This window comes from Streptomyces pimonensis (assembly GCF_041380215.1).
In the GTDB taxonomy this organism is placed as follows: Bacteria; Actinomycetota; Actinomycetes; order Streptomycetales; family Streptomycetaceae; genus Streptomyces; species Streptomyces pimonensis.
The window spans coordinates 1-56262 of record NZ_JAHWZY010000035.1; the positions used below are offsets into that span (position 1 = coordinate 1).

At 71.3% G+C, this 56262-nt stretch carries 51 protein-coding genes and 7 pseudogenes (1 of these 58 only partly in view); 25 read left to right on the plus strand and 33 right to left on the minus strand.

Features of this window, described 5'->3' with window-relative positions; translation table 11 throughout:
• Positions 1 to 72 precede the first annotated feature (72 nt).
• The gene (locus tag KYY02_RS26890; protein WP_371242300.1) at positions 73 to 1677 is read right to left on the minus strand and encodes an IS4 family transposase; all 1605 of its coding nucleotides are present in this window, start codon (positions 1675 to 1677) and stop codon (positions 73 to 75) included.
• Positions 1678 to 2288: 611 nt separating this feature from the next.
• Here KYY02_RS26890 and KYY02_RS26895 point away from each other — a divergent pair.
• Positions 2289 to 4091: an ABC transporter ATP-binding protein gene (locus tag KYY02_RS26895; RefSeq protein WP_371242302.1), complete on the plus strand. Its 1803-nt coding sequence runs from the start codon at positions 2289 to 2291 to the stop codon at positions 4089 to 4091.
• A 575-nt stretch (positions 4092 to 4666) separates the two neighbouring features.
• Here the strand turns inward: KYY02_RS26895 and KYY02_RS26900 are convergent.
• Both KYY02_RS26900 and KYY02_RS26905 read right to left on the minus strand, forming a co-directional pair.
• A complete protein-coding gene (locus KYY02_RS26900; protein WP_371242304.1) occupies positions 4667 to 5917 on the minus strand; it encodes a DUF418 domain-containing protein in 1251 nt (416 codons plus the stop codon).
• Positions 5918 to 6096: 179 nt separating this feature from the next.
• On the minus strand, positions 6097 to 6231 hold the full coding sequence (locus KYY02_RS26905; protein WP_371242306.1) for a hypothetical protein: 135 nt from the start codon (positions 6229 to 6231) through the stop codon (positions 6097 to 6099).
• A gap of 206 nt (positions 6232 to 6437) precedes the next feature.
• On the opposite strand from KYY02_RS26905, the gene KYY02_RS26910 reads away from it, so the two are divergent.
• The 4 genes and pseudogenes from KYY02_RS26910 to KYY02_RS34020 form a co-directional block, all read left to right on the plus strand.
• Positions 6438 to 6578, plus strand: coding sequence for a hypothetical protein (locus KYY02_RS26910; protein ID WP_371242308.1), 141 nt, complete (start codon positions 6438 to 6440; stop codon positions 6576 to 6578).
• A 422-nt stretch (positions 6579 to 7000) separates the two neighbouring features.
• Entirely contained in the window at positions 7001 to 7627 is a 627-nt protein-coding gene (locus KYY02_RS26915) for a response regulator (protein ID WP_371242395.1), read from the plus strand.
• Positions 7624 to 8745, plus strand: a complete 1122-nt coding sequence (locus KYY02_RS26920) for a sensor histidine kinase (protein ID WP_371242310.1) — start codon at positions 7624 to 7626, stop codon at positions 8743 to 8745. Before KYY02_RS26915 ends, KYY02_RS26920 begins: the two co-directional genes overlap by 4 nt.
• 199 nt (positions 8746 to 8944) lie before the next feature.
• Positions 8945 to 9068 (plus strand): annotated as a pseudogene (locus tag KYY02_RS34020) (IS701 family transposase); the annotation flags it as partial.
• A 179-nt stretch (positions 9069 to 9247) separates the two neighbouring features.
• Here KYY02_RS34020 and KYY02_RS26925 read toward each other — a convergent pair.
• Positions 9248 to 9487 carry a hypothetical protein gene (locus tag KYY02_RS26925; RefSeq protein ID WP_371242312.1) on the minus strand — a complete coding sequence of 80 codons (240 nt, stop codon included), beginning with the start codon at positions 9485 to 9487 and terminating at the stop codon, positions 9248 to 9250.
• Between the two features lie 137 nt (positions 9488 to 9624).
• Between KYY02_RS26925 and KYY02_RS26930 the strand changes: the two genes are divergently transcribed.
• Positions 9625 to 10071: an ATP-binding cassette domain-containing protein gene (locus KYY02_RS26930; protein WP_371242397.1), complete on the plus strand. Its 447-nt coding sequence runs from the start codon at positions 9625 to 9627 to the stop codon at positions 10069 to 10071.
• A gap of 204 nt (positions 10072 to 10275) precedes the next feature.
• On the opposite strand, the pseudogene KYY02_RS26935 reads toward KYY02_RS26930, so the two are convergent.
• The 5 genes and pseudogenes from KYY02_RS26935 to KYY02_RS26955 form a co-directional block, all read right to left on the minus strand.
• Positions 10276 to 10692 (minus strand): annotated as a pseudogene (locus KYY02_RS26935) (cytochrome P450); the annotation flags it as partial.
• A 47-nt stretch (positions 10693 to 10739) separates the two neighbouring features.
• Positions 10740 to 12434 carry an ISAzo13 family transposase gene (locus tag KYY02_RS26940; RefSeq protein WP_371242314.1) on the minus strand — a complete coding sequence of 565 codons (1695 nt, stop codon included), beginning with the start codon at positions 12432 to 12434 and terminating at the stop codon, positions 10740 to 10742.
• A gap of 53 nt (positions 12435 to 12487) precedes the next feature.
• Positions 12488 to 12844, minus strand: a complete 357-nt coding sequence (locus KYY02_RS26945) for a LysR family transcriptional regulator (RefSeq protein ID WP_371242316.1) — start codon at positions 12842 to 12844, stop codon at positions 12488 to 12490.
• An 83-nt stretch (positions 12845 to 12927) separates the two neighbouring features.
• Positions 12928 to 13305 (minus strand): acyl-CoA synthetase family protein, encoded by a 378-nt coding sequence (locus KYY02_RS26950; RefSeq protein ID WP_371242318.1) that lies wholly within the window; start codon positions 13303 to 13305, stop codon positions 12928 to 12930.
• Positions 13302 to 14984 (minus strand): class I adenylate-forming enzyme family protein, encoded by a 1683-nt coding sequence (locus KYY02_RS26955; RefSeq protein WP_371242320.1) that lies wholly within the window; start codon positions 14982 to 14984, stop codon positions 13302 to 13304. The genes KYY02_RS26950 and KYY02_RS26955 overlap by 4 nt, the downstream gene beginning before the upstream one ends.
• A gap of 345 nt (positions 14985 to 15329) precedes the next feature.
• Between KYY02_RS26955 and KYY02_RS26960 the strand changes: the two genes are divergently transcribed.
• Positions 15330 to 15857 (plus strand): shikimate kinase, encoded by a 528-nt coding sequence (locus tag KYY02_RS26960; RefSeq protein WP_371242322.1) that lies wholly within the window; start codon positions 15330 to 15332, stop codon positions 15855 to 15857.
• 406 nt (positions 15858 to 16263) lie between these two features.
• On the opposite strand, the gene KYY02_RS26965 is transcribed toward KYY02_RS26960, so the two are convergent.
• Positions 16264 to 16929, minus strand: coding sequence for a ScbR family autoregulator-binding transcription factor (locus KYY02_RS26965; protein WP_371242323.1), 666 nt, complete (start codon positions 16927 to 16929; stop codon positions 16264 to 16266).
• A 186-nt stretch (positions 16930 to 17115) separates the two neighbouring features.
• Between KYY02_RS26965 and KYY02_RS26970 the strand changes: the two genes are divergently transcribed.
• Positions 17116 to 18084: a ScbA/BarX family gamma-butyrolactone biosynthesis protein gene (locus KYY02_RS26970; RefSeq protein ID WP_371242399.1), complete on the plus strand. Its 969-nt coding sequence runs from the start codon at positions 17116 to 17118 to the stop codon at positions 18082 to 18084.
• Positions 18085 to 18515: 431 nt separating this feature from the next.
• Here the strand turns inward: KYY02_RS26970 and KYY02_RS26975 are convergent, their stop codons facing one another.
• Positions 18516 to 19280: a glucose 1-dehydrogenase gene (locus KYY02_RS26975; RefSeq protein WP_371242325.1), complete on the minus strand. Its 765-nt coding sequence runs from the start codon at positions 19278 to 19280 to the stop codon at positions 18516 to 18518.
• 155 nt (positions 19281 to 19435) lie between these two features.
• On the opposite strand from KYY02_RS26975, the pseudogene KYY02_RS26980 reads away from it, so the two are divergent.
• Positions 19436 to 20212: pseudogene (locus tag KYY02_RS26980) on the plus strand (RNA-guided endonuclease InsQ/TnpB family protein); the annotation flags it as partial.
• Between the two features lie 356 nt (positions 20213 to 20568).
• On the opposite strand, the gene KYY02_RS26985 reads toward KYY02_RS26980, so the two are convergent.
• A complete protein-coding gene (locus KYY02_RS26985; protein ID WP_371242327.1) occupies positions 20569 to 21777 on the minus strand; it encodes an acyl-CoA dehydrogenase family protein in 1209 nt (402 codons plus the stop codon).
• A 238-nt stretch (positions 21778 to 22015) separates the two neighbouring features.
• Complete coding sequence (locus KYY02_RS26990; RefSeq protein ID WP_371242329.1) at positions 22016 to 23527, minus strand: FAD-binding oxidoreductase; 1512 nt, start codon at positions 23525 to 23527, stop codon at positions 22016 to 22018.
• 885 nt (positions 23528 to 24412) lie between these two features.
• Here KYY02_RS26990 and KYY02_RS26995 point away from each other — a divergent pair.
• Both KYY02_RS26995 and KYY02_RS27000 read left to right on the plus strand, forming a co-directional pair.
• Positions 24413 to 24934, plus strand: a complete 522-nt coding sequence (locus KYY02_RS26995) for a replication/maintenance protein RepL (protein ID WP_371242331.1) — start codon at positions 24413 to 24415, stop codon at positions 24932 to 24934.
• 20 nt (positions 24935 to 24954) lie between these two features.
• The gene (locus KYY02_RS27000) at positions 24955 to 25353 is read left to right on the plus strand and encodes a hypothetical protein (RefSeq protein ID WP_371242332.1); all 399 of its coding nucleotides are present in this window, start codon (positions 24955 to 24957) and stop codon (positions 25351 to 25353) included.
• 768 nt (positions 25354 to 26121) lie between these two features.
• On the opposite strand, the gene KYY02_RS27005 is transcribed toward KYY02_RS27000, so the two are convergent.
• The 7 genes from KYY02_RS27005 to KYY02_RS27035 all read right to left on the minus strand — a co-directional run bounded on the left by KYY02_RS27005 (position 26122) and on the right by KYY02_RS27035 (position 32140).
• On the minus strand, positions 26122 to 26433 hold the full coding sequence (locus KYY02_RS27005; RefSeq protein WP_371242334.1) for a replication initiation protein, RepL2: 312 nt from the start codon (positions 26431 to 26433) through the stop codon (positions 26122 to 26124).
• Positions 26430 to 26882: a MarR family transcriptional regulator gene (locus KYY02_RS27010; RefSeq protein WP_371242336.1), complete on the minus strand. Its 453-nt coding sequence runs from the start codon at positions 26880 to 26882 to the stop codon at positions 26430 to 26432. The genes KYY02_RS27005 and KYY02_RS27010 overlap by 4 nt, the downstream gene beginning before the upstream one ends.
• Positions 26883 to 28685: 1803 nt before the next feature.
• Positions 28686 to 28958, minus strand: a complete 273-nt coding sequence (locus KYY02_RS27015) for a hypothetical protein (protein ID WP_371242338.1) — start codon at positions 28956 to 28958, stop codon at positions 28686 to 28688.
• Positions 28959 to 29343: 385 nt separating this feature from the next.
• Positions 29344 to 29826 (minus strand): DUF3618 domain-containing protein, encoded by a 483-nt coding sequence (locus KYY02_RS27020; protein WP_371242340.1) that lies wholly within the window; start codon positions 29824 to 29826, stop codon positions 29344 to 29346.
• Complete coding sequence (locus tag KYY02_RS27025) at positions 29823 to 30194, minus strand: phage holin family protein (protein WP_371242342.1); 372 nt, start codon at positions 30192 to 30194, stop codon at positions 29823 to 29825. Before KYY02_RS27025 ends, KYY02_RS27020 begins: the two co-directional genes overlap by 4 nt.
• 573 nt (positions 30195 to 30767) lie before the next feature.
• Complete coding sequence (locus tag KYY02_RS27030; protein WP_371242344.1) at positions 30768 to 31652, minus strand: cytochrome c oxidase assembly protein; 885 nt, start codon at positions 31650 to 31652, stop codon at positions 30768 to 30770.
• A complete protein-coding gene (locus KYY02_RS27035) occupies positions 31649 to 32140 on the minus strand; it encodes a DUF2243 domain-containing protein (RefSeq protein WP_371242346.1) in 492 nt (163 codons plus the stop codon). The genes KYY02_RS27030 and KYY02_RS27035 overlap by 4 nt, the downstream gene beginning before the upstream one ends.
• 177 nt (positions 32141 to 32317) lie before the next feature.
• Between KYY02_RS27035 and KYY02_RS27040 the strand changes: the two genes are divergently transcribed.
• Positions 32318 to 32857, plus strand: coding sequence for a hypothetical protein (locus tag KYY02_RS27040; protein WP_371242348.1), 540 nt, complete (start codon positions 32318 to 32320; stop codon positions 32855 to 32857).
• Positions 32858 to 32960: 103 nt separating this feature from the next.
• On the opposite strand, the pseudogene KYY02_RS27045 reads toward KYY02_RS27040, so the two are convergent.
• The 4 genes and pseudogenes from KYY02_RS27045 to KYY02_RS27060 all read right to left on the minus strand — a co-directional run.
• Positions 32961 to 33062: pseudogene (locus KYY02_RS27045) on the minus strand (transposase); the annotation flags it as partial.
• Positions 33063 to 33283: 221 nt separating this feature from the next.
• A complete protein-coding gene (locus tag KYY02_RS27050; RefSeq protein ID WP_371242350.1) occupies positions 33284 to 33595 on the minus strand; it encodes an SCO4225 family membrane protein in 312 nt (103 codons plus the stop codon).
• A 37-nt stretch (positions 33596 to 33632) separates the two neighbouring features.
• Positions 33633 to 34316, minus strand: a complete 684-nt coding sequence (locus tag KYY02_RS27055; protein ID WP_371242352.1) for a response regulator — start codon at positions 34314 to 34316, stop codon at positions 33633 to 33635.
• On the minus strand, positions 34313 to 36655 hold the full coding sequence (locus KYY02_RS27060; RefSeq protein ID WP_371242354.1) for a sensor histidine kinase: 2343 nt from the start codon (positions 36653 to 36655) through the stop codon (positions 34313 to 34315). The genes KYY02_RS27055 and KYY02_RS27060 overlap by 4 nt, the downstream gene beginning before the upstream one ends.
• 241 nt (positions 36656 to 36896) lie before the next feature.
• On the opposite strand from KYY02_RS27060, the gene KYY02_RS27065 reads away from it, so the two are divergent.
• Positions 36897 to 37346, plus strand: coding sequence for a DUF5707 domain-containing protein (locus tag KYY02_RS27065; protein WP_371242356.1), 450 nt, complete (start codon positions 36897 to 36899; stop codon positions 37344 to 37346).
• Between the two features lie 132 nt (positions 37347 to 37478).
• On the opposite strand, the gene KYY02_RS27070 is transcribed toward KYY02_RS27065, so the two are convergent.
• Positions 37479 to 38060, minus strand: coding sequence for a sigma-70 family RNA polymerase sigma factor (locus tag KYY02_RS27070; RefSeq protein ID WP_371242358.1), 582 nt, complete (start codon positions 38058 to 38060; stop codon positions 37479 to 37481).
• Positions 38061 to 39060: 1000 nt separating this feature from the next.
• On the opposite strand from KYY02_RS27070, the gene KYY02_RS27075 reads away from it, so the two are divergent.
• The 5 genes and pseudogenes from KYY02_RS27075 (at position 39061) to KYY02_RS27095 (ending at position 42377) form a co-directional block, all read left to right on the plus strand.
• Positions 39061 to 39396 (plus strand): beta/gamma crystallin domain-containing protein, encoded by a 336-nt coding sequence (locus KYY02_RS27075; protein ID WP_371242360.1) that lies wholly within the window; start codon positions 39061 to 39063, stop codon positions 39394 to 39396.
• 569 nt (positions 39397 to 39965) lie between these two features.
• Positions 39966 to 40697 carry a dienelactone hydrolase family protein gene (locus KYY02_RS27080; protein ID WP_371242362.1) on the plus strand — a complete coding sequence of 244 codons (732 nt, stop codon included), beginning with the start codon at positions 39966 to 39968 and terminating at the stop codon, positions 40695 to 40697.
• Between the two features lie 292 nt (positions 40698 to 40989).
• Positions 40990 to 41226, plus strand: coding sequence for a Tn3 family transposase (locus tag KYY02_RS27085; RefSeq protein ID WP_371242363.1), 237 nt, complete (start codon positions 40990 to 40992; stop codon positions 41224 to 41226).
• A pseudogene (locus tag KYY02_RS27090) lies at positions 41217 to 41351 on the plus strand (IS6 family transposase); the annotation flags it as partial. The gene KYY02_RS27085 and the pseudogene KYY02_RS27090, both read left to right, overlap by 10 nt.
• A 417-nt stretch (positions 41352 to 41768) precedes the next feature.
• On the plus strand, positions 41769 to 42377 hold the full coding sequence (locus KYY02_RS27095; protein WP_371242365.1) for a hypothetical protein: 609 nt from the start codon (positions 41769 to 41771) through the stop codon (positions 42375 to 42377).
• 1154 nt (positions 42378 to 43531) lie between these two features.
• Here the strand turns inward: KYY02_RS27095 and KYY02_RS27100 are convergent.
• On the minus strand, positions 43532 to 43915 hold the full coding sequence (locus tag KYY02_RS27100; RefSeq protein ID WP_371242367.1) for a CysS/YqeB C-terminal domain-containing protein: 384 nt from the start codon (positions 43913 to 43915) through the stop codon (positions 43532 to 43534).
• 27 nt (positions 43916 to 43942) lie between these two features.
• Between KYY02_RS27100 and KYY02_RS27105 the strand changes: the two genes are divergently transcribed.
• The 7 genes from KYY02_RS27105 (at position 43943) to KYY02_RS27135 (ending at position 52039) form a co-directional block, all read left to right on the plus strand.
• Entirely contained in the window at positions 43943 to 44143 is a 201-nt protein-coding gene (locus tag KYY02_RS27105) for a hypothetical protein (protein ID WP_371242369.1), read from the plus strand.
• Positions 44144 to 45039: 896 nt separating this feature from the next.
• Entirely contained in the window at positions 45040 to 46578 is a 1539-nt protein-coding gene (locus KYY02_RS27110; protein ID WP_371242371.1) for an FAD/NAD(P)-binding protein, read from the plus strand.
• A gap of 45 nt (positions 46579 to 46623) precedes the next feature.
• Positions 46624 to 47436, plus strand: coding sequence for a class II aldolase/adducin family protein (locus KYY02_RS27115; protein ID WP_371242373.1), 813 nt, complete (start codon positions 46624 to 46626; stop codon positions 47434 to 47436).
• A 94-nt stretch (positions 47437 to 47530) separates the two neighbouring features.
• Positions 47531 to 48718, plus strand: a complete 1188-nt coding sequence (aroC, locus tag KYY02_RS27120) for a chorismate synthase (RefSeq protein WP_371242375.1) — start codon at positions 47531 to 47533, stop codon at positions 48716 to 48718.
• An 8-nt stretch (positions 48719 to 48726) separates the two neighbouring features.
• Positions 48727 to 49827 carry a 3-dehydroquinate synthase family protein gene (locus tag KYY02_RS27125; RefSeq protein WP_371242377.1) on the plus strand — a complete coding sequence of 367 codons (1101 nt, stop codon included), beginning with the start codon at positions 48727 to 48729 and terminating at the stop codon, positions 49825 to 49827.
• Positions 49824 to 51083 (plus strand): IS701 family transposase, encoded by a 1260-nt coding sequence (locus KYY02_RS27130; RefSeq protein ID WP_371242379.1) that lies wholly within the window; start codon positions 49824 to 49826, stop codon positions 51081 to 51083. Before KYY02_RS27125 ends, KYY02_RS27130 begins: the two co-directional genes overlap by 4 nt.
• Positions 51080 to 52039 carry a transaldolase family protein gene (locus tag KYY02_RS27135; protein WP_371242381.1) on the plus strand — a complete coding sequence of 320 codons (960 nt, stop codon included), beginning with the start codon at positions 51080 to 51082 and terminating at the stop codon, positions 52037 to 52039. Before KYY02_RS27130 ends, KYY02_RS27135 begins: the two co-directional genes overlap by 4 nt.
• A gap of 191 nt (positions 52040 to 52230) precedes the next feature.
• Here the strand turns inward: KYY02_RS27135 and KYY02_RS34025 are convergent, their stop codons facing one another.
• The 7 genes and pseudogenes from KYY02_RS34025 to KYY02_RS27165 form a co-directional block, all read right to left on the minus strand.
• Entirely contained in the window at positions 52231 to 52428 is a 198-nt protein-coding gene (locus KYY02_RS34025) for a helix-turn-helix domain-containing protein (protein ID WP_442538170.1), read from the minus strand.
• The gene (locus tag KYY02_RS34030) at positions 52425 to 52934 is read right to left on the minus strand and encodes a recombinase family protein (RefSeq protein ID WP_442538168.1); all 510 of its coding nucleotides are present in this window, start codon (positions 52932 to 52934) and stop codon (positions 52425 to 52427) included. The genes KYY02_RS34025 and KYY02_RS34030 overlap by 4 nt, the downstream gene beginning before the upstream one ends.
• Before the next feature lie 43 nt (positions 52935 to 52977).
• A pseudogene (locus tag KYY02_RS27145) lies at positions 52978 to 53586 on the minus strand (sugar phosphate isomerase/epimerase family protein); the annotation flags it as partial.
• Positions 53547 to 54830, minus strand: coding sequence for a tetratricopeptide repeat protein (locus tag KYY02_RS27150; RefSeq protein WP_371242383.1), 1284 nt, complete (start codon positions 54828 to 54830; stop codon positions 53547 to 53549). The gene KYY02_RS27150 and the pseudogene KYY02_RS27145, both read right to left, overlap by 40 nt.
• Positions 54827 to 55153 carry a PadR family transcriptional regulator gene (locus tag KYY02_RS27155; protein WP_371242400.1) on the minus strand — a complete coding sequence of 109 codons (327 nt, stop codon included), beginning with the start codon at positions 55151 to 55153 and terminating at the stop codon, positions 54827 to 54829. The genes KYY02_RS27150 and KYY02_RS27155 overlap by 4 nt, the downstream gene beginning before the upstream one ends.
• A gap of 89 nt (positions 55154 to 55242) precedes the next feature.
• Positions 55243 to 56085 carry a Tn3 family transposase gene (locus KYY02_RS27160; RefSeq protein WP_442538169.1) on the minus strand — a complete coding sequence of 281 codons (843 nt, stop codon included), beginning with the start codon at positions 56083 to 56085 and terminating at the stop codon, positions 55243 to 55245.
• 115 nt (positions 56086 to 56200) lie between these two features.
• Positions 56201 to 56262, minus strand: a pseudogene (locus KYY02_RS27165) (hypothetical protein); its annotated part runs 481 nt beyond the window's last position; the annotation flags it as partial.

The window sequence follows — 56262 nt, forward strand, 5'->3', positions numbered from 1 at the left end:
GGCCCAGCCGCATAGCCCGTGTCCAAGATTCCGGGTCAAGGCCCAAGGCCAGGTAGTTAGCGTTTTCGCAGGTCAGGCAAGGGGTTTTGATTCCCATGCGGTCGCTGCGTAGAGGCCAGGGCCGATCTTGTGGATGAGTCCGCCGTCGGCCCATCGGGAGAGCTGTCTGTACATGGTGTGCAGGGTGATGTCCCCGAAATGTGCAGCGATCTCGCGGGGGCGCCAGAGGCGGGCGGGGTCCTCATGGAGGAGGGCCAGGACCCGGTGCCTGCGGCGCTGGGCCGGGATGGCATACCGGTCGTCACGGGAGCGGGTGGGCAGGGCCGGCTGCATGTCCGGGGGTTCGTGGATGGAGATGTCGAGGCTGACGACGGCAAGAGCGACGTCGGGCCGTCCGTCGCGGTGACGCTGGCTGTAGCGGGAGATCGGTGATTTGACCTTGCGGGCACTCACCCGCTGCCGTCGGGCCGGAAGCAGGTGGGCGAGAAGCTTCTGTCCGATGCGGCCGGCCGTGCCGTAGTTCGCTGTGCCGATGCCGGCGGCCTGGACGACCTGGTCGCGAGCGGTTTGGACGGCGATGGTGAAGCCACAGCGGTCCGGATCGGTTCCCGGAAGGGACTCGGCGGCATCGGCCATGACCGTTCGCAGTGCCTGGTAGAGCGTCAGCAGCGACCACATCTCCTGCTCGACGCCGACAGGGTCGCCCGAGCGCAGGACGCGTCCGGCCATGATCGTGTGCCGGAGTGCGTAGTACGCCGACTCGTGTTCCCACCGCTGGTGGTAGAGGCGCATCAGGGACGCGGCGGGGTAGCGGCGGGCGTCGGTCAGACTGGTCGCCAGGCGGTAGGAACCGGTGAAGTGTGTGCCGTCAGCGCACGTCACGGTGATGCGCGCGTCGATGACGCGCACTTTTACGGTGCCGATCACCGACAGGTACGAGCCGTCGGCCAGACGTGTGAGGACCGGGGTCCGCCGGTTGCTGCGGAGCCGGCCCAGGAACTGGGCACGGGTGGCGCTCACCGCGGCGAGGAAGGCGTTGCCGTCGAAGCCCTTGTCCCACAGCACCAGCATGTCCGGCCGCAGCAGGTGCAGGAGACGGGAGGCATAGCTGGTCTCGCCCTCGTCGGTGGGGCCGAAGACCGCGCCGATCAGGGCCCGTGTCCCGGTCTCGACGAGCGTCATCAGCTCAAGTGTCGGATAGCCGTGATGGGAGGTCCGGCCCAGCCATGCACGGTTGCGCTCCGTGTCGGGGACCTTCTGTGAACTGCAGCCGTCGAACGACACCGTCCGGTACGGGCCGAAGCTCACTCCTGGGGTCGTTGGCCGGGCCAGCGGCCCGGCCAGTACGTCGAACAACGTCCGCACCGGAGCGGTTCCCAGCCTGCGGCGCAGGTCCCGCAAGGCCTTCGGAGTCGGGGAAGCCACCGGCGTCTCGCCCAGCCCGGCCGTCAGCTTGTCCCAGACGAGCCGGTAGCCGACTTCGGGAAAGAGACCCATCGCCAGCAGGAAGTAGATGCCGACACGGGACGGAAGATCACGCAGTCGCTTCTGGAAGCGACGGGTCTCGTGAAGGACAGCGTCGACCAGTTCGAACGGTATGACGGTCGTCAACTCGCCCAGATGACCGGGCGCGAACTTGCCCGCAGCCACGGCGAACGAACGAGTGATGTCCGTCATCGGTGCAGGCAGGGGATGATGAGACGGCAACGGAGCTCCTTGGAGACAAGCTGTCTTGGTCGACTGCCTGTACCAACGAGCTCCGTTGTTCTACGTCAAGATTTCTTCACCGCCACTCGCCTGACCTGCGAAAACGCTAACTACCTGGCCTTGGGTCAAGGCCCCTCGCCGGATAGACCGGCGGGCCACACCTCGACCAGTAAGTCCGAGCGACCCAAAGATCATTTACGGACAAGCCTGTCGTCAGGCACGTACGGGTTTGTTTCCGCAAGAGCCCGACGGCGCCGTGTAGAAGTTTGTGCGGGCACGTCAAGATCTCCGACACGCCTGCTGCGAGAAGACGGCCCGCGATCCAGCACGGGGACCTCGTGGCATCCCAGCACGGTAGGCCGGCTGGCGATCTTCTCCAGCCACTTGGCGGGGGTCCACCCGACGATCGTCGGATGTCCGAAGAAGCGTCCGGTCTTCAAGGCTGGTGGCATGACACGCCGTGCACACGAGCAGGAGCTCGCCGCCTCACATCGGTCATCGGCCGGTGCGGCGGATCGCCGTGACGCCAGGCTACGGTGCGCGCCCTGCCACAGCGGCAGACCACGTAGGAAAGGAATCCTGTGAACACCGCATCCGCCCCCGAGGCGACGGGTGCCGACTCCCCGAGCGCCCGCGAGACGCTCAAGGCGCTGCACGGGTACGTCCGCCCGCACCGGTGGGCTGTCGCACTCGGTCTGTTGTTGGCGCTGGTAGGAGCGGCCGGCGGGTTGCTCCAGCCTCTGGCCACGAAGGAACTGGTCGACCGGCTCTCGTCCGGCGGCACGATCGTCACCATCCTGCTGGCCATGACGGTGCTGGTGCTGTTGAGCACGGTGGCCGAGGCATTCGGCGCCTATGTCCTGGAGCGGACGGCGGAGTCCGTGGTCCTGGCTGCTCGCCGCAGCCTCATCGGCCGGCTGCTGCGGCTGCGGCTCGCGGAGGTGGACCGGATGCAGCCGGGCGATCTGATGTCGCGGGTGTCCTCCGACACTACGCTGCTGCGGGCGGTCAGCACCCAGGCGGTGGTCAACGCCGCGACAGGGGCGGTCACGCTGGTCGCGGCGGTCGTGGTGATGGCTTTCCTCGATGTCGTCCTACTCGGCGTGACGCTCGGTGTGGTCGCGGTCGTCGGCGCCGGCGTTGCCCTGGTGATGCCGAAGATCGGGCAGGCCACCGAGCGTTCGCAGGCCGCGGTCGGGGAGATGTCCACGGGACTGGAGCGGGTCTTTGGCGCTTTCCGCACCGTGAAGGCGTCCGGCGCCGAGGAACGGGAGAGCGCCCGTGTCGAGGCGGCGGCCCGGCGGGCGTGGCGCCACGGGGTGCGCAGCGCGAAGTGGGAGGCCGTGGTGGGGACGGCGGACAACCTCGCCGTCCAGCTGGCCTTCCTCGCGGTGCTCGCCGTCGGCGGAGCGCGGGTGGCGTCCGGGGAGATCCCCGTGTCCACACTCATCGCCTTCCTGCTGTACCTCTTCTACCTGATGGAACCGGTGTACAGGCTGATCGAGGCCGTCTCCAGTTACCAGGAGGGCGCGGCCGCGATCTCCCGGATCACGGAGGTGGATGTTCTGCCGGCCGAGCCGTCGGCCGCACTTGGGCCGGTGCGGCCCGAGGATTGGGCCGTCGTGCAGTACCCGGCGTCGGTCCGCTTCGAGGATGTGTCCTTCCGCTACGCGCCCGGTCTGCCGTACATCCACCAGCAGGTGGACTTCGAGGTTCCGGGCACCGGGATGACGGCCTTCGTCGGCCCTTCGGGAGCGGGCAAGTCGACGCTCTTCACGCTCATCGAGCGGTTCTACGAGGCGACCGGCGGCCGGGTCCTGGTCGACGGCAAGGATGTGCGCGAGTGGCCTCTGCCCGAGTTGCGGTCCGTCATCGGGTACGTCGAGCAGGACGCGCCAGTCCTTGCCGGAACGCTGCGAGAGAACCTGGTCTTCGCCGCGCCCCGTGCGACGGACGACGATATCCGTGCTGTCCTCACCCGGACCAGGCTCGACACCCTCGTCGAGGGTCTGCCGCACGGCTTGGACACCGTGGTCGGGCATCGCGGCTCGAAGCTGTCCGGCGGCGAGCGCCAGCGCGTCGCGATCGCCCGCGCGCTTCTGCGCAGGCCCCGGCTGCTGCTCTTGGACGAGGCGACCTCGCAGCTCGACGCCGTCAACGAGCTGGCGCTGCGGGACGTCATCGCCGAAGTGGCACGCGAGACAACCGTGCTGGTGGTGGCTCACCGCCTGCCGACGGTGACGGACGCCGACCGCATCGTCGTCATGGACGCGGGCACGGTCCGCGCGGTCGGTACCCATGAGGAGCTGGTGGCCAAGGACGAGCTGTACGCACAGCTTGCCGCGACCCAGCTCCTGACCCCGGCGGGCCGCCCTGCCGGGTGAGACGGGCCGGACTGGAGAGCGACGACACCGTCGTCCCCATGGGCTGTCCCCGCCGTGCGGCGGGGACAGCCCAACTGTGTGGCGGGGTGGTGCTGGAGATCCGCCGGGTACCGGCGGAAGGCACAATTCCTGAGGCTGCGGACACCCCCTCCGGGAGTCGCGCGCGGAGTCCGTTCGATCGACCGGCCTGGTACACCTTCCCGCCGAAGGCCCCCACACGGCACTGATCATGGCGAATGCGACCCGCGCAGCCGACGCTTGGGTCATGACGGCCATCGTCAACCGGAGACCTGCACGATCTTCGCCGACCTGCTCCAAGCCATCGAGCGCCATGGCTGAGACGCGCGCCCTGCCTCCGCACCATTCGGACTCAGGGGCACCCGCCGCACCGGTCACCGGTTCGCAGCACACGAGGACTTCGGGGGAGTCCTCGCCCCCGGGTGGTCGGTCCGCGCCAGGAGGATCTGGTACGGGTTGCCGGGCGCACGGCCGAGGCCCGCAAGGGCTGATCCCCTTGCGGGCCGCGAGGGCCGTCGAGGCCGGGGGCGCGTTGGCCGGCCGCCCCCACTCCGCTCTTATCGGACGTACTTCGCCGGTTTGGTGGCGGCGTTGAGCAGAGACTCCAGCGGTCCGCGGCGGAAGAAACGGGACCAGACCGCGGCGAACACGATCGCCCCCAGGATGAACATCAGCACGGGCACCCAGGACACCTGGCTGCTTTCGCCGGTCGGCATGCCCACCACGGACTGCGCGACGAAGTGGCCGACGTAGGCCGTCAGGGACATGGTGCCCACGGCGATGACCGGCTTCGCCAGGCGGCGCAGGAGCGGCAGACGGTTCATCAGCACCATCGCGCACACGATCACGAGGATCGCGACGCCCACGCTGCCGATGATGTCGAACGTGGTGCCGCTGTGCGGCCCGGCGGACAGCAGATCCGAGGCCGCCCCCTGGGCCTCGAAGGATCCGCTGCCGAAGGACGCCGGCTCGGAGCCGGCGGACGACTTCCCGCCCTCCGCCATGCTCCGCAACGCGTCCTTGCCCGCCAGCAGCAGGGACATGCCGTACGCGGCCGCGGTGAGGGCGGCACCGAGCGCGGCCAGGCGCCACTGAACGGCGGCGGTCGACAGGTCGAGGCGGGCCAGCGCCATCCCGGCGACCACGAACGGCATCCACGTGATCGCCGGGTAGAAGCCGGTGAGCAGCAGATCGAGCACTCCCACGTCGCTGAGCGCCTTGAGCGGGTCGTAGGCGTTGACACTCTGCTGGACGGACTCGCTCAGCAGCGACTTCAGGACGAACGCCAGCTGTGGGGCGACCAGGGCGAGCCCGGCCGCGATCATCGCGAGCGCTCCGGCGCGCAGTCGCACCAAAGGCAGTGCAAAGAGGAAGTAGACGCCGTAGAAGGCGAGGATGATCACGCCCCCGTACTCGATCGCCAGTGCGGTTCCCAGCACCAGCAGGACCACGGCGCGGATCGCGATCCGCGCTTTCGCCTGCCGGCCGGCCAGGCCGGTCTTCGGCTCCCTGCGGCCGGCGATCAGCATCAGCGAGAACCCGGCGAGGGTGGCGAACAGGACCGACGAGTGGCCGTCCGCCATGTACCGGACCCAGCTGGCGACGCCGTCCGTGGCCGACAACGGGGGACCGATGTGCACGACGTACATGCCGAACACCGCCAACGCACGGGCCACGTCCAACCCGACCAGGCGCCCCAGCGACGGACCGGCCGAGGCGGGCACGGCGGACTCGGGTGAGGTCCGGCGCTGCGGAGGCGAGTGCTCCTGCAGAGCTGCTGTCTCGTGCGGCGGCTGCGTATCTGTCATGGAGACAACCTCGTGATGAGGCCGGGTGGCGGACCATCCGGCAGCCTTCGGTGACCGCCCCGCCGGTCGGCCGGAACCGCCCCGCCGACCGGCGGGGCCGGACCGCGGCCGCCACCTCGGAGCGGATCACTCGCAGCGCCGGAGCAAAAACGCCCGCACCCTCCCGGCGACCTACATCCCTACTTGATCAGGGCGTTGGCCACCACGACAGCCAGGCCGAGGAGCGCGTCCGCCGTGCCGATCTTTAAAGAGGAGCCCCAGGTGCGGTCTCCGGTGCGGGCGGCAAGCAGCCCCCAGGCAAACAGCAGCACCACGTTCACGGCGAAGGCCAGATTCTCGATGCCCGGCGAGGGCCACCAGCCCCACGCCGAGCAGCAGGACCAGTGTCGGCGCCGTCGCCAGGACCAACGGCCACTCGGACAGCAGCAGACGTGCCGCGGCGCGCACCCCGTGGACGGCCTGGTCGCCGCGCCGGGCGATCAGATGCGCGTAGCCGTGCGCCAGGGCGGACGCGACGACCGTGGCTACAAGCCACTTCGCGCTGCTGAGCCGGTCGGCGGGCAGGAGCGCACCCTGTTCGGTCAGGGCGGCCACCAAGGAGCTGGCCAGCACCGCCCCGTACACACCACCGAACAGCACATGGGGCCGCGCCGCCCAGTGACGCAGAACGAGAGCGGACTGGCGCAGGCGCAGAGGCGATTGGGGCATGGGCAGGGGGCCTCGAATATACGGCTGTCGCTTGCGGCCCGCCGGTTCGGGCCGCCCTCCAACCGATCCCACCGCAGTAGGGCCACAGGTTCCATCCGCCTAGGTTCGCCCACCTGCCCGCCGAAGGGCCGGAGCGCTCCCCCCGGACGGCTGGAACGGGCCTGCCGGGTGGCGGGCGTTCCCTCGTGGTCGCGCCGTGGCGCGCCGGAGCGGACGTACGCTCGGCAGCGAGCGATCTCTGTACGAGAGCCGGAGTGCCCTGCGCCGCGTACGGGTCGCCGAGAACCGAAACAGGACAGACGAGTGCGAGGCGGAACGCCGGTGATCCGGGTAGTGGTGGTGGACGACGAGGCGCTGGTGCGATCCGGCTTCCAGATGATCCTGAACGCGTCCGACGGCATCCAGGTCGTGGCGACCGCGGAAGGAGCGCAGGCGGCCGACGTGATCCGACGCGAGATGCCGGACGTTGTGCTCCTCGACATCCGCATGCCGGACGTGGACGGTCTGACCGTCCTGCAGCAGATCCAGACGCTGCCCGAACCACCGCACGTGGCCATGCTGACCACGTTCGACACCGACGAGTACATCCTGACCGCGCTGCGCTCGGGGGCCGCCGGCTTCCTCCTCAAGGACACCGAGCCCGAACAGCTCGCCCAGCTGGTACGCACCCTGGCCGCGGGCGGGGTGGTGATGTCCCCGAAAGCCTCACGTGCTCTGCTGCGCAGTCACCCGGGAGCAGGTGCCCCCCAGGACGCGGACGTGGCGCGCGTGGGCCTGCTCAGCGACCGGGAACGCGACGTCCTCGTCCTGGTCGCGGAGGGGCTGTCCAACGCCGACATCGGCACCCGCATCCATCTGAGCGCGGGCACCGTCAAGGACCATGTCAGTTCGATCCTGACCAAACTGCGGGTCTCCAGCCGTGTCCAGGCGGCACTGCTCGCGGAGCGGGCCGGACTGCTCAGCAAGAACGGCGACAACGCGGCACGGGACCGCGGGCGATGAGCACGGGCCGGGCGCTGTGGAGGCGGGTGCCCCTCTGGGCGGTCGACGCGGGCCTCGTCGCGCTCGCCGTGCTCGACGCCTGGATCAACCTCTTCGACGAGGGAACCCCCCTCGTGTGGGCCTGTGTCGCCATCGGCGGCGCAGGGCTGTTCCTGCGCAGGCGCTTTCCGCTGACCGTCTTCCTGCTGACGCTGCCCATGACGGTCTTCATGGACGTGGCGGTCGCGCCGATCGCCGCCCTGTACACACTGGCCATGTCCACCCGCAACCGCCACCTGCTGGTCGGCTGCGCCCTGTTGCACGCGGCGGCGAGCACCCTCGCCTGGCCTCTGTCCGACACGTTCACCGGCGACCGGACCTGGACGCTCATCCAGTTCGTCTACACGCTGGCCACAGCCATCGCCCCGGTCCTGTTCGGCCAACTCGTGCAGGCCAGACACGATGTGGCACGCCAGCTCGTCGAGGTCGAAGAGGCCCGCGAACACGAACGCGCCCTGCACGCCCAAGCCGTCCTCGCCCGCGAACGCGCCCAGCTGGCCCGCGAGATGCACGACGTCGTTTCCCACCAGGTCAGCCTCATCGCCGTGCAGGCCGGAGCGCTGCAGGTCGCCTCCAAGGATCCCGATGCCCGCGAGGCCGCCCGCACCATCCGCTCCCTGAGTGTGAACACCCTCGACGAACTCCGCCACATGGTCACGCTGCTCCGCGCCTCCGGCGGCAAGGAAACCGAACTCGCCCCCCAGCCCACCCTCGCCGATCTCCAGCAACTGATCGCCAACAGCGGCATCGAGACGACCCTGGCCGGCGAGCTTCCGGCCGACATCAGCACAACCGCCCAGCGCACCGTCTACCGCACGATCCAAGAAGCCCTCACCAATGTGCGCAAGCACGCCCCCGGAGCCCGCGCCGAGGTACGCCTGTGGCACGACGCACACCACTTTGGCGTCACCGTCACCAACACAGCACCCACCCGTCCGGCCGTCGCCCTGCCCAGCTCCCGCCAGGGCCTGATCGGCCTGCGAGAACGCGCCGAACTACTCCACGGCACCATCACCGCCGAACCCACTCCACAAGGCGGGTACAAGGTCGAACTACGAGCCCCCGCCCGGCCCGACTGAAACCGACCCCACGAGCACCGGCCGTACCTGAACCGCTCCGTTCGATGCGGCAGCCTTCCGGTTGGGCCTGGAAGAACGCGGCCTCAGCTACGCGGTCGGCATCTCCACCACGACATACGCAGGTCGCGGCCCGAGGCCTCAGCCCGTCTATCCTGAGCCGGCCCAGACGGTGAAGAAGCTGGTCATTGCGGTCGGCAAGCCCGAGAACTGGGATCCCGCCTCGCCGAAGGCCGATCGCCAAGGTGGCCCGCCGCACCAAGTGCGGGGGCATCCCCGCCGATGTCGGCCATGTCGAGAAGTGGCAGCTGGCCCTGGACATGCTCGGGCTCCGATGTGAACTGGGCACGTTCCGGCCGAACATCGTTGCCATGGTGATGACTTCGGTTCGGCTGACCGGCGAGCAGGCCGCGGGAGCCCGGCCCCCGAGGCTCGTGAACGGCGTGCCGGACCAGGCGGTCGGGGGCCCTCGCGTTCTGCCTGAGGGCACCCCGCCTGCTCTTCCCTACGGGTGCGTCACTTCCTTCTGGGCGTCGCCGTCGAGCGGATGAGCGGTCTCGTCGGCACGCACCTTGGCGAGCGCGCCCACGATCAGGGCGAGCGCCGCGGGTGCCAGGCCGGCGATCCCGAACAGGGCGCCGTGGGAAAGGTGCTCGGACGCCAGACCGGCGAAGGCGATCGACACGGGCATGAAGGCGATGGTGATGAGGAAGTCGAGTCCGGCGACTCGTCCGATCATCTCCATCGGAACCCTCCGTTGGAGGAGTGTGCCCCAGATCACCAGGCCGACGCTGAGCAGGGCGCCGTAGACGAACAGGCCCGCGCCGATGACCCACGCATTGCCTGTGAGCGCGCGGCGCGGGCAAGAGCACCCTGCTGTGCGTGCTGGCCGGTGACCTGGCGCCCGATCAGGGCGAGTGCAAGCGCCCGGAGCGCATCGGCTGGCTGCCGCAGGAGACGGAGATCGCCGACCGGCAACAGAGCCTGCTGGCGGCCTTCGCGGCGGGGCTGCCCGGTGTTCCGGAGGAACACTGGGGCTCGCTCTTGGGCTTCGGGCTCTTCCGGCCCTCGGCGCTGAGCACCGCCGTGGGAGACCTGTCCACCGGGCAGCTGAGGCGGCTGGCCCTGGCCCGTCTGCTGCGCGACCCGGCGGACCTGTTGCTGCTCGACGAGCCGACGAACCATCTGTCGCCCGCGCTCGTGGAAGACCTGGAGGAGGCGCTGGCGCACTACCAGGGCGCGCTGGTGGTGGTCTCCCACGACCGCATGTTTGCGCAGCGATTCACCGGCCGCCGTATGCACATGGAGGGTGGCCGCTTCGTGGAGTGAGACGGCCTCGGGCGAGGGACACCGGCCGGGTTTCCGCCCCGGCCGGTGCCCGGAGACGGCCGGTACCCCAGTGACGCCGGTGCCCGGTTGGCGGCCGGACAGCCGTCGCCAGGAGACGATCTGGCGTTCCAAGCCGCGGATCAGCATGCCCTGCTTCCACTGCAGTTCCTCGACCGGCTCGGCCAGGTCGAGGGTGGGGAAGCGCTGGACGAGGGCGGAAAGGGCCTCCTGGAGTTCCAGTCGGCCCAGCTGTGCGCCGATGCAGTGGTGCGGTCCGTGCCCGAACGCGATGTGCGGGTTGCCCTCGCGGCGGAAGTCCAGCTCGTCGGGATTGTCGAAGACTTCCTCGTCCCGGTCGGCCGACGCGAAGTGGACGACGCAGGGCTCGCCGGCCCGCACGGTCACGGTGCTCAGCTCCACATCCTCGGTGGCCACGCGGACGAAGCTGCGGGCGGACACGAGCGGCGTGTACCGCAGCATCTCCTCCACCGCCGCGGGCACGAGGCTCGGGTCGGCGACCAGTGACTCGTAGCGCTTGCGCTCGGTCAGCAGGAGGTAGGTGAGGTTGGTGATCTGGTTGACCGACGTCTCGTGGCCTGCGATGAGCAGGCTCACCCCCATGTTGACGATGAGGTTCCCCCAAGGCCGGGTAGTTAAGGGCTTGCAGATCAATAACTCGCGCTCTTGATCTCCGGTTTGGGGATGCCGAGGTGTGTGATGAGATCGGTGAGATCGTCGAGGGTGGCCAGTTGCGTCTCGGCGGGTTCGATGGCGTGTCCGGTGTCGTGGAGGAGCCGGCGGGTTTGGCTGATGGCCCGGTTGAGGGTCACGGCTGTCACGGTGAAGAGCGGGGCGATGACGACCTGGGGGAGCTTGAACCTCTGGTAGAGGATGGTGGCCAGGAGCCGGTCGACGAGGGTGAGGCCGGGGCGCCGGCCGGTGTAGAGGCCAGCGGCAGGGGTCTTCTGCCGATCGCCGCCGCGTCGCTGCTGAAGGTCTGCTTCCCGCTGAGCCGCGCGGGCCGCTGCCAACTCAGTGACCAGCGAGTTCCACTGCTCGGGCGGGATTCCGGTGAGGGCGGGATGGGTCAGCCAGTCACGGCCGGGGCCGGCTTCGTTCTGGGGCGGGATCGGAGTGACGCCGTCCCGGCGGTGTTCCTGAGGGTGGAGGGTGTAGTTCCAGTCACCGTGCCAGTCGTGGCGGCTCAGTGGCAGGGCGTTCAGTTGCCCGTCACTGATGCGGACGCCGGTCTTATAGATGGCGGTGTCGAGTTCGGCGCGGACTGTCAGTCCCGTGCGGGTGGTGGTCGCTGCGATGCTGTTCACGATGACTTCATGGCTGGTCAGCGGCCTGCCCCGCCAGTTCATCGTGATGTGGGAGAACAGTCGGTGCTCGATTCGGTTGCACTTCGATGTGCCCGGAGGAAAGTGACACACGGTGATCTCCAGTCCGGTCTGGACAGCCAGCGCGGCCAGCTCGAACTTCCAGGCGCGGGTGCGGTAACCGTTGGAGCCACCCGCGTCCGCGGTGATCAGTAGACGGTGCGAGCGCAGGTAGGTGTCGCGCCCGACCGCATGCCACCAGCGGCGGACGGAGGCGACGGCGAAGGCTGCGGTGTCGTGGTCGGTGCCGACGTTGACCCAGCCCGCGTCCGTGGTCAGGTCGTAGATCCCGTACGGGATCGCCTTGCCCGGATCGGCATCGGGGAAGTCGTGGGTGCGAACCCGGACCGGATCACCTTTGCGACGCCACTGGTGGCCAGCGTTCTTATAGTTGCCGACCAACTCCTTTTTCTTGGTATCCACACTGATCACCGGGTCTCCGGCAGCCTGGAAGTCCTTGGCCTGGCCGTTGATATAGCGGAACTGCGCATCACGGTCCGGGTGTTGGGCACCTTCGACCGTCTTGGCGTTGCCTTGGAGACTGAACCCCTCCTCGCGCAGCACGGCCGCCACTGTGTCCGCCGAGACCCGGTGCCCCTGCCGGGTCAGCTCGGCAGCCAGTTGCCGAGTCGACTTCGTCGTCCAGCGCAGCGGCGACATCGGGTCCCCGCGTACATCCGGTTCCACCAAGGCCAGCAGCGCGGGCCGGAGGCCCAGATTCAGGTCCACCGCACGCTTGCGGCCTCCACCGGACCGGCGCACCCGCCCCAACGGCGCCTCGCCGGACTCCAGTTCAGACACCCCGCGTGACACCGTGCCCTCACGCACCCCGGCGGCACGGGCAACGACACGGATCCCCCCATGCCCCAGCAACCGTGCCTCCGCCCCTATGGCCAGCCGACGCTGACGCTCATCCAGGTGCGGAAACAGCGCCTCGAACTTCGCCGCCAGCTCGGCCTCGTTCCCCTCCGGAATCCCCATACCACAACAACGACGCTCGACCACGGAAGCGACGGCTTGTTTCCCGGCCAGGGCTAACTACCCGGCCTTGGGGGAACTTCAGGCTCACCGTATAGACCCCCGCCCGTCACCGCGCGTGTGCGAGGGCCGCCGCGCGGGCGCCGCGCCGTCGGCGTGGACAGGACGATCTCGCGCCGGGCCGTCTCAGCGATCTCGATGATGCGCTCGGCGTGCGGTAACAGCAGCGCGCCCGCCTCGGTCAGGGACAGTCGACGCCGGCTGCGGTCGAACAGCTCGGTCCCGACGGCTTCTTCGAGGTTCTTGATCTGGGCGGTCACGGTCGACTGGGCGTAGTGCAGGTTCTTGGCGGCCTGCGTGAAGCTCAGCTCGGCCGCCACCTCGCGAAAGGCCCGTAACTGTTGGAACTGCATGACATGGCCCCTTTCTCCGACCACGTTCCCGAGACAAGTAAAGATACCAGCGTGCCCGTTTCTTTTCGACCCCGATCGGTCGTTCAGTCGGCCATCGCCGCCGGCGACATAAGGTCCCGGGCGAGCTGCGGCATCACGTCGTCCAGCAGCTCCCCCTCCCGCACGGCCCCTTCCGCGGTGCGCGGCAGCTCGTCCACGGCCACGGCATGCGCGTACAGGACGGGCAGATTGCGCTGGCAGGCCGCGAGCACGGCCCGCCGCCCGGAGACCTCCCGCTCCGGCGAGAGCGGCACGAACGCCACCACCAGCGCGCCGCCCAGCTCGGGCAGCTCGGTGTGGACCACGGTGCACTCCCGCACGCAGGCCAGCTCGAGCAGCTCCCCCTCAAGGGCGAAGAAGCCGCTGTCCAGGTCGGTGTCCGGGACGTCCTCGAAAAGGCCGGACGAGGGGTGGACGGTCATGCGGAAACCTCCTGATGCGCGGTCTGTTCCAGCTGGAGGTTGAGGGTGATGATCGGAAGCACCGCTTCCAGCAGTTCGGCGGTCCTGATCCGTCCCGTGGGGCTGTAGGGGATGTGGTCGACCGCGATCACGTGGGCCGGGATCGACGGCGCCCGGCGGGCGCAGGCGGTGCGCAGCGCGGTGTGTCCCGAGACCTCGCGGCCGACGGCGACGGCGATGAACGGCACGACGAGCGCGTCGCCGAGCGCGGGCAGACGGACCCGCACCACGGCGGTGTCGCGCAGGCAGGGCAGGTTGAGCAGGTCCGACTCGAGGCGGAACAGCGCCGCGTCGAGGGCGCGGTCGCGGGCGGGCGGCGTCACGCCCGAACCGCGCCCGGTCAGGGTGAGCCGGCCCTGCTCGTCGAGGACGCCCAGGTCGTCGGTGACGAAGAAGCGCTGCTCCCCGGCTCCCGCGTCGAGGGTGACGAACGCGTCCTCGCCGTCGAGGTAACCGTCCATCACGTGGTGCCCGCAGACGGCGATCCGGCCGGGCCTTCCGGCCGGCAGCACGGCTCCTTCCTCGTCCAGGACCGTGATCGCGGTGCCGAACACCGCCCGTCCCGTGCGCATACGGGAGACCTGCCCCTCCTCGGGGGTGAGGATCGCGCTCAGCCCGGTCTCGGGTGTCGTGTACGCCAGGTGCAGCACGGGGCCGAGCCGCTCCCAGGCGGCGTTGACCGTCCAGCGGCCCAGGTGCCGGCCCGGGGTGATCACGCAGCGCAGACGTCCCAGGGACGCCAGCGGCGCGGACGCCGGGTGGGCCAGCAGCCGGCCGAGCGTGCCGGGATCGAACACCGCGGTGGTGACGTGTTCGGCGGTGACGAGCGCGGCCAGGTTCTGCGCGTCCTGCGTGGCGTCCAGCACCACGGTGGCGCCCACCGCGAGCAGGGTGCGCGCCAGTTGCAAGGAGAGGGGCAGCCACAGGGGTGCGGCCACCAGGTGCGTGTCGTGCGCGTCGAATCCGAACTCGTCGATCAGACCGACCAGCCCACGCCCCTCGGTGGCGGCCCGGCGCACCGCGATCCGCTGCCCGCCGGGCACCGCGCCGAGGGACTCCCGGTGCAGCGGTTCGGGCAGCCGGCGCAACGGCTCGCTCTCCGACAGCCGGCGGAACGACACCTCCGTACGCGGCGCACCGGAACCCTCCGGGGTCCCACCCCCGCCCGGCACGGGTTCCTGCACGTCCTCCGGCCGCACGTCCTCCGCCGGTGCGCGCCTCACCGTCGCGGTCCCGTCGGCCGCCGTGGCGTCCAGCGTGATCCATGAGGACGCGGGCCCGCTCGGCCACGTGCGCCCCTCCAGCAGCGGCCGGTGGCGCGGGTCGACGAACACCGCGCACGGGTCGAGCGTGCCGAGGAGGGCGTCGAGCCGGTCCTTCTCCTGCGTGGGGTCGAGCCCCGTGCAGGGGACGCCGAGCGTCGCGCAGGCGGCCAGGGCGACCGTGAGCTCCCAGCTCGGGTCGGCCAGGAACACCGCGCGGACGGGGCCGGCCTCCGGCAGCCGGGCCACGAGGCCGGCCGCGAACCGGTCCACCGCGTCGGCGAAGTCCGTCCAGGACAGACGCGTCGTGCCGTCCGCGACGGCGATCGCGTCGGGGCGGGCAGCCGTATGCCGGCGGATGTCGTCAAGTTTGATCATGTGGCTTCTCCGTGGTCGGTGAGCCCGGGCTCCGGCGTCCGGTCCTCGTCGCGCCCCGCGCCGGGCACCGGGCGTCGGGTACGGCACGCACGGCGGGTGCGGGAGCGGATCGAACACCAGGGGAGCTGGAGACAGCAAAACAAACCCGCATGCGGGTTTTCAACGTGTATCGGAAAGTACGATGCCACGGTGCCGGTGTGTCAGGTTCGCGCGCCGCACGCGCTCATGGGCGCCGATCATCCGAGTGTCGATCCGCCGGCCCGAGGAGGACGCCTTGCCCGACACCCGGACCCATCCGCCGGCCGACGTCCACCTGCCCGGCCGGCTCGACCGGACGGTGCCCGCGTGAGGCCCCTCGCCGTGCTCGTCGGCCTGCCCGGGGCGGGCAAGTCCACCGTGGGACGGCTGATGGCCGAACACCTCGGTGTCGGCTTCCGGGACACCGACGAGGACATCGAGTCCGGCGCCGGACGGTCCGTCGCGCAGCTCTTCGCCCAGGGTGGGGAACACCGCTTCCGGGAACTGGAGAAGGCGGCGGTGCGCACCGCGCTCGCCGAGCACGCGGGAGTGCTCGCGCTGGGCGGGGGCGCTGTCGTGGACCCGGACACGCGCGGGCTGCTCGCGGGCGGTCCGGTGGTCCACGTCGACGCCGAGGTCCGAGAAGTGCTGGGCCGCCGTGGGGGCGTCGCGGGCCGTCCGCTGCTCGCCGGGGACGCCACCGCCCGGCTGTGGGAACTGGCCGCGCAGCGCGCGCCGTTCTACCGCGAGGTCGCGCGGGTGACCGTTCCCACCCGGGGCCGCGACGCCGCGCAGGTCGCGCGGGTGGCCCTCTCCCTGATCCTGCGCAGCGCTGCGCCCCTCAGGGGGAGGTGAAGCGCGTCCCAGGGCTGCTCCCGGCACAGCGCGGTACTCATGCCCGGGGGAGCCGGAGGGAAGCGCCGGGTGACGGACGGCCTCGTCACGGTGCTCGATTCCGCCGACCGGCTGCCGGTCGCCCGTGAACCACGGACACGGTCCTACGCCTTGCTCGGTGCCGGTCCCGGGGTGTCCGCCGTGGACGTGGGCTGCGGCGCCGGACGGTCCGTTGCGGAACCGGCCGAACGGGGCGCCGGTCCGTCCTCCAGGAGCGTGCCGTCGGTCGCCGCGGTTGCTGCGACCGGCCGAGCGGTTGCGGCAGCTGGTCGTCCGCTTCCTGGGCAGTCCGTCCGAGCCGGACCGGCTGCACTGCCGTCCGGGCGCCGAGGGGCCGCCGCGCTCCCCCTGCCCGCGGCGGGCCCGTTCACTCGGCGGCCTGCTCCTGTTCCGCCCTGGCCATCAGCCGCTTGCCGCGATCGGTCGTGATGTCCAGTTGCTCGTACGTCTCGGGGGTCGCGATCACACGGGCGAGCCCCCGGTAGAGCACCGTTATGCGCTCCTCCAGGTCACTGCGGTCGCTCATCACCTCCGACATCAACTGCACCCCGCTGAACGCGCCGACGATCATCTGCGCGGCGTCGGGGATGTCGACGTCCGGCAGCAGCTCGCCCCGCTCGTCCGCCTCGGTGAGGATCCTGAGGTGCGCGTCGATCCACGCCTGGTACGGAACCCGGCGGTTGAGCTCATGCACCTGGTCCACCGCCAGCCGGATGCTGCCCTGCAGCATCCGGTCGAAGGTGAGGCGGTGGGCGACGAGCAGCCCCATGTCGAGCACTTCCTGGAGCTTGACCGTGCGCTCGCCTGGCGGTACCTCCAGGTAGCCGATCTGGCCGCCGACCTGTTCGTCCAGGACGGCCTGGGCGAGTTCCACCTTGGACGCGAAGTGGAAGTAGAAGGCTCCTTTCGTCACCCCGCACCGGTTGTAGACGTCGTAGATCGTGGCCCCCGCGTAGCCGTGTTCGGCGAAGACCTCCCCGGCTGCGTCGAGGATCGCTTTCCTGGTCCTGACCGCACGTTCCTGTCGTGCCACGCGGCCTCCCATCTGTGCTCAGCCGCCCCGGAGGGACGGCTTCCTGTGCCTGATCGGCGGGCCCGTCGTCCATCCCATTGAAAAACAAACCCGCATGCCTGTACTTTACCGACCGCGGGGGGCGATCGGCCATACCTCACCGCGTGCACCTTCACCGACGAAGGGACAGCAATGACTTCGAGTGCTATGGCTCCGCAGACCCGAGGGCTCCACAAGGGGGCGTGCTACGCCTTGTTCCCGCAGGTCAAGACCGTAAGACCGCCCGCCGTGCCGGCACCGGTGGCCCGGGAACTCGTCCACCGGGCACAAGCCCACAACGTGCTTCCCACCAAACTGACCCGCCACGACGACACAAACTTCACGGTTTCCGCACGCCTTTCTCATCGCCACCGGCTCTTCATGACAGAGGACGGCCGGTACACGGCCTCATTCGTGCTGGAGGCGATCCGGCAGACCACGCTCCTGGTCTCGCACACCGAGCTGGGCGTTCCCCTGGGTCACCACTTCGTGATGTGGGACATGGGTCACCACCTCGACGCGGAACTGCCGCCCCTCGGCCCCGCCTCCGAGGGGCTCACGCTGGACGTCGAGGTGACGGACCTGCGCCGGCGCGGCGCCGTGCCGTCCGCCGTGGCGCTGGAGATGACGATCCGCGCGGCCGGACGCGCCGTCGGCACCGGCTCCATCCGTTTCAACATCACCTCGCCCGCCGCGTACACACGCATACGCGGCTCCCTTCCCACCAGCGGCGACCCGGACCTGGCCGCCGCGCTGCCCGCCCCGGTGGACCCGCTGACCGTCCACCACACCCGGGTGTGCGACGTCGTCCTCGCCGCATCCGACCGGCCCGGCCGCTGGCAGTTGCGGGCCGACCCGGCCAACACACTCCTCTTCGACCGGGTCAACGACCACATCCCGGCGATGGTCCTCGTCGAGGCCGCGCAACAGGCCACCGGCCTGACCGCCCCCCGGGGCCGGTTCGTCTCGTCGTCCTCCAGGATGAACTTCAGCCGGTACGTGGAGCTCGACCAGCCGTGCTGGATCGAGGCCCACGAGGACACCACCGAGGACGGAACGCCCTCGGTCCGTGTGACCGGTCACCAGAACGAGCAACTCGCCTTCGTGATCGAGTTCGCCGACACCGCCGCCCGGTAGGGCATCGCGGCGCCACACCGCCTTCCCGCGGGAGACCGCCCGGCAGGGCCGCCGTCCCGCTCTCCGACGGAGCCGAAGCGCCGCCGCCGTACGAGTCCGTGAACGAACCCCCTCCTCGGGTGCCGCCCCGCCGTCCCCTCGTACCGGCATCCCCCCACGGCCTGCCCCGGCAGAGCACGTCACCGGGTGTGTTCCCCTCGTGCGCGCGCCATGTGCCCCCTCCACCGGCCCGTCACCGTCCGTCCCCCAGCGGAAGAGCCCCCGGCCCCACCTGTACGCCGAGGGGGCCGCCACCGTGTGCTTCCGGGTCCCGGCCGCGCCCCACCGCGCCGGAACCCGGAAGCACACGCATGCGACAACGCCGGGATCGGCACGCCGCACCCTGCACGGCGACCGCCGGTCACGGACACGGCCGGGACCGGCGTGCCCGGTCACCGGACCGTCCAGCCGCCGTCCACCGGCACGGTGGCGCCGACGACGAACGAAGCCCGGTCGCTGCCGAGCCAGGCGGCGGCCTCGGCGATCTCCTCCGGGTCGGCCAGACGCGGCAGGGGCGTGGCGCTGCGAATCAACTCCTCGGCTCCGGGCTGCCGTTCGAGCCAGTCGTCGAGCATCTCGCCGCGCGTCGAGCCCGGCGCGATGGCGTTGATGCGGATGCCGCGCGCCGCGTACTCCGCGGCCGCCGCCTTCGTCAGGCCGACCACGGCGTGCTTGGAGGCGACGTAAGGGGCCGCGACGGGGGTGGCGACCAGTCCCGCGGTACTGCTGGTGTTCACGATGGCCCCGCCGCGCGGCAGCATCGCGCGGATCTGGTACCGCATGCAGTTCCACACTCCGCGCACGTTGGTGTCCATGATCAGGTCGTACAGCTCGTCCGCCGTCTCGTGCAAGGGGACCTGGGGGGCCGCGGCGCCGGCGTTGTTGAAGGCGAGGTCCAGCCGACCGAAGCAGGCGAGGGTGCGCTCCACCGCGGCGGCCACCTCGGCGCCGCGCACGACGTCGGCGGTCGTGAACTCCGCCTCGTATCCCGCGGCGCGCAACTCGTGGGTGAGGGCCCGCAGTTTCTCCTCGCGACGGGCCACCAGCATCACCGCCGCACCGTCGCGGCAGAACACACGTGCGGCCGCGGCGCCGATCCCGCTGCTCGCCCCGCTGATGAAGGCGCACTTGCCTGCCAAAGGGCCGTCCCGCTTCATCCGCGTTCTCCTCCCTGAATTCCCCGGCCTTCAGGCCTGGGTGGGGGTGTCTCCCGCTTGCGGGGGAGAAACGAAGCTCCTGCGGAGCAGGGCGAGGAAAGCCGGTCCGCCGCCAGGGCGGACCGGCGTGCACCGTCCACCGGCCGGCACCCGTATGGTCGCGTCCGCTGCCCGAGGGGACGGAGCCGACCACGGTGACCGTGTCCCGTGACGCTGCCGGGCGCTGGTTCGTGTCCCTGCTGTGCGAGGACAGCGTCGTCCCGGTCCCCGCCGCCGGCGTGGCGGTCGGCAGTGACGTCGGCATCGCTTCCCTCGTGACGCTGTCCACCGGGGAGAAGGTCGCCGACCCCCAGCACGAGCCGCGCGACCGTGCCCGGCCGGCACGCGCGCAGCGTGAACTGTCGCGCAAGGCGAAAGGCTCGGCGAACCGGGGCGGGACCCGGCGCTGCGACGCCAGGATCCACGCGCGGATCGCCGACCGGCGCCGCGTCTTCCTGCGCAAGCTGTCGCCTCGGCTCGTCCGTGAGAACCGAACGGGCGTGACCGAGAACCCCAGCGTCCGCGACCCGTTGAGGAACGACCGGCTCGCACGCGCCGTCTCCGACGCGACCTGGACGGGACCGCGGTCCCTGCCGGAGTACGAGTGCACCCGGTACGGGCGCGAACTCGTGGTGATCGGCCACTGGTTCTCCTCCGGCGAACTGAGCGGGAACTGCGGAACGGTCCGCGGGAAGCTGCCGCTGAACGTCCGCGGGTGGACGTGCGACTGCGGCGCGGTGCACGACCGCGACGTGAACACGGCGCGCAGCATCCCGGCCGCCGGGCCGGCGGCCTCCGCCTGTGGAGACGGGGTAAGACCTCAACGGGAGTCCTCCCGGACGGGGCGGTCGTCGATGAAGCGGGGACGCCAGCGGGCGGCCGCTGGGCTTCCCGCCTTTGGGCGGGGGGAAGGTCAAGATCCCCAAACTACCGGAGGAACGTCTTCCGTTATCGTCCGTGCACACAACTGACCTGATTCCTCCGTCGTCCCGCGGGACTTCGCCCCGACTTCACCGACCGGAGAGCTCTCCCGCCCGGTCACCGACCTGATACACGTGGCCGGATACGGCCTCCCGCCCGCCATACCGCACAGCCGGCCCGGCCTCCCGCCCACCCGGCCGAGGGCCCGGTGGGCGGGAGCCGACGCCCCGGCCCGACGAACGACCGGGGCGGTCGTCCCGCGACAGGACCACACCGGCAGGGCCGCCGTGCAGCCGTCCCCTGTTGGACGACTACGGGACCTGGACGACTACGGGACGACTCCCACGCTGTAGGCGTTGTGCGGGACACTGCCCAGCAGACGGGCGCCCGCGGACTGGAGGACCTCGTCCTGGGCGACGACGTGCTGACACATCGTGGTGAGGTCGCGCAGCCAGCGGTCCAGCGCGGAGGGCCGGTAGACCGCGGCGGTCGCCACCAGGTCGAAGAGGGAGACCACGACGGAACGGGCCGTACGGAAGGCGCCCGCCCGGGCCAGCACGGTCGCCATCTGCTCGTCGGGCGTGGGCACGTCGCCGGCCTGGAGGATCTCCCACTGCTCGCGCAGGCTGCCGTAGACGGCGTACCGGGCCGCGGCCAGGTCCATCTCCGCCCGGGCGATGGCCGTCTGGACGCGATAGCTCTCCGACCACGGTGTCTGCGTGGCACGGTCGACACGGGTCGCGGCCATCCGGCGCACATGGTCGATCGCGGCACGTGCCACCCCGAGCGGCACACCGGGCATGTTGCGCAGCACCGCGTCGGACGTGGCGGCGGCGCCGGTGACCCGCGGCCGGGCGAAGCTGAACGTGTACTCCTCGGGCACGTACAGGTTCTCCGTGCGGTAGTCCCTGCTGCCGGAGCCGGCCAGACCGGTCGTGTACCAGGTGTCCTCGGTCTCGAAGTCCTCAGCGGGAGCCACGACGATGCGCCAGTTGCCCGGAGCCCCGGGCGGCCCGGGCTCGAGTTCACCGCGGCGGGTGACCAGCACCCCGCCGACGACCCAGGTGCTGTGGGTGATCCCGCTGCCGAAGTGCCACTGCCCCGTGACCCGGTAGCCGCCGGGCACCCGCTCGGCACGGCCCATCGGCGTGATCGCCCCGGCGGTGACGGCGTCCGGGTCCTCCAGCAGCCGGCGCGCGACGTCCTCGCGGAGGAACCCCGCGTAGACAGGGGTGTCCATGCCGATCATCGCGCACCAGGCGGCGGAGGCGTCACCGGTGGCCAGGGCCTCGACGACCTCCGTCTGCTGCACGGCGTCGAGTTCGGGACCACCCCACGCCCTCGGACGGGCCATACGGAAGACACCGGTCCCGCGCAGCAACTCGACGACGTCCGCGGGCAGCCGCCGGCTGTTCTCGATGTCCTCGGCCCGCTCGCGCAGCCGGGGCGCGACGGCGCGGGCCCGCGCCAGGATCCCCTCCGCGGTGAGGACCCCCTCCTCGGCTGAGACGGAATCCAGCAAGTCGATGAGGCTCATGCGGCTCTGCCTTCTTTCTGGGTCCGCCCCGGCCATGCCTGGGGTCGTGGCACCCAGGGGAGCTGGGTGTGGATTTCGTGCGGCTGCCGGCTGCGGCTCGGGAGGCTTGGCCACCCGGCTCCCCACGACGACTCGGCCGCCGACGGGAAATGCGAACAGGTCGCTGTGTGGAGCAACGCCGGCGAGGTCGTCCGTGGTACGCACTGCAGGACGCCCCCTCCTTCCCGGCGCGCGGCACTCACGCGTAACGCCCTGCGGCGATGACGTGGTGGGGATCGACGGCGTCCTTCAGCCGCCGGGCGAAGGACCGCGCACCGGCGCCCGCGGGCAGCCGGTCGGCCCAGCCGGTGTGATCGATGTCGAGGCGGTAGGGGAGGAACCCCTCACCCACGAACAGTTCGTAGAGCCGGTCCAGTACCCGGTGGGCCCGCTCGGCCTCCTCGCCTTCACGGGCGAACCTCATCGTCACGACGCAGTCGACGACGTCCGCGCCGAGCACGTTGAGCGTGACCCCGCAGCGGATCCCGGTCTCCGCGCGCACCTGCTCGACCAGTTCGTCCGCCCGCGCCAGCGCCGCCCCGCTGAACGGCACCAGCGGCAGGAAGAACAGGAAGCCGCCCTCCTCGTCCAGCCGCACGGCCGGACGGCCCGTCTTCGCCTCGAACAGCGCGTCCGTCGGGTCCGGATCACCGGCGTAGGCGCGCTCCACGCGCACGGCGACGTCATGGCCTGCCGCGGCCGGATCGGTCGCGTCGGAGTCCGACACCGCGCCGAACAGTCGGGACCTGACGGCCTCCACGGCGAGGATGCCGCTCAGCGCGTCCACGACCTCCGGCGTCCCGTCGACGCACACATGGACCAGGTACTGGCCGGGCTCGCCACCGTACGCCCGGGCGGCCACCTCGTTGTAGATCTTCACCACACCGCGGGTGAGCCCCTGGGTCACCCAGCGCCGCACCTCGGCGGTGGCCGCCTCCACCTTGTCGGGGGCGAAGGCGAGCCGGACCACCCGCAGCGCCTCGGGCCTCGGCAGCAACCGGACGGTGGCCGCGGTGACCACGCCCAGATCGGACTGCACGAACAGCTGCACCAGCGAGGGGCCGAGGCCGTGGGTGTAGACCGGAGTCGGCCGGTCCTGCTCGGGCCACCAGCCGACCCGGATCAACTCGCCGTCGGGCAGCACGACCTCAAGACCCGTCAGGTCCTCCACCCGCTGGTGGCGCAGGCCCACGCCGCGGTCCAGGGCGTTGCCGACCACGCTGGTGTGCGCGGAGGAGGCCGTCACGTTCAGCATGCGCTCGCTGCCCTCGGTGAGCCGGGCGAGGCGGGCCTGGGTGACACCGGGCTCCACCACGGCCCAGCCCCGGACGACGTCGATGTCGCGGATCTGGTCGAGGCCGGACAGGTCGAGCACGACCGCCCCGTCCCGCGCGGGCTCACGCGAGCCCAGCCCCCAGTTCCCTCCGGTGCTGAAGGCGTGCAGCGCGGCGGGGGTCTCTCCGTCGGCGAACAGCTCCACGACGCGCCGTACGTCCTCGGCCGTCTGCGGCCGTACCACCCCGAAGACGGCGCGCGAGCGGTGGAGGCCGGCGTTCGGCCCGAGCATGGTGGCCGGCGTGCCGGTCGTCTCCTCGTCGGGGTACGTGACCCGGTCCGCGCCGACCACCTGTGCCGCCTGGGCAAGCACGGCCCTGAGCCGACCGGTGGCGGACTCCTCGTGCCTGGTGCCTGCTTCGGGAAGAACGGTCATCGAAACACCTCGGGGTTCCTTCGACAGCGGCGTGGACATGACGGACAGGGGAGTACTGGACAGCCATGGACAGCCATGGGCACACGGCTCGTCATGCGAGGTTCCACGCTAGGAAGACGAGCGCGTTTCCGTTCCTGCGTTCGCGCACGCCCACTGAGTGGTTCGCGCACGCCTTCCACCGTCGGAACGACCTACGCACTCCGGCCCCGGCCCGCGAACGGACGGTGCGACGGCCCGCAGCCGACCGACCGGATGCGGAGGTACGGAGTCCTCCGGGCCGGAGGCTCGGAGGACGGCCCGCCCCCTGCCGCCACCACGCCTTCGATGCTGTTTTCCGTCACGGCCGGCACCACCCGGGACTCGGCACCGCTGCTGCTGACCAGGACCTTCACCCGTCAACGGTGCCGCACGCGGAGCGAGCTGAGCCACAGGGGGTTCTTTTTTTAAGAGGGACTTCCGAAAACCGCCCCCTGACCTGCTGGTTTTCGCAAGCAAATGTCGGTGGCCGCCGACATTACGCCTTCCTGGATGTCGTTGAGCGCCGACATTCGGAGGGGAAAGTTGCGTCTGCCCGCAACTTCCCTCGGAAACATGCGGAGGGACGCAACTTTCCTTCACCCGGGGCGTTCACGGGCGAAGCCGGGCCGACCTCGACCGGATGCCCTGGTTCCGTATCAGGGCCGGAACGCCGTATGCCGGTGGCCGCCGACACGGACTTGCCGCCACCCGCAACTTTCCGAGGCAGAACATGCGGATGGCCACAAGTTTTGCCGTACAGTGCCCAGCACCTGTATGCGAAAGGACCCCCACATGGGTGAATCTGCACAGCCTCTGCGTGGATTGCACGCGGGGCCCGGACCACAACAGGCGAGACCGGTGCGGGCGGTGAGAGCCGACGACGGCCCGGACCTGGCGCGCCTGATCGCCGAGCAGTTCGGCAAGACCCCGGTGCACGAGGTGAAGACGACCGTCTACCGGCGGCCCCCGCACGACATGCTCGGCGCCGACGGCTACTCGCTCGTCAGCAACTACTTCCTGCGGCGCGTACTGCCCTACTGCCTGATGCACAACGTCATCACGAAGCTGCAGTCGGCCGTGCTGTCGAACATCATCGGCCGGCAGAAGAAGGGCAGGATCGCGGTCACCCACGCGGAGATCGCGGAGGAGCTCGGTGTGAAGCGCACCAGCATCGGCCACGCCCTGGACGCCCTGTGCGAGAAGAACCTGATCCACCGGGCCAAGAGGTCGACCTATCAGCTCAATCCCCGTGTGGCCTACAACGGCAACGGGCAGGAGCAGTACGACTTCCTCGCAGAACTGCGGGCCCTCGCCCTGGACTCCCGCTTCCCCGACGAACTCTCGCCCGAACTGACCCGGTTCCCCAAGACCGGCACCGGCACCGGCTGACGGAAGGGATACTCATGGCCATGCTCTTCAACACCACGGGCCTGTTGGGCATGCTCCACCAGCTCCGGCTGACGCCGACGGCCATCGACGTCCTGTCCGTGATGGTGGCCCATCAGCAGCCGGGCGGCTCGGTCGCCATGAACCAGTCCGAGATCGACGAGATCCTCGGCGTGGGCCAGGCATCGATGAGCAGGGCCATGGCCCTGCTCGTCGAGCGGGGCATCGTCCTGCGCTCGGGAGGCGGCCGAGGCCACCGCTACGCCCTCAACCCGGCTGTCGCCGGCTACGAGTCGCAGACCGAGCTGGAGAAGGAGATGACCCAGCTCCTGTCGGTGGGCGGCCCGCCCTCCATCAGGGTCCCCGGCTACGGCAAGCGTCCCCCCAAGCCCGGCAAGGGCGGACTCCACGCCGTCGCCTGACGCGAGGAAGCAGTAAGGCCCCAGCGGACTGCCGGGGCCTTCTGCACCTGTACGCAAATCTGCGACCACCTCAGTATGCCCCCGATCCGGGCACGGCACCACGTGCGGAAACCCGCCGCGGGCCTTGAGGATCTCGTTCGCCCTCTCCAACTCGGCGACCTTCGGTGCCCTACGAGTGGTCTCCGTTCGGTCCGCAGACTTCCTGGGGCCGGCGGCCACGAAGTCGCGGCTGCCGTGCCCTGACGGTCACAGGACGACCCCACAGGAGGTGTTCTCCACGCGGCCGGCGTCGTTCGCGTGACCGGGAAGGACGAAGGAGCGGCGACCTGGGCGGAGCCGACGCGGACTTCATCGTCGGTGAGCTGCTCATCGACTGCAAGGCCATCGCCCGACCTCGCACGATCCACCGTCCTGCGGTGCAGCAGCTCGCCGGGTGTCCGCTGTTCGACTACGACGACACGTACGGCATCGACCGGGAGGTCCCTCCCTCTCCCGCCAAGGTGCCTTGATCACATGGCACGTCCCCGAGTTCCTGAACGCTCCGGGCGCGTGTTCCGCTGCCCCCGCTACCCCGCTGCGCGCTCTGCTGCGTGATCACCTGCGTCAGGCGGGCGATCGGTGCCGCCGGAGAAGGGGTAACGGGGAGGCGTCCACTTGCTCGTCCATGTACGAAGGCACCGGGCTGTCATGTACGTGAGGTCAATGAGCACCGATCTCAGGATCGGTGCTCATTGACCTCACGTACATGAGTTCTGGTCTCGGAGCTGTTCAGGTTGCGCGACGCAGCGGGATGACGACGTCCTCACCAGTGCTCTTTGCGCTGAGCCTGTAATAGCTGATGTGCGCGAGGCGCTCGGACTCCTCGAGCCATCCAGCCTCCACGACCTGACGCCGGGTGCGGGAGAAGACGGTCGGGGACATGCCGACGAGCTCGGCGAGCTTGGCGCCGGTTTCGACGACGGCGCCGGCGCGGTCGGTGGGATGCATCGCGTAGAGCATGATGACCAGACGTTGGTTGGCGGTCATGCCGGCCGTACGGTGCAGGACGTCCAGGAGCTTGTGCTTGTCGTCGTTGTTCACTGGACCTCCCACAGTGAAGGAGTCGTGTTGCTGAAGCCGGGGATGTCCGGCGGGTTGCATGTCTTGATCGCTTCCCGTTGCTCGATGCCGGTCCCGTGGAAAGCAATGTACGGGCTGATCCGGTAGAGCCTGTAGTTTCCGATGCGTCCACGCTCGATCAGGATGCGCTGTTTGAGCAGCTTCCGGTTGATCTTGCCGACGGCATCGGCGGTCATCCCGACCTTCTTGGCGATGTCCGCGCCGGTCGCCCTCAGCGGCGCCATGCCTTGAGGGGAGACTCCGATCCACCACAGCACCATGTACTTCTGGCTCGGGGTGAACTCTCTGCTTTCGGTGATCGCTTCGACCCTGGCCTTGTCCACCTGGATGTGCTCGCCCGAGAAGGCGTAGGGCGCATAGGGGATGGTCTCGCCGGTGTCGGCGTCGACCAGTCTGCGTACTGCTCCCAACAGGCCCTCCCGCGGTCGGACATTGCCTCGACGTCGATGAGCGACGGCCCTCGGGGCCGACCAGATGAACTTAACGTACATGAACGTGGAGTGCATGTAGTCCGCCTTCAGGGCGTGTCGCTCCACCGGGCATCGATCCGCAGCCGAAGTCGTCCCAGCGGAAAACGGCGCCTGCTCATGTACCTGACGTCAATCTGGTCGGATCCTGCAGCCGTGGTCACGGTTCCCAGGACATGGGCACAGCGGCTCCCGGAACTGCCTGCCCTGCTCTCAGCAACCGGGTGCACGATGCTCAGAACCGGCTGCCAGATCGCCAGAACCGTATGCAGGGGGGCGTCTTTGCAGGTCAGGGCGCTCTTTTGCCGTGCGCCCTCTCTTACAGCAACACAGGCTGTTGTCTGGGGCGGCTCCCGCCCACACACCGTGCTCCTGCAAGCGGTCGCGCGAGGTACTGCTCAGCGGCTTCCCACGAAGCGTTCACAACGGCACCCCCTTCCAACCTGTCGACGAAAAACCCGGCCGCCTCTCCCGTCCTCAGCCGACGAAAGCACGCCACGATGCGGCCGCAGTCGACGAGCCACCCGTCACGTATGCCTCCATCAGCCCCTGCCGACCTCAGCCACGCATTCGTTGACACCCCCGACAAGCCGCAGTCGCCCGAGCACCTGCAGGCCCCGTCGGTACACCGGAGGCCCCAAGGGCCGACGGCGTACCGACCCGTAGGCGCGCAGAGCCGCGCAGAGCCGGCTTTCGTCCTGCCCATGCAGATGCCGCGCTGCCATCCGCAGCACCGGGTGCTGCAACCCGAGGAGCAGCGCCAGGAGCACGAGCAGCACCGCCACGACGGCGGCCGTCAGCATCGAGCTGCCGGAGCGGTGTCGTGCCCGAGTGACAACCGGGCACGGAATGCGCACGGGTGCGCAGGAACGTTCCCCTCGGGTTATGACGATGGGCTGTCGACCGGCTCGGACTTCACCTCGGTGACGGCCGTCCACTGTCCGCGCCCGTCCAAGGAGGCGATCGACCTCGTGCAGCGCCTCGCGCCTGTGGCCGCAGTACGCCGGTGCGGTGCCGAGGTGGGCGGTACAGCTCGCCGTGGCCCTGGACACAGGTTCCCTCCCGGTCTGTTCCGGAGGCGGACACGACGAGGAACCGCGTGTGAGTGAGTGGCGGCTGCCGGAGACATTTCGCAGTACGTCGGGCGATGTCCGCTGGAGGAGTCCCGGAGATCCCGGCCGGGATCCGGGCGTGCTTCTTCACGGCTCCCCCACTGCCCCCGACGACCGGCCTGCCCCGCTCACGGCGGCCCGTGTTCACGGCACACGGCCTTCCGGCCGCGGGCTCTTGACACGCCTCCGGCTCCGGACCTGCTTCGCCGGCGTCCCGCCGGCTGTCCGTCCCGCCGACTGTCCGTTCCGCCGCGGCACTCGGCCCGCGCCGAGGAAATCCCGTGACTGCGGCCTGTTCACCGCGTCAGTGGTCGCTCCCGCTGTCTCCAGCCTGCCGACCATGCGAGCACGCGTCGGACCGCCGACGCGATGGTCATACCGGGTTCCTCCCGGATCGGCACATGAACGACCGCCGTCCCGGGCACGACACGGCGGCAGCCCATGGTCTCGTCGCGTGAGGGGCACACCAACGGATCCCAGACGGGCAGAGCCCTGACCGCACAACCCGTGCCCAGAGGGTTCCGGGACGGCTTCATCTGCGTCCCCAAGGGCATCGTTTCCAGCCTTGAGGCTGCACTGCAGTGAGTGGTCGCCGAACCAGTGCACCGGTAGGCGTACGCGCCTCCCACGCAGGTCACCCGGGCGGGTCGACCCGTGTTCGGAACTGCTGCCAGCAGTGGTGGACATGCTGTTCGGCCTCTCGCACGGCGCAGGAGGCGGCGTCCGAGAACACGGCCGCAGACGATGCGGCCTCGTCGGTGCGCGGTGCGGTGTGAGCGCGCACCGGGCGTGCTTCGCGGGCGGTACGCCTTCGACCGCTCTGGTGGAGGACGGCTGCCCGGGCGACCAGGATCGTGGCGATGATTGCTGCAGCGGTCAGCGCGGCAGCCGCATGCTGATCGGACATGACTGTGAGGGGTCCTTCGTAGGAGTGCTGGTCGGAAGGCGGGAGGGCCGGCCGGATGTCCGTGTTCTACCGGCCCTCCCGCCGCCTCGTGCCCGTCAGCCGGGCAGGGGCGGGTCAGACAGTGGCGCCGACGCGGTCGACGGCCGCTCCGCCCCCGGCGGAGGGTGCGCCTTGGAGCGTGGCGGCGAGGAGGACCTCGCGCCGGGAGCGGTCCTCCTCGGTGGTGTACGGGATGTCCTCATCGTGGCCGGCCGCCTTTCACGTCTGTTTGGACAGCGCTCCTGCGGCCGTGCCGCTGACGGCATCGGCGGACCGGACCGACCGGCTTGTAGGCGGTCGACCGGACCGACCGGCTCGTGGACGATCCTCGGGGCCTTTCCCCGGCTCACGCTTTCCGGCGGCGGCAAGCGAGCCCCACCACGACCGTCACGCCCGCCGCCACCAGCAGCGCCTTGCGGTTGTCACGTGCCACCTGCGCTCCTCGGGCGGTCTTCTGCCGCACCGGTTCGGGTGCCTTGTCCTGCCACATCCGACCGGCCCGGGCCGCCTTGACCCGGGCCTGCTCGGCAGCCTGGACGGCCTTGTCCTTGACCGGGTCGGGCAGCCTGTCCTGTGCCTGACGGGCCAGATCGGCAGCCTTCTCCTTCAGCTCCCCGCCCCTGAGCGCGGCTTGCCCCTTCAGCTCGCCGGCCTTCGCTGCGGCCTGCTCCCTGGCCTCGGTGGCCTTCTCCCGGGCGCGTGCCTTGACGTCGGTCCTGGCGCCGAGCGCTTCCACTGTCTTCCCGAGCTCGGTGCGGGTCCGCTCGACCTGCTCGCGCAGTTCCTGAGGACTGGAAGCGGTGGGCTCGTCGTGGGGCGGCTGGGTCATCGGTGCGCACTCTCCTTGATCTCGGCCACGTCGGCCTTCACGTTCTCGACCGTCTGCTCGGGCATGGGCGGCGAGGCCCGGTCGACCTGCTTCTTCCCACTCATGGCCAGTACCGCGGCGATCACACCCAGCACCGCTGTGACGATCATTCCGGCCGCCCACACCGGCAGCACCACCGCCAGCGCGGCGATCACGCTGACGACCAGTGACTGCGCCATGAGGAACCCGACGACGCCGGCGCCGCCGAACAGACCGCCACCCTTGCCGTAGAGCTTGCCCTTCTGCTTCATCTCCGCCTGAGCCAGGCGTAGTTCGCCGCGCACCAGCTCGGTCAGCTGTTGCGCGGCCCGCTGTACCAGCTCGCTCACCGGCTCCTGGCCGGAGCGGTCGGTGTTCGGGACGGATCCGTCATGGTGTGGCTGCGTGCTCGACACGGAGGTCACCTCCCCTCTCTAAGCTCCTGCAGGCCGGGCTCAGTCATGCACCCGGCCCTGTCCGATGACGGCGCAAGTACCCCGTTCAGGCGAGTTCAGGGCGGTCGGTGCGGCCGGTATTGCAGAGACTGTGCCGACGGCCGGCCACGGGGGTGCCACGGTGGCGGTGCGCCCGAAGGGAAGGAGGAGCCGGGGCGGTCGTCGGCTCCGTCGCGGGGAAACCGCTCCATCGCGGCGGCAGCGCCGCACCACAGCTCGCGAGCCCCGGTCGGCAGCCGGCGCATCCAGGGGATCCTGGGCGAGTGTCACTCGGCCGCCGTCAGGGCGGGGCGGGTGGTTTGAGGGAGGGCGCGGAAGCGGACACCGAGCCGCGGAGGGCAAGGACTCAAAGGTGAAGGCGCTGGGCCAGGGAAGCGTGGCCGTCCTCTTGATCACTTGAGCCCTCGGTGGGTGCGCTGTGGGGCGCGTGGGGGTCGATGCCGAACCTGCCGTGCATCAGCTGCGGGATCACCGCGTACGCGGCGATCGCCACCCCCAGTACCACCGGCCGCACCGGCACACCGGGCCGGGCGGGGGCGGGGGCGGGGCCGATGTGGTGGTGCGCCGGGCGTGGGCGCGGCCGGTGGTGGTGTACCACTGGAGGGCCAGGACGACGGCGAGGGCGAGTTCGATCAGGTCACCGCCGTAGTACATCAGCTGCGCGCCGGTGTGCAGATCGCTGGCGGTGAAGGCGGTGCCGGGCGGTGGCGCGGCGTACAGGCTCTTGGCGAGGACGGCGTGGGCGGCGCCGGCGGCCAGCAGCGTCGAAGCCCGGACGGCCAGGCCCCAGCGGCGGCGCACGGGGTCGAGCTGGCAGACGGCGAAGGTGAACAGCACTCCGGCGATCAGCACGTGCGCGTGCACCGCGGCATGCGGCAGGGGCCGGTCATGGGTGGCCGCGAACAGGCCGCTGCGATAGAGCAGCCACAGCCCGCCGAGGTCCAGCAGTGCCGCCACCGGCGGGAACACCAGCCGGCGCACGGGCCGGGCATGGGCCACAACCAGCAGGCCCCGCCGCACGGGGCCGGGCGGCAGGGCCCGCAGGACCAGAGTGAGAGGGCGGGCGAGGACCAGCAGCAGCGGCGCCGTCATACCGACGATCACGTGTTGGATCATGTGCGCGGTGAACGGTCCGCCCGGCACGGCGCCGACCGCCGCCCAGGCCAGCGCGGCGCAGCCCGCGGCGAAGGACACATCACGCAGCCAGGGCCAGGCATCGCCCCGGCGCCGCAGCCGGGCAGCGGCCAGCAGGTAGGCGGCGGCCGCCAGCAGCGCGGCTGCCGCGACGACCGGCTCGGCCAAGCCCCCGCCACCCCCGCCGCCCGGCCCGGGGTGGGCATGCGCCGTAGTCACGGTGCGGGCTCCTCCCGGGTGCGGCGGGCCGCGCGCACGGCCAGAGTGGCACCGGTCAGGAGCAGGGCCAGGCCGGCGAGGTTCCAGGCCCAGTCGTAGGGGGTGACGTCCACGCCGTAGCGCACCTGGTGCAGGCGCAGCAGCTTGTGGTCCACGATGCCGTCGAAGAGCTGGAAGACGCCCAGACCCAGGAAGAACCCGGCCCACGCGTGGGCCGGGGCCAGGGCGCCACGGCGGCGCAGGTCGGCGTAGAGGAAGAAGCCCCCGACCAGGGCCAGCAGCTCGCCGGTGTGCAGCAGTCCGTCCGAGAGCAGGCCCACACTGGTGGTGGAGCGGTCGTAGAAGTGGTGCCAGCCCAGGATCTGGTGGAAGACGATCTCGTCGACCGCTGCCATCACGGCAACGCCGATCAGCGCGCACACCACCAGCGACCTGCGTGACTGCGGACATTCCCGGCCTTCGGGAGGGGGCGGGCTCGACTGGCTCATGATCGGGTGTACGCCTTCCTGTCTCGGGCGGTGAACACTGCCGCCCGGTACGCCTACCCCGGGCGGGCCCCGCGGGCCCTCCGCCAACGGCGTCCGGGTGAGTGGAGCGGCGAGGCGGACACCACCACCGTCGTCGGGAGCGGGTGCACGACCCCCCGAACGGGTACACGGCAGGACATGATCAAACGCGCACTGTGGCAGGGACTGATCGCCGGAACCGCCGGAGGCGTCGTGATGACCCTCGGCGAGAAAATCGAACAGGCCATCACCAAACGGCCCGACTCCCACGTCCCCGCGCGGGTCCTCCAGCGCCTGACCGGCATGCCCGAACACCCCGGGAAGCAGCCTCTGCCGGTGAACCGGGCCATGCACTTCGGCCAGGCCGCCCTCCTTGGCGTACTGCGTTCGGTCATGGCCCAGGCCGGACTGCGCGGGCCGGTGGCCTCCGCGAAGTTCACAGTCGTACGCCTCACCAACGATCAGATCCTCGAGAACGCCACCGGCGTCGGTGCCCCACCAGCCACCTGGCCCCGCAAGGAACTCGTCGTCGACGTGCTGCACAAAGCCGTCTACGCCTTCACCACCGGCGCCATCGCCGACGCCCTCGCTGCACGCAGCATCGGCCCAGGCCCCGGACAACGCCACGCCGCCCGGCGCCCCGGTCGTCACGCCGACGTCGGACCCCTGCCCCGCGACCAGGCATACCCCCGGTGTTGATCAGAAACTCGTGGAGTCCTCGTCCGTCCATGTCCTGTGGCGTGGCCCTCTCGGTCCGCGTAACCCGCGGGACCCGGCTCACCGGCGTCGTCTCGCCGACCTCCAGGTCCTGCGCGACCTCGGGGACCGGCTTCCCGGTCTCCGTCACGACCCGTACCGCCCCCTCACGGAACCCCGCCGTGAACTTGCGGCGCTTCTCCGCCATGACGACCGACAGCCCCTGCCGTCACGGACTCCGCGCTACGAGGGGGACCTCACGTACTCCGAGGCCCAGCCGAACTGGGCACTCATCACCATGACGACCAGGAACCCCACCCGCAGGAGCCCCTGCACCAGTCAGCGGACGAGAAAACCCCGGCCGTCCAGGGACGTCGTACGAGTGCGGGGCGGCCGGACACGCCCGGCCGCCCCGTGCGGTGTCCGCCGTCAGGTGGTGGTGCCCGGGTCGCCCCCGCGGCGCAGCGTACGGGCGCACCATCCGATGATCATGGCGTTGACCAGTGCTCCGAGGACGACGGAGAGCAGGAACGTCATGCTGCCTTCGGGCAGGAGCAGCAGCAGTACGGGACTGGACGGGATGGTGGCGAGCATCGGGATGACGACTGCCATGGACCCTTCGGAGGCGGTCACCAGCGCCCATCCGAGCAGCAGGGCGCAGGCCGCCAGGTAGATGCGGGCGGCGGCGGTGCCGAGGGCGCGGCGCACACCGCGCGGGACGGACAGACCTGGGCCGGTCATGGTGGTGGACTCCTGGATCGTGGTGCCCGGTGGGCTGTCAGGCGAAAGGGTGGGGCGGGTTGGGGTGGGCGAGGCCGAGGTCGTAGGCGAGGATCGTCGCCTGGACCCGGTCGCGTAGTTCGAGCTTGCGGAGCAGTGCGTTGACATGGGACTTCACCGTGCCGACGGTGATGCCGAGGTGTTCGGCGATCTCCGTGTTGGTGAGTCCCGCGGCGATCAGGCCGAGGACGCCGCGTTCACGGCCGGTCAGGCTGTCCAGCTCGCGGGGGGTGCTGCCGCCCGGAATCCCGGCGCCCGGTCCGGACGCGTAATGGCCGATCAGCCGGCGGGTGGCGGACGGGGCCAGGACGCTCTCGCCCGCGGCCACCACCCGGATGCCGTTCAGCAGTTCGCCGGGGTGCACGTCCTTGAGGAGGAATCCGGAGGCGCCGGAGCGCAGCGCGTCGAACACGTATGCGTCGAGGTCGAAGGTGGTCAGTACCAGGACACGGGGCGCGTCGGGGCGTCCGGTGATGATCCGGGTGGCGGCGATGCCGTCGAGTTCCGGCATGCGGACGTCCATGAGGACCACGTCGGGTGCAAGTTCCCCGGCCAGACGCACCGCCTCGGCGCCGTCGGCGGCCTCGCCGACGACCGTCATGTCCTCCTCGGCGTCGACCACGGCGGCGAACCCCGCCCGTACGATGCCCTGGTCGTCGGCGACCAGCACCCTGAGGCTCATCGTTGTCCTTTCTCGTCGTCCTGCTGCACAGGCGGCGCCGCGGTCAGCGGCAGCAGGACGCGGACCGGACCCGCCGGGCCGGCGGTGACCCTCCCGCCCGCCACCACCGCCTGCGCCGACAGCCGCCGACACAGGGCGGAGCGCGCGGCGTCCGGAACGCCGATCGCCGTGAGCGTCAACGCGGACCCGTCCGCGTCGAGTTCCACCGCCATCGGTTCCTCGCCGCCGGCCGCGAGTACCGTTTCGCAGGCATGGTAGGCAGCCAGGTCAACGGTGGCGGGCAGCCGTCTCGGTATGCGGTCGGTCAGGCGTATCTCGACGTCACGGCCGGTGGCCCGGAGCTGACGGCCGAGAAGGTCGAGGGCCTGCAGGGTGGGTTGCGGCCGCAGCGCGGGCGTGGCCTCGGAGTCCCGGACCGTGTCGAGCAGGGCGCGCATCGCGGCGAGGGCCTCGCGGGCACGCTCGACGACCTCGTCGAGCCGGCCCGCCTCGGCCTGCGCGACCATGTCGGCGGTCCGTGTCAGCACGGTGGTCTCCAGCCCGGCGGCGATCCGGCGGCGCTCGGCCCACGCGTCCCGCACCGCCTCCTCGGTCCAGACCGCGAACTCTCCGGCCTGCGCACTGCGCGCGTCCCGGTCACGACGCCCGCGCAGGGTCCCGCCCCGCCACGCCGCGCCGACCAGCAGGGCCGCCGACCCCGTCGACCCCGCGACGAGCGCCCAGAGGGGGAAGGAACTGCCCCGGTGCACCAGTGCGGCGGTCGTGGCCGTCGCGTGCACCAGCACGGCCACGACCGGACCGGCTCCTACGGACGACAGGAGCGGGCGGCCTTCGGTGACCGACGGGCCGGTGACGGCCGTGCGGGCCGCGGCTGAGGAGATCACCGCGCAGGTGGCGGCCGTGCTCAGCAGGGACGGCAGGAGCACCCACCCGGTGTACTCGCCCACGGCCGTCGCCACCGGCCAGAGCAGGGCCAGACCCAGTACGACACCCCGGGCGGCGCGTGCCGCCCGGTGCCGCCACAGCAGCGCGAGCGCCTGCCCCGCGACCAGCAGCGCGAAGAGCACACCTGCCGACGCCCCCGGACCGCTCGACACGGATTCCGCCCGGACGACCAGTGAGGGCAGCAGCGGCTGCACGACGAGGCCGACGGCGGCCGTCACCTGCGCCAGGCGGTACCGCCGGGGGACCGGCTGCCGCACCGAGGCGGCGGCGACCCGGCCGGGCAGGACCGCTCTCACCTCCCAGCCGCCCTCCGCGGTCGGGCCGCTGGTCAGGGTGCCGCCGGCCTCCCGGGCCCGTGACCGCAGAAAGCCCTGGCCGCGTCCCGAGCCGAGGCCGACGCCGTACGCCGGCGAACCGGCCGGTGGTGCGGCGCTGGTGATGACGACCTCGGTGCGGGCGTCGCCGTACCGGCAGGCCACGGTGGTGTGCGCACCGGACGCGTGCCGCGCCACGTTGGTCAGCGCCTCGCGCACGATGCCGTACGCCGCGTCCCCGAGGGCACCGTCCGGCAGCGCGTCGATCTCGCACTCTACGTGCTGGTCCAGGCGGGAGACCCCGGCGACCAGACCCAGCAACCGCTCCCTGGGCGAGGGCTGCTGGTCCGGCGAGGGGGCCGGCGCCCGCACGGCGCCGAGGGCCCGGGTGACCTCGCGGCCCGTCTCGACGGCGAACCGGAGGGCCTCGTCGGCCAGTTCGGGGCGACGGTCGCGCAGCCCGAGTGCCGCACCCGCCGTGACGACCACGGCTGTCAGATGGTGGGCGCTGACGTCGTGCAACTCCCTTTCCATGCGCCGGCGTTCGGCTGCCGGGAGCCGGTGTCGCTCGAGTTCGGCCCGTTTCAGACGCTGTTCGGCGGCCCGCCGCGCGAACCGGCTGCGCCGTGCCCGCATTCCGGCAGCGGACGCGGCGGCGTACAGCACGGCCGTCAGGACGAGGTCGAGCCCGTCGCGGTCGCTGAGCCCGTGCAGGCTGATGCCGTACAGGGACTGCCAGGAGACGAGCGTCATCACGCACAACAGGGCGGTGAAGGTGTCGCGTTCGTCGGCCACGGTGAACAGGGCCAGGGCCGCACCCGCCGTCCCCAGCACCGCCATGGCGCCGACGGGCAGGGGGCCGGCGCCCAGCGCACAGGCGGCCGCGACCAGGACGAGGATGGTCACCGGTTTCGAACGGCGCAGCGAGAGCGCGGCCGTCACCAGCCCCGCGACGAGGGCCGCCACGAAAAGGGCGGACCCCGCCGGAACGTTCCCGCGGATCACATCCGGCCCCGGCCACACCACGGCCTGGACGCCGAGCAACACGAGGGGCAGGAGCCGGTCGTCGGTTCTCTTCATAAGGGATCAAGATTAGGACCGCAGGTGAGGGGCCGTCCTCGGACTCAAGGGGGACCTCGTTCTCTTACCTGGGGTGCAGGCGCTGCACCCGCGGTTCGACGCGGCGATCGTCCTGCAGCGTGAGGATCCGGCCGGGCACCCGGCCATAGTCTCGATCACGTCGGGAAAGCGGCCGGTCGACCACCGGTGCTGCCACGCTCTTCCGTACCTCGACACTCCACTCACCAGCAGGGGATCCATCATGTCCAAGCGCGCCCTCGTCCCGTCCGTCATCGGCCTCGTCGCCCTCGGCGCCGTTGCCGCCGGCGGCTACGCCATGGCCTCCACCACCACGCAGCCGACCGTGAAGAACGGCTCCGCCAGTTACACCGCTCCGTCCCAGCAGGGCGAGGGCGAGCTCACGTACACCGCGGACGTGAGCGACGACTCCGGTGTCCGCGAACTCAGGGTCATCGCGTGGCCGGCGAGCTCCGAACTCGATCCGACGGAGGCGGAGCTGCGGTACGTGGACAAGGCCACGTGCCACAGCACCTCGGACGGGACCTCCCGCTGCACCTACACGCTGAAGGTGACGCCGCAGGACGCGGCCGACCTCGCGGAAGGCGCCTGGCACGTTTCGGTGCTGGCGACGGCGAAGGACGGCGGCACGAAGTTCGTGTCCCGCGCGGCCACGATCGACATCACCCGCTGACCCGTCACCCGGCACCGGCCCGACGGGACGGCCTCGGCCGGATGGCGCCGGGGGCGGGCCCAGCACGTCGTCCTCGTGCAGCAGGCCCGTCACCAGCCGGGCGGCCGGGGAGCGAGCGGTTGGGAGAACGGATCACGCGTCGATCGCTCCTCGCTCCTCCAGCGCCTTGCGAAGTGCCCTCACGGCGTAGAAGGCGCGGCTCTTGACGGTGCCCGGCGGGATACCGAGATGTTCGGCCGCCTGGGCCACGCTGCACTCCAGGTAGTACATCAGCCTGATGACGGTCCGCTGCTGTTCCGGCAGGTCCTGCAGCGCCTCCAGCACCACGTGGAGGGTGAGCAGGTTCTCCGGGGCCTCCCGGGCGGCGTCGAGTTCCTCGACCGGCATCAGTTCGAGCGGCCGGATCTGCCGGGAGCGGTGGTGGTCGATGACGAGGTTCCTGACCACGGTGAAGAGCCACGGCCGGACGATTTCGTCGCGGCTGCCCAGGTAGTGGGCGTGCTTCCAGGCCCGGGCGGCCGTCTCCTGGAGGGTGTCCTCCGCCTTGTGCCAGTCCCCGTCCAGCAGCCGTGCCGCGTACCGCAGGAGGAGGGGGCCGTACCGGTCGTAGATCGTCCGGATGAAGGCGTCGTGCTCGACGTCCGGCGAGGGGCGCGGGGTGTGCGCCCGGCCTGGGGCGGGGGCGGCGGTCCCCGCCTCCAAAGTCCCGTTCATGGGTGGTGACCAATCGTCTTTCGGTGATTCTGTGGCGTGGCCGCCGCCCGAGGGCGGCAGCCTGGGGCGACACTCTCCGAAAGGCCTTGACCAAACCTTGTCGCCGCCTTGCCGCCGTGACCGCCGCGAGCCGCCTGCGGGGCGAGCCGCCCGCGGGGCCCGTGCCGTGCCCCACCGGTCGGCCGTCGGCGTCGGGAGCACGGTGCGGACACCGCGTCGTCGCGTACGCGCTCCCGGACACGACACCGGTGGTGAACCGGCCGACAGGTGGTCACGTTTCCGCAGAGGAGAGGGCCGAGGCCGGCCGTACGGCGTCGAGGAACACGCGCCGCCACCCCCTCCACGGCAGGCGGGAGTGTCCCCGGACCCGGACCGGCCGGCGAACCGACTCCACCGCAGCAGCTCCTCGCGGCGCGCGGGCGCGCGGGCGCGCGGGCCTACGGACGGACACGGCGACGGACATCGCCGCCACCGCGACGGCACACGAACTCGGCACAGCGGTCGCCGCCCTGACCGACCCGGACCGGGAACACGTCACGCCCCCGGCGGTGATCGACCCGGACCTCACGCTGCTGATCCCGCACAGGCCGCGGGGCGGCTCCCGTGTCGAGCTCCTCCGGAAGTTCCACGGAGGCCGGCAGGGCCGGGACCAGGTCCCGCGGCCAGGACGGTTCGGGGCGTCTCCACGCCCTGGCCGCGCCTGACGGCGCTGTCCCGGCAGCGTGTGGAATGCGGATCGACGCATCCGGGATTTCCCGCACGGTGAACCGGAGACCTCCGCTCCTCGTTGCCCTGTTGAGACGCGTACGCGTCAGACCGGCCGGAGCGGCGACGGTCGCAGCCCTCTCCGCTTCACGCCCTGCGCCCCGGCAAGCGACCGAATCGCCTGCCGTGTCCTTCGTGCGTCATCCGCTGCCCCCCGGGTGAACGACGGCGGCGTACACCGGCCGGGAACCCGCCGCTCCCGCGGCACCACACCTCACAGAAGGAAAATCTCCTCATGAAGCGTTCCACCCAGCGCCTCTCCCTCGCAGCCGCCGCGGCGGCGACGATGACGCTCCTGCTGCCGGCCTCCCCGGCGGCCGCGATCAACCAGATCGACTGCGGCGACAGGACGGATTTCGTGAAGGTCTGGTACAACGGCGGCGCCAGCACCAAGTGCTTCGCCAACGCGGGCACCGTCACCCCCGGCCTCCCCGACGTCGAACGGATCACGTCCGGCAACAACAGCATCCACGTGTGGCTGGGCAACGAGATCAGGGCCATGGACAAGTGGTCCTCCATCCGCGACGTCGAGAACCTCAACGTCCCGCTGTACGTCCTGCAGATCCACTGATTCGCCGCGTCCGGACCGATCACCGTGCACCGGGGCCGTCCCGGTGCACGGTGCACGGGAATGCGCACCTGAACCGCCCCGGCTCGCCGGTCTTCCCCACCAGCCGGCCGAAGCACCCCGCACCCGGGCTGCTCTCACGCGCACCAACCGCGGCGAGCCCTGGCTCGTCCCCGGCCTCGTCCCCGGCCTCCCCACCCCGCAGACCGGCCTCGGCTCGAAACTCCTGCCCACGGCATCGACACCCGACCGGCCCGGAACGCGAGTGAAGGGACAACGGGCACCTCGACAGTTGCATCGGGCGGCGGAACTACCCGAGCACGCCCGTCGACCATGCCGCCGCACCGGGAGACTCCAAGATCCCCGGCAGAGTCAAGCAGTAGAGCCTGTGAGCAAACCCCGTCCGCGAGCAGCGGCGTCCGGTGCGCCCGCCCTTCGGGCGGACGGCGGTTTGTCACAGGCTCTGAGCTGAACCGCTGACGGGGTGGTTCCGGAATACGCCGGAGACCTGCCTTCTGCCAGCGGCAGAACACCGGCCCGACCGGGCCCGACGATCACTACAGTCCAGGCTCATGACGACGGTTGCAACGCGCACGATCGAATACGCGGCCGACGGCCTGACGATGATCGGGCACCTCGCGCTCCCGGCCGGCGTCGACCGCCGGCCCGCGGTCCTGGTCGGGCCCGAGGGGGTGGGACTCAGCGACGTCGAGCGCCACCGGGCCGATGCGCTCGCCGAGCTGGGATACGTGGCCCTGGCCTTCGACCTCCACGGCGGGCGCTATTTGGGCGACCCCGAGGAGATGCTGGCCCGTTGCATGCCGCTGCTCGCCGACCCCGACCGGATGCGGGGCATCGGCCACGCGGCGCTCGACGTGCTCCGCGCCGAGCCGCGGACCGACCCCGGCCGGATCGCCGCCGTCGGCTACGGCACCGGGGGCGCAATCGCGCTGGAACTCGGGCGCGACGGCGTCGACCTGCGCGCGATCGCGACAGTCAACGGACTGACCACGGGCCGACCAGGCGAGACGGCGCGCATTCACTGCCCGGTGTGGGCCGGGGTCGGATCGGAGGACCCGATCATGCCGCCCGCGCAACGGGACGCATTCACCGCCGAGATGCAGGCTGCGGGCGTCGACTGGCGCCTCGTGGTCTACGGCGGCGCCTTGCACGCCTTCCATCACCCACCGGGACCGGTCGACCACACAGTGCTTCCCGGGGTCGGTTACCACCCTCAGCACGCGCAGCGAGCTTGGCGGGACGTCGTCGACCTGTTCGCCGAGTGCCTGCCCGTAACGGAGTGATCTGGTCGGCGACCACGATCCCGGACCGCAGACCAAGCCGGCCGGCCTGGGCTTTTCGGCGACCCGCGAGCGTGCGTGCCGGACGCCGTTGCGCAGATGGACTCGAAGGGCCCCGGCCGTAGTCGGTGAAGGCGACGAACGAGCCCCGGAGTTGTACGCCGCCAGCGATCACAGCCGGTCACCAGCGGGCTGGGTTCCTCGGGGAACCGGCGACAGTCGAATACGCGAGCCCACCAGTATCGACCCCCGACCCCACGTACGTGCGCGCCTACGACCGGAACCTGTTCACCGAGTGGCACTCGCGCTGCGGAGGCCGCGGGGTGCTCATCCACTGGCACATGGGGAAGAAGCCCTGGCCGTCCACTCCCAACCGATCAACTGCACCGCCTCCGAAGTCGCCGCGATGGTCGAGGGCGCCATGCGGCACGGCACCACCATGGACGTGGAGGCGAACCACACGGACTCGCATGGCCGGTCGGAAATCGGGTTCGGCATGAACTCATCGTCCAGGGCGCCGACGAGGGCCTGAACAACCGGGCGCAGAACAGCCACCAGCCCGCCCGGCAGCGTGAACGCGCGATGAAAGGCCCCCGCGGCGCGAGCGGGGCACAGCGGTTCCTGTCCGGGTCCGGCGGCGTCCCACCGCACTTCCGTCGTAGTACGCGACTTCCGGTTCGCGCTCCGTCCGGACGTTGCCGATGGGGGTCTCCGTGGTTGCGCTGTCGGACCATCCGGTTGGTTTCCGCTGCGCCCTCCGAGATGCACGACGAGTGGATCGCCTTACCTCGCCACCACCTCCCCGAAGGCGGTATGGGTGATATCTACCGTAAACTCTCTCTTGGTTCCTCCGTGCTACCCAACGCACCGAAATGCAGTGGCCAGTTGATCCCCAACGCCATGACGAGGGATACTGCCTGGCGGGTGCGTGTTCCCGGCCGAGTGGCACTCGCTTCAATATCCCCCCGCGCGGGCCATCAGGGGCCATTTACCCAAAGATTACCGGGCAGTTGACCTCAGGGTTTCGTGGTAGCGTCCTCGCTCGGAGGGACAGTGCAACCTGAAAGGGAAATCGTGAACACGGAGAAGATCGCCGCTCGCCGCCTCTCGCTGGAAGAGGTGACGAAGCTCGGCGTGAATGACAGGATCTTCGTTTCCGCCGACATGGCAGAACTCAAACTTTCCGACTGTTACGTCCCTGCTTTTCTGACCAAGTCCGGTGAGAATTTCGAGGGCGGCTCGATCACGGCGAGGACCGTATTCGAGGAAGAGGTCTCCTGCCTTCCCGACGACGAGAACGAAGCCGGAATCTACTTGGCCGACGAGAACGGCCCGGTGACCATCGAGGTCCTCCAGTCCGCCGGTGTCGTGCTGGACCTGGCGCTTTTCGTCCCCGGTGGAGACAAGGGGGCCCTCACGGCCCTTTACGCTGCGGCCCGGCAGGCGTTCGGCGCCGACGTCGTGCAGATCTGGCGCCAGGGCCTCAAGGAGGTTCCCGACGTGAAGGTCGACATCTTCGAGGAGCAGATTCCCCGGGGGCGCAAGGGGAGCGACAGCCCCAAGCGTGACCGTCGCGCGATCGACACCTACCCCACCCGTGCGGACTTCATCGAGTTCTCCGCGGGGTGGAAGCCGGTCGTTGAGATTCACAGGCCGGTTGTCGACGACACCCCGACCATCTGAGGCGGCGTCACCTCTCGTCTTCGCCTGAGAGGACGTCGGGAACGCACGCGCCGGACCCGGTCGGTTCCCGAGCGGCCCGGAAAGCCGCCGGAAAACAACTCACGAACGTCGAGGCGCCGTTCCACTCGATGACCTCGCGAGACAGCCCGCCCGGCCAAGACCAGAACCTGAAGTCATTCTGCGACAGCCCTCAGGGCTTCGGCGTAGTCGAGTGACGTCCGCTTCGCGCTGCGGGCGAGGTCGATGAGCGTGAGGGTCGGCGGGCGTCACGCGTATTGCGGCGACGGCCGGAGGCGATGCTCTCCGCGCCGTCCGGTCGCAGGGCACCGACCGCGAAGTTGCGCCAGGCCGCCATGGCGCGGGGGCGCTGTCGGTCCGCCACCGCGTGCGCGGTCAGGCCGAGGACGACGGCCAACGCGTGCCGCGCTCCTCGCAGCCGGATCATCCGCTGTCAGCCCGAACGCCCGGATCAGGCGGGAACCCGTACACCACTTCCCGGGACGCAACCTGCGCTGGTGCACGAAGACGGGCCGGATGCCCCACCTGGCCCCGCCGCCCCGGGCGTCGACCAGGACCGGACACCCTGCACCGGCACCACCGACTCGCCGCTCCCCGACGGGTCCTCAACGGCGACAGCCTGCCCCCACGGGCCCGGACCGCCGCCGCACCCGTTCTCCTCTGTACGCAACCCGTCACCCGCATCGTCCGCCTCACCGCCAACGACGTCATCGATGACGGGACCATCGGCACCGTCCGGCTGGGAGACCCGCCCTCCCCCGCTTCCGGAGCCCGTCGTCGGCCTCCTGCGGGCATGCCTCCAGTCCTGCCGGCACCTGCCCTACGCCAGCAGCAGGAGCTCACAGTGGCTCTCCCCGGACGCCGGCCCGGCTGGCCGACGAACCCTGGTCGGCCTTCAGGCCCGCTTGCGCGGGACCGGCGTCCCGCCGCAGCGCGGCAGGACCTTCGCAATCCGACGGCTCGTCCTCCAAGCCCCGGCCTCCGTCATAGCGAAGGCCCTTGGCCACCACGACAGGACAGCCACCCGCCCGGTCGCCGAAGCCGGAGGAACCCGGAGCCGATACGCCCCCGGCGACCACACGGTGACACCGGATTCGGCTTCACCGAGGGACACGTCCAGCCGGTCCCACCGCCGTTCATTCCAGGGCCGGACCTGACTTCCGGAACGTCCTCCAGTGCTGACGTCGCTTCTCGTCCCTCACGACGACGCCGAAACGGGCCAGTTCCCCACGGAACCCTTGAAGGTCGTCGTCGGAGGAACTCCTCTTCTCCAACGGCTCCTGGCGGGCTTCGAGGATGGCGTTCGCACCCTCCGGGAGGCCGGGAGCGTCGGGGACCCAGCGGCGGAACCCGTCCTTGTGCGGATCGGCGTCCGCCCACACGCGACCGTGCTCGGTAAAGGCGTCGGCAACGCGGCCGACGTCCAGGTCGCACTCCTGCCGAGTGAGCTCACCACCGTCGTGGCCGAGCAGGACGAGCTGCCTGCCGTCCCGGAACACCCCGCGGCAATGGCGTCGCACGAGAACTCCTGCGTACGTCCCTTGCATGTGAGTACAACGCGGTCTTCCGACAGACGGTCCACCATCACCACCCTGCTGCACAACGCGGCCGCAGCAGGCCGGATCGACCCCGCCCTGGACCCCGACGACACCACAGCCTGGATCATGGCACTCATCGCCGCTCTCCACACCAGCGCCGCCACCGACCCGTCCTTCACCCGGCAGCCCAGTTCCCGACGCTGCGCCTGATCCTCCATCGCTTCCTACGGCCCGGCGCACCCCAGGAGCCGGAGCGGAGAACGGGCACTCCATAGGGCCCAGTGCGGCGGCAGGCACACAGGGTGATCCCCCGGCTGCGTCGGCGGCGAATACGCGACACCTCAGCACGCGCTCCTACCGGTCCCGGAGCCGGAAGCGCCGCCCACCCACCCGCCCGATCCCGGACGACGCCCCTCGCCCGCGCCCCTCTCCTCGGCACGCCCCCCTCCTCCCACCGGCCGGCCCCCTTCGGGGCCGGCCGTGGTGCGTACGCGAAGGGCGGCCGGGGCGCGTGATTCCGCAAGGGTCCGTGCGCGGGGCGGCAAATCGTGGATCGGGTTCGTTCCTAGAGTCGTCGGCAGCGGATCGCTCCCGTGGCCGTCGGACATCCACGTTCGTCTCCCGTGCGTTCCGTCCGCAAACCCGGCGCCGCACGTCCCTCACCCGGAGAGGATCGATCATGGGCCAGGCCCCAGCAGCGGATCGGACGGCGGGCGCCGTCGACGCCCCGGGCGACCCGCGTGCCGTCATGCGTCCCTTCGCGACCGGGGTGTACGCCGTCGGCCCGCACCGAGGGGAACGGGTCGGCCACCGGTGCGGCGCGGCGACCGTCGGCCCCCTCACCTCCGTGCCGCCCGATCCCCCGCGGGCATGACCTCCGCGGGAACGTCCCCCATCGGGCCCTGCCTCCGTGAGGGCGGCCCCCCGCCGGGACGACCGGCGCGGCGACAGCCCTGTGGGAACGGCGCGTCCGCACCACCCCCGGCGAGGCCCGGCGGCGGCCGTCCGCGGCAGGGGCGGGCCGCCGCCGCGTCCCGCATCCGTCCGGCGCCGGGTCTCCGGCCTCCCCGCCCCGAGCCCTCCGCATACCGATAGGTGACTGACACATGTCCTCTGGAATCTCGATCGGCGTCGTCGGCGGCGGCGCGGCGACCGTCTGTCTGATCGACGCCCTGGCCCGCAGCGAGGGCGACCCGGGCGGCATCACCGTGTTCGAGCCCTCGCCCCACCTGTGGCGCGGCCGGGCCTACCAGGTGGACACCGAGACGCTGCGCGTGAACGCGCCCCCCGACGACATGTCCGTACGCGCCGGCGACCCCGGCCACTTCGAGCGCTGGCTGGAGACCCGCGACCGCGTCGCCGGTGTCCGCCGGGACGTCGACCGGATGTCGGGGTCCCGGTTCGCGCCCCGCCCGGTCTACGGCGCCTACCTGGAGGAGTCCGCGTACGCGGCCCTCGCCGAACTGCGGCGCAAGGGCTGGCGCGTGGACATCATCGGCGAGGCCGTCACCTCCGCCGCCCGGCTGCCCGACCAGGTGGTGCTGCGCACCGGCCCGGGCTCCTCCCGCGCCTTCGACTACGCCGTGCTGTCCGTCGGCGGGGACAGCCCCAAGGACGTCTACGGCCTCGGCGGCACCCCTGGCTTCGTCGGCGACCCCTACCCGGTCTCCGGCTCGCTCGGGGACATCGGCGAGGACGAACACGTCGCCGTCATCGGCAGCGGTCTGACGGCCGTCGACATCGTGCTCTCGCTGGCCTCCCGGGGCCACCAGGGCCCGATCAGCCTGCTGTCACGGCGCGGCGTGCTGCCGGGCGTGCGGCAGCGGCCCATCCACGTGGAGCTGCGCCACCTGACGCCGCACCGGTTGCGCGGCACGGCCAGGGGCCGGCGCGAGCTGGCCATCGAGGACGTCGCCGCGGTGATGCGGGCGGAGTTCCGCGACGCCGGGGCCGACCTGGACGCCGTCATCCACGAGATCATCCGCGTCGACCTGGAGGACCCGGTCGACCGGTTGCGACGGCAGATCGACGAGGTCGACTCGCCCCGGACGGGCCTGCGCATCCTGCAGCGCGCCGTGCCGGAGACCGGGCCCGACGTGTGGCCGGTGCTGCGCGAGGCGGAGAAGATCCAGGTCCTGCGCGCCCACTACCGCACCATCATGAGCCTGTGCTGTCCGATGCCGCCGGGCAGCGCCGCCGTCCTGCTCGAACTGGTCGAGGCGGGACAGCTGGAGATGTTCTCCGGCCTGCTCGACGTCACCCCCTCCGAGGGCAGCGGCTTCGACGTGCTCGCGGCCGACGGCACCGCCTTCCGCGCCGACCGGGTGATCAGCGCCGTCAACGCCGCCGAGGGGCGCATCCCCGCAGGCGCGATGTCCCTGGTCACCTCACTGATACGGGCCCGCGCGGCCAGCCGCCACCCGCACGGCGGGCTCCAGCTGGCCCGCGCCACCAGTCGACTCACCAGCAACGGCCGTCCCGACCCGCGTCTGTACGGGCTCGGCAACATCGCCGCCGGAGCCCTGTTCTTCACCTTCGGCATCCCCTCCCTCGTCGACCGCAGTCAGGACATCGTCACCGCGATCCTCGAGCACTCCGCCACCGTGCAGGCCGCCCGCGGCGAGGCCGAACCGGTCGCCGCCTGACGGCCGCCGGACCGGTCACCCCCTACCGGAAGGACCCACCCGCACATGAGCACGACCGCCACCGAGCCCCGCCCCGCCCACCTGGCCGACACCGCCACCGGGCTGCCGATCCCCGGCGAGCCGTACTTCGCCACGTACCAGGAGGCCCGCCGCCACCGCAAGCAGCGGCTCGCGGCCGCGCTGAGACTGTTCGGCAAGCACGGGTTCGGCGAAGGCATATCCGGCCACATCTCCGTGCGCGACCCCGAGCACCGGGACCGCTTCTGGGTCAACCCCTTCGGCATCTCGTTCAACCGGGTGCGCGTCGCCGACCTGATCTGCGTCGACCCCGCCGGACACGTCGTCAGCGGCCGCCACCCGGTCAACCCCAGTGCCTTCGTGATCCACTCGCAGATCCACGCACTGCACCCGGACGCCACCGCCGCCGCCCACGGCCACACCCCGCACTCCCGGGCCCTGGGCGCGCTCGGCAGGCTCCTGGAACCCGTCGACCAGGAGTCCGCCGCGTTCTACGGCCGCCAGGCGCTCTACGGCGACTACCGGGGCCCCTCCGTCTCGGTGGCCCAGGGCCGTGCCATCGCCGAGAGTCTCGGCGACAACCTGGCCGTCCTGCTGCGCCACCACGGGCTGATCACGGTGGGCGGCTCCCTGGACGAGGCCGTGCACTGGTTCCTCACCTACGACAGCTGCGCCCAGGTGCAGCTGCTCGCCCGGGCCGCGGGCACCCCGCAGACCCTCACCCACGAACAGGCCCTGGCCGCCCGCGAGGGCTTCGGGGACCAGCAGCTGGGCCGGTTCAGCTTCCAGCTGCTGTGGGACGAGATCGTCGCCGAGCAGCCCGACCTGCTCGAGGAGTAGCCGACGCGGCGGGAACACCAGGCCCCCGCGGCGGTGTCCGCCCCTGCCCTCCCGCGCCGGCTCCGGCGCTCCGCACCCCACCGAAGGAAGTGCATTGTCTGCTTTGCGATGGCTCACCGCCGGCGAGTCACACGGGCCGGCCCTGACCGCCGTGCTCGAGGGACTGCCGGCCGGTGTGCGGACCTCCACCCACGAGGTCGCCGACGCCCTCGCCCGTCGCCGCCTGGGACACGGGCGCGGCGCGCGCATGAAGTTCGAACGCGACGAGGTGGACTTCGTCGGCGGAGTACGGCACGGCCGTACCCTCGGCAGCCCGCTCGCCGTCCGCGTCGGCAACAGCGAGTGGCCGAAGTGGGAGACCGTGATGGCCGCCGACCCGGTCCCCGCCGAGGACCTGGCCGGCCAGGCGCGCAACGCCCCCCTCACCCGCCCCCGCCCCGGCCACGCCGACCTGGCCGGCATGCAGAAGTACGGGTTCGACGACGCCCGGCCGGTCCTGGAGCGGGCCAGCGCCCGCGAGACCGCCGCCCGGGTCGCGCTGGGCAGCATCGCCGAGGCCTTCCTGCGGCAGGCGTACGGGATCGGACTGGTCAGTCATGTCGTGGCACTCGGCACCCAGCGCTCCGCGTCGCCCGCGCTGCCCGGTCCCGAGGACACCGAGCGGCTCGACGCCGACCCCGTGCGCTGCTTCGACGCCACGGCGTCGGCGGCCATGGTCGCCGAGATCGACCGGGCGCACCGCGCCGGGGACACCCTCGGCGGCGTCGTCGAGGTCCTGGTGCGGGGGCTGCCGCCGGGCCTCGGCTCGCACGTGCACTGGGACCGCCGGCTGGACGCGCGCCTGGCGGGCGCCCTCATGGGCATCCAGGCCATCAAGGGCGTCGAGTTCGGGGCGGGCTTCGCACTCGCCGCCGTCCCGGGCTCCGAGGCGCACGACGAGATCGTCCCCGCCGCCGGCGGCGGCGTACGCCGCGCCAGTGGCCGCTCCGGCGGTGTCGAGGGCGGCATCTCGACGGGCGAACCCCTGCGGGTGCGCGCCGCGATGAAGCCGATCGCCACCGTGCCGCGGGCCCTGGCCACCGTCGACACGGCCACCGGCGAGGCCGCCGTGGCGCACCACCAGCGTTCCGACGTGTGCGCGGTACCGGCGGCCGCCGTGGTCGCCCAGGCCGTGACCGCCCTGGTGATCGCCGACGCCGCCCTGGAGAAGTTCGGCGGCGACAGCGTGCCGGAGACCGCCCGCAACCACCACGCCTATCTCACCCACCTGGCCGTCGAATGAGGCAGAACGTGACCCTTCCGATCCAGTCGTCCGCCGCGCCCACCACCCTGCTCGCGGCCGGCCCCGCGCCGTACCCCGTCGTCGTCGGCAGCGGCCTGCACGAGCAGGCCGGACGCATGCTCGGCGAGGACGTGCGGCGCGTGGCGCTCGTCCACCCCCCGAAGCTGGCCGCAGCCTGCCACCGGATCGCCGGCGACCTCGAGCGCCACGGCCGCCACGTGCTGCCGCTGGTGGTGCCGCCCGGCGAGGGGGCCAAGGACGCCGGCGTCCTCGTCTACCTGTGGTCGCAGCTCGCCGAGTCCGGCTTCACCGGCTCCGACGCCGTGGTCGCCCTCGGCGGCGGTGCCACCGCCGACCTCGCCGGCGTCCTCGCCGCCACCTGGCAGGGCGGCATCGGCCTGGTCCTGGCCCCCACCACACCGGCGGCCATGGTCGACGCCGCGGTCGGCGGCCGCGGCGCCCTCAACATCCCGCAGGGCAAGAACATGGTCGGCGTCCGCCACCGGCCGGCCGGTGTGGTGTGCGACCTGGACCTGCTGGCCCGGTTGCCGCGCGCCGACTACACCGACGGCCTCGCCGAGGTCGTCAAGGCGGGGCTGATCGGCGACCCCACCCTTCTCGACCTGATCGAGGACGACCCGCGGGCGGCCGCCGACCCGGCGGACGAGCGGTCCCGGGAGCTGATCGAAGGCGCGATGCGCGCGAAGGCCGCCGTGGTGGCGGGAGCTCCGCCGGCCGAGGGCCCGTGGGAGTTCCTCGACTACGGCCACACGCTCGCCCACGCCGTCGAACACGCGGAGAACTACCGCGTCGGACACGGCAGCGCCGTGTCCGTCGGCATGGTGTTCGCCGCCGAACTCGCCCGCGAGGCAGGGCGGCTGGACGCCGAGCACGTGGCGCGGCACCGAAGCCTGCTGGAGTCGCTCGGCCTGCCGACGTCCTACCCGCGCTACGCCTGGGAGCGGCTGCGCGCCGCGTTCGCCGCCGACGGCACGGTCCACGGGACCCGGCTCAGGTTCGTCGTCCTGGACGCGCCCGGCCGCCCCGGCCTGCTGGAGGACCCCGCAGCCGGGCTGCTGGACGCCGCCTACGGTCGGGTCGGGACGTGAACGGGCCCGCGGCCGTCCAGCGGGACACCGGCGCCGGTCCGGACGGCCTCCCCCGCGCCGGTCACGGGGCGGCCGCGGGCACCGACCCCGAAGCCGAGGTGCTCGCCGGCCTCTCCCGCGGGGTCCTGCACCCCCTCGCCCGCCGCGACCAGCGGCGCAGCGGTGAGCTGTACCTGTGCGGACTGCTCGCGGCGAGCGGGCGCAAGACCATCCGCAACATCGCCTCGCACACCGGGGTGCCGGCCGACGCCCAGCGGCTGCACCACTTCATCAGCGACTCGACCTGGCACTGGGCCCCGGTGCGTGCCGCGCTCGCCCGGCACATGGGCGTTCTCGCACCGCCCCGCGCCTGGGTCGTGCGCACCGCGACCATGCCCCGCACCGGACACGGCGGAGTGGGGGCCGACCACGTCGCCGACCCGCACACGGGACGCTCCCGCACCGCGCAGCGGGCCGTCGGGCTGTGGGCCGCCTCCGAGTGCGGCGGCTACCCGGTCGACTGGCGCCTGCGGCTCAGCCCCCGCTGGCTGGGCGACGCCCGCCTGCGCGAGCAGGCCGGCATCCCCGCCGGCACGGTCGCCCTGGACCCCCTCGAGGCGGGTCTCGAGATGGTCCTCGACTCCGCCCGCACCGCGGGGGCGCCCCACCGCCCGGTCCTCCTGGACGCCCGGCAGGCCTCGGCCGGCCGGGTCGCCGCCCTGCTCGGCGCCGAGAACCTCCCCTACGTCCTGCGCATCAGCGCCTCACAGCTGCTGACCTCCCTCACCGCCGACGGCCGCGCCACCGGCCGGGTGATCACCGCTCGGCAGCTGGCGGGCGGCCTGGCGCCGCGCCGCTTCAGTCGCGTACAGGCCCCCGCCCCCTGGACGGGCCACCACGAGGTCGCCCGGGTGCCGTGCCGGGCGGCCGACACCCCGCCCGGGCCGCAGCGCCGACAGCTGCTGCTGGCCCAGAAGGACCTGCTCAGCCCGCTGCACACCGCCTTCTGGCTCACGGACCTGACCGCCTGGCCCACCGGTGCCCTGGTCCGGCTGGCCGCCACATCGGCGCAGGTCGCCCTGGACGCGGCCGGGACCGGCCGCCGTACCGGCCTGTACGACTTCGAGGGCCGCACCTTCGCCGGCTGGCACCGCCACATCACGCTCGCCTCGGCCGCCCACGCCGCCGCCCTGCTGCTCCTCGTCCGGGACCACGGCGGCCCCCGCCGACCGACGTCCCCCACCGACCGGCGGCCGCGCCCCAAGGAGGCACCATGACCGCAGCGCTGCTCACCGCGTCCGCCGCCCGGGACACGGCGGCCGACGGCCCGCTCGACGGACTGCTGCACGCCCACGGCACGGACGGCACGGCGGTGGCGTACCCCGGGTACGACGCCCATCTGCGCGCGCTGGCCCGGCGGGGACGCCCGGTCGTCGAGGCGCTCGCCGAGCTGGTCGCCCACGGTGCGCGCCGGGCCGCCGACCGGCTGCGACCCCACTACGAGGCCTCCGGCCGCGCCGACGGCCACGTCTGCGCCGCCGTCCCCACCGCCCTGGCCCACTCCTCCGGCGCCACCGAGGCGGGTGCGCGCGCCCTGCGCGAAGCCGTCGGCCGGCCCAACCTGATGATCCGCGTCCCGGCCACCGACCCGGGGCTGGAGGCGATCACCGCGTGCCTGTCCGAGGGCATCGGGGTGCACGCCGTGTCCGTCGCCTCCCTGGAACGGTACGCCCGCCTCGTCGACGCCGTGCTGACCGGGCTGGAGCGCGCCGCGGCCGGCGGCCTCGCCCCGGCCGCCGTCCCCTCGGCCGTCTCCCTCACGACCGCGGATCTGGACGGGGCGGCCGTCCGCCGCCCGGATGAGCCGGGAGCGGCCCCGGCCCGGCCGGCGGGTCTGGCGGCCGCCACCGTCCATCTGGCGTGCCGGATGCGCGAGGAGGTCCACGGCTCGCGGCGCTGGCGCGCGCTCGCCGGACAGGGCGCCCGCCCGCACCGGCTGTTGTCCGACACACCGTCCGGGGCGCACGGCCGCGACGACGCGAGCGCCTGGCGGATTCTCGACGCGCTGCCCTCGTACGGCCTCTGCTACCGCGAGCTGACCGCCGCCGTGGAGGCGGCCGACCTGGCCCGCTCAGCCCGCCGGCAACGCCGGACGGCACACCTCGTCGGGACCGCCCTGCTCGGAGCGGCGGAAGGACCCCACCACCGGCCCTCCCCTGGTCCGCTCGGGTGAAGGAGGGGGCCGCACCGCCCCCGGACGGCGGAGCCCGCACCGAAGCCGGCGACTCCGTCCCCCGGCGGCAGCCGACATGATGAAGGCATGTCGTCCGTGCCGCAGCGATCAGCTTCCGCCCGGGCAGCGCGGACCTGCGGCTGTACCGGGGTGCCGGTAGGAATGCTGTCACCAGCCGCAAACGGCGGTGATCAGTTCTCGGACCTGGTGGGTTGGGACAGTTCCGGCGTGCTCGTCGCCTCGGCGAGTGCGAGGCGACCGCCCTTCAGCTCGGGCACGTAGTTGTAGATCGTGTTCCTGGAGACCCCGAGGAGCTTCGCAATCGAGGTGACGGTGTTCTCCGGGCGGGCGAGCAGGTCGCGGGCGTGACGTACCTGCTCCTCCGTCATCGCCGGCGGGCGGCCGAGCCGGGCGCCGCGGGCGCGGGCGGCGTCCAGGCCCTCGTTGGTGCCCTGCACGATGAGTTCGCGGATGAACTCCGCCAGCGCCGCGAAACGTGGAAGACCAGGCGCCCGCCGGGCGTCGTCGTGTCGAGCGCCTCGTGCAGCGAGGTGAACCCGATGCCGCGCTTGCGCAGGCCGGACACGATCGCGATGAGGTCCTGGATGGAGCGGCCGAGCCGGTCCAGCGACGGGACGACGAGGGTGTCGCCCTCGCGCAGGTAGTCGAGGGCCTTCCACAGTTCCTCGCGTTCGGCGTTCTTGCCGGACTTCTTGTCGGCGAAGATCCGGATGCACCCTGCTGCGGTGAGCGCGTGGATCTGCCGGTCGAGCAACTGTCCCTTGGTGGACACGCGTGCGTATCCCACGAGGCTGCCGGTCAGTACGGCCGGAACGGGTGCGAGGAGATCGGCGGTGTCGTCGTCCTGGGGCGACCATGCCGCGGTCCAGGGCATCGATGGGGTCGCTGCCCAGCCATGGCAGGCGGGACGGGTCGTAGGCGAGGAAGAAGCCGGAGCGGCGGCCACCGAGGTCGAACATCCAGTCCCACAGTTCGGGGGAACAAGCGAGGTTTCCGGGATACCCGTCGGGGTGCCACCCCTCCATCGGGCAGTTCTCTGCAAGCAGGCGAACGCCGCGTTTGGCTGCGTACTCCAGCAGCGGCGGAAGGACGCGCTCGGCCAGTTCGATGTTGTCGTCTACCGATCGTGTGATGTCGCGGCCGATGAACGTGCCGACGTAAGGGACACCCAGGGCTGCCGCGACGTCGATGCAGGCCCGCAGGTGCTGGTGGATGCGGTCCCGTTCCTTGCTGTCGCCGTGCAGATTGTTGTCGCAGTAGGTCACTGCGGAGATGGTGAGGCCGTGCCGATCCATCAGCTTCTGGACGCGTTCGGCGTCGTCGCCGGAGAAGTTGGCGACATCGAGGTGTGCGGCGTGGTGGATGTGTGTGCTGCCGGTCGGCCAGGCCGCCACCTCCAGGGCTTCATACTCCTCGGTGTGGGAGGCCCAGGCCGCGACTTCGTCGAGGGACAGCCAGGGCAGGCATGCGGTGAGAAGTCCGAGTTTCACTGGTCCTCCGTCGACCCGGTGAGCATGGCGAGCCACCGCTGGGTGTCGCGGGTGTTGGGGTGGTCGGGTCCGTGCTTTCTCGTCTGCGCTCGCACGATGTGCCGGAGCTCGCGGAGGGGCGTGCGGTGCGCGAGGCCGCTGCGGCGAGGAAGCGTAAGCGAACGGGCGATAGCGAGGTACTTGCGGGTCTCCAGCGTGTCCGGATGGCGGGTCCCCAGGACCCGCTTGCGGTCGGCCAGCAGCGGCCGGAGGACCGTGCAGGCCCGTGGCCCGTCCCCGGACAGCACGTACATCTTTCCTTGGGAGTGCCGGGCGTCGAGGGTGTCGGGATGGTCGGGCCCCAGCTCGCGCGACCGGAAAGCGATGACCGCGTCGTAGCCGTCCTCTGCCTCACGCCGATGGCCCTGGCGGAAAATTGTCCAGGAGCGCATGCATTGGATGTGCAGCCGCAGTGACGCGGCGCTGTGCGGCACTTGCGCCGCGAGGGAGCGGAATTCCGCCTCGGCCGACTGGAAGCGGCCCTCGCCCACCAGGGCCCAGCCCAGCAGGCGGCGCGTCTGGAACGTCTCGGGGGCGCCAGGGCCGAGAATCCGGACTTCGTCCGCGCTGAGCTCACGCAGCAGCGCTTCGGCCCGCTGGAATCGGCCGAGCTGGAGCAGCACATGCGCATAGACACGGCGTAAGCCGAGGACGGCCGGATGGCCGGGGTCCAGGCTCTCGGCCAACGGACGGGCGGCCTCAGCAAGACCCTGGGCTGTTACCTCATCCCGGTCATCGATGTACGCCTCGCACGCAGAGGCAGCAACAGTGAGGAGCCGTGCCGCGGCATCGTAGTCGAACGCGTTGGCCGGGCGCTGGAGCAGTGAGTGCAGCCGTGCCGTCAGCTCCCCGAACTCCCTGCGGCGAGCCGGGGGCAGCGCGCGGATGTCCTCGAAGCCCTCCAAGGAGGGAGGAGTGATCGCGGTCAGTGCTTCGGCCATGTGCACACCACCGCGCCTCAGCCACAAGGACAGGGCGTGACCGGTGGCCTTGATCAGCCGAGTGACCGGTCCGGTCCGCTCGTTGCTCAGGATGTAATGAACGTCTGGCAACCATGTCTCTTCGTAGATGTCGGTACGCAGCTCCGCCGGCAAATTGCGGGCGGCCAGCCAGAGGATCAAGAACGGCAGCCGGAGGAGACGAGCACGGATCTCCTGGCTGAGCAGGTCGCACACGACGAGGTACGCGACCGCCCCCAAGAGGGCAACGGCGACACCGATCACGACGGCGGCTGCGTTCACAGCGCCCCTCCCTCTGGACGCAAGATGCCCTGGACTCCCTCAGCAGGCGGGCGTAGTTGTTCACTGAGCGCGGCCAGTTCGAGCCGAGCCGTTTGAATCCCGTCGGGACTGAGCCGGTACATACGGCGGGGAGGGCGGCCGACCACGGACGGGTCGATGTCCTCCTGCTCCTTGATCAGCCAACCGGCCGCCTGCAGCCGGGCCACGATCGGGTATAGCTTCCCGCTGGGAAAGCCGGTCACTTGCATGAGTTCGTAGCCGTAGCGGGGCTGCGAGGCGTCTTCGAGGAAGACCCGCAACACCTTCGCCACGGCGACAGTCATTCGCACAGAGGCCATAGTAAGAGTTTTACATAGGGGTCGAAGTGATCGCCAGAGCAACCCCCCTTCTGCGGCAGTTCGTTGGAGACCGTCTACCAGGAGGAGCCTGGCGCCGTAGGCCTGCTACCCCGGCCTGCACGGTTTCCGGCTGGCGGATGGTCGCTGCTGTAGGCCGGCGCACGGGGAGCCGGCACGGTGGCTGCGGTGAGGTTCAAACGGGCGCCCATGTCGAGGTTCACCTCTCCGTACGGCCGTACGTGGGACCAGAACAGCGGGGTCAGACCGCGCCGGTTGGCGGGCGTGAGGAGGTCAGCCCACTCGGGTTCGCCGAGGACGTCCTGGAGCATCAGGGTGTTCACGTAGACCAGGGCGGACTGGAGGATGCGTAGACATAGCACGAACATCTCCTGTTCGCCGCGCCGGTTCGAGGCGACCTCTCCCCCCTTGCCGTAGGCGATCACGGAGTTGGCGCCGTCGGAGGACTCCATGACGTTCAGGCCCTCCTCGATCTCCCGCTGGAGGTCCCGCAGCCGCAGGTAGCGGGCCACAAGGATGGTCTTCTGGGCACGGCCAACCTCCAGCATCGCCGCGTACGTGGGGTGGGAGGCGTTGCGGGTGAAGCGCCGCAGGATCGCCTCGGTGGACGCGGTCCGGGTACGGATCGCCGTGACGTACTTGATCATCTGGTCGTACTGCTGGGCGATGAGTTCCCAGCGGATCGGGCGGGTCAGCGCCGGAGTCAGCTGCGGGTAGGCGTCCGGTTCGCCGGCCACCGGCCGGTACAACTTCACCTTGTTGATCCGCTTGATCCTCGGCAGTAGGTCGAAGTCCAGCAGCCTCGTGACGCCGAACCCGATTTCCGACTGGCCGTGCGAGTCCGTGTAGTTGGCTTCCACGTCCATGGTGGTGCCGTGCCGCATCGCGCCCTCGACCATCGCGGCGACCTCGGAGGCGGTGCAGTTGATCAGAGCTGGGAGTGGATGGCCAGGGCTTCTTCTCCACGTGCCAGGAGATGAGCACCCCGCGGCCGCCGTAGCGCGAGTGCCACTCGGTGAACAGGTTCTGGCCGTAGGCGCGGACGTGCGTGGAGTCGGAGGCGACCGCGGTCGAGC

Excerpts from the sequence above, each read along its gene's own strand:
- KYY02_RS26890 (WP_371242300.1), bottom strand. The coding sequence starts at position 1,677 with ATGACGGACATCACTCGTTCGTTCGCCGTGGCTGCGGGCAAGTTCGCG.
- KYY02_RS26900 (WP_371242304.1), bottom strand. The coding sequence starts at position 5,917 with ATGACAGATACGCAGCCGCCGCACGAGACAGCAGCTCTGCAGGAGCAC.
- KYY02_RS26915 (WP_371242395.1), top strand. The coding sequence starts at position 7,001 with ATGATCCTGAACGCGTCCGACGGCATCCAGGTCGTGGCGACCGCGGAA.
- KYY02_RS26920 (WP_371242310.1), top strand. The coding sequence starts at position 7,624 with ATGAGCACGGGCCGGGCGCTGTGGAGGCGGGTGCCCCTCTGGGCGGTC.
- KYY02_RS26925 (WP_371242312.1), bottom strand. The coding sequence starts at position 9,487 with ATGGAGATGATCGGACGAGTCGCCGGACTCGACTTCCTCATCACCATC.
- KYY02_RS26940 (WP_371242314.1), bottom strand. The coding sequence starts at position 12,434 with ATGGGGATTCCGGAGGGGAACGAGGCCGAGCTGGCGGCGAAGTTCGAG.
- KYY02_RS26945 (WP_371242316.1), bottom strand. The coding sequence starts at position 12,844 with ATGCAGTTCCAACAGTTACGGGCCTTTCGCGAGGTGGCGGCCGAGCTG.
- KYY02_RS26950 (WP_371242318.1), bottom strand. The coding sequence starts at position 13,305 with ATGACCGTCCACCCCTCGTCCGGCCTTTTCGAGGACGTCCCGGACACC.
- KYY02_RS26955 (WP_371242320.1), bottom strand. The coding sequence starts at position 14,984 with ATGATCAAACTTGACGACATCCGCCGGCATACGGCTGCCCGCCCCGAC.
- KYY02_RS26970 (WP_371242399.1), top strand. The coding sequence starts at position 17,116 with ATGGCTCCGCAGACCCGAGGGCTCCACAAGGGGGCGTGCTACGCCTTG.
- KYY02_RS26975 (WP_371242325.1), bottom strand. The coding sequence starts at position 19,280 with ATGAAGCGGGACGGCCCTTTGGCAGGCAAGTGCGCCTTCATCAGCGGG.
- KYY02_RS26985 (WP_371242327.1), bottom strand. The coding sequence starts at position 21,777 with ATGAGCCTCATCGACTTGCTGGATTCCGTCTCAGCCGAGGAGGGGGTC.
- KYY02_RS26990 (WP_371242329.1), bottom strand. The coding sequence starts at position 23,527 with ATGACCGTTCTTCCCGAAGCAGGCACCAGGCACGAGGAGTCCGCCACC.
- KYY02_RS27000 (WP_371242332.1), top strand. The coding sequence starts at position 24,955 with ATGCTCTTCAACACCACGGGCCTGTTGGGCATGCTCCACCAGCTCCGG.
- KYY02_RS27015 (WP_371242338.1), bottom strand. The coding sequence starts at position 28,958 with ATGTCCGATCAGCATGCGGCTGCCGCGCTGACCGCTGCAGCAATCATC.
- KYY02_RS27020 (WP_371242340.1), bottom strand. The coding sequence starts at position 29,826 with ATGACCCAGCCGCCCCACGACGAGCCCACCGCTTCCAGTCCTCAGGAA.
- KYY02_RS27035 (WP_371242346.1), bottom strand. The coding sequence starts at position 32,140 with ATGAGCCAGTCGAGCCCGCCCCCTCCCGAAGGCCGGGAATGTCCGCAG.
- KYY02_RS27040 (WP_371242348.1), top strand. The coding sequence starts at position 32,318 with ATGATCAAACGCGCACTGTGGCAGGGACTGATCGCCGGAACCGCCGGA.
- KYY02_RS27050 (WP_371242350.1), bottom strand. The coding sequence starts at position 33,595 with ATGACCGGCCCAGGTCTGTCCGTCCCGCGCGGTGTGCGCCGCGCCCTC.
- KYY02_RS27055 (WP_371242352.1), bottom strand. The coding sequence starts at position 34,316 with ATGAGCCTCAGGGTGCTGGTCGCCGACGACCAGGGCATCGTACGGGCG.
- KYY02_RS27060 (WP_371242354.1), bottom strand. The coding sequence starts at position 36,655 with ATGAAGAGAACCGACGACCGGCTCCTGCCCCTCGTGTTGCTCGGCGTC.
- KYY02_RS27065 (WP_371242356.1), top strand. The coding sequence starts at position 36,897 with ATGTCCAAGCGCGCCCTCGTCCCGTCCGTCATCGGCCTCGTCGCCCTC.
- KYY02_RS27070 (WP_371242358.1), bottom strand. The coding sequence starts at position 38,060 with ATGAACGGGACTTTGGAGGCGGGGACCGCCGCCCCCGCCCCAGGCCGG.
- KYY02_RS27075 (WP_371242360.1), top strand. The coding sequence starts at position 39,061 with ATGAAGCGTTCCACCCAGCGCCTCTCCCTCGCAGCCGCCGCGGCGGCG.
- KYY02_RS27080 (WP_371242362.1), top strand. The coding sequence starts at position 39,966 with ATGACGACGGTTGCAACGCGCACGATCGAATACGCGGCCGACGGCCTG.
- KYY02_RS27110 (WP_371242371.1), top strand. The coding sequence starts at position 45,040 with ATGTCCTCTGGAATCTCGATCGGCGTCGTCGGCGGCGGCGCGGCGACC.
- KYY02_RS27115 (WP_371242373.1), top strand. The coding sequence starts at position 46,624 with ATGAGCACGACCGCCACCGAGCCCCGCCCCGCCCACCTGGCCGACACC.
- KYY02_RS27135 (WP_371242381.1), top strand. The coding sequence starts at position 51,080 with ATGACCGCAGCGCTGCTCACCGCGTCCGCCGCCCGGGACACGGCGGCC.
- KYY02_RS34025 (WP_442538170.1), bottom strand. The coding sequence starts at position 52,428 with ATGACGGAGGAGCAGGTACGTCACGCCCGCGACCTGCTCGCCCGCCCG.
- KYY02_RS34030 (WP_442538168.1), bottom strand. The coding sequence starts at position 52,934 with ATGCCCTGGACCGCGGCATGGTCGCCCCAGGACGACGACACCGCCGAT.
- KYY02_RS27155 (WP_371242400.1), bottom strand. The coding sequence starts at position 55,153 with ATGACTGTCGCCGTGGCGAAGGTGTTGCGGGTCTTCCTCGAAGACGCC.
- KYY02_RS27160 (WP_442538169.1), bottom strand. The coding sequence starts at position 56,085 with ATGGTCGAGGGCGCGATGCGGCACGGCACCACCATGGACGTGGAAGCC.